At 53.9% G+C, this 56,157-nt stretch carries 61 protein-coding genes and 1 tRNA gene (1 of these 62 only partly in view); 27 read left to right on the top strand and 35 right to left on the bottom strand.

Going from position 1 to position 56,157, the window contains the following annotated elements:
- Window positions 1-785 precede the first annotated feature (785 nt).
- The 3 genes from RJ53_RS06560 (at window position 786) to RJ53_RS06570 (ending at window position 3,303) form a co-directional block, all read left to right on the top strand.
- Entirely contained in the window at window positions 786-1,223 is a 438-nt protein-coding gene (locus RJ53_RS06560) for a GNAT family N-acetyltransferase (protein WP_211530830.1), read from the top strand.
- 10 nt (window positions 1,224-1,233) lie between these two features.
- On the top strand, window positions 1,234-2,163 hold the full coding sequence (locus RJ53_RS06565; protein ID WP_211530831.1) for a DUF2156 domain-containing protein: 930 nt from the start codon (window positions 1,234-1,236) through the stop codon (window positions 2,161-2,163).
- A 210-nt stretch (window positions 2,164-2,373) separates the two neighbouring features.
- Window positions 2,374-3,303 carry an SDR family oxidoreductase gene (locus RJ53_RS06570; protein ID WP_211530832.1) on the top strand — a complete coding sequence of 310 codons (930 nt, stop codon included), beginning with the start codon at window positions 2,374-2,376 and terminating at the stop codon, window positions 3,301-3,303.
- Window positions 3,304-3,525: 222 nt separating this feature from the next.
- Here RJ53_RS06570 and RJ53_RS06575 read toward each other — a convergent pair.
- The 5 genes from RJ53_RS06575 to RJ53_RS06595 all read right to left on the bottom strand — a co-directional run bounded on the left by RJ53_RS06575 (window position 3,526) and on the right by RJ53_RS06595 (window position 7,938).
- A tRNA-Val gene (locus tag RJ53_RS06575) sits at window positions 3,526-3,599 on the bottom strand.
- A 111-nt stretch (window positions 3,600-3,710) separates the two neighbouring features.
- Window positions 3,711-4,655 (bottom strand): methenyltetrahydromethanopterin cyclohydrolase, encoded by a 945-nt coding sequence (gene mch / locus RJ53_RS06580; protein WP_211530833.1) that lies wholly within the window; start codon window positions 4,653-4,655, stop codon window positions 3,711-3,713.
- Window positions 4,656-4,717: 62 nt separating this feature from the next.
- Window positions 4,718-5,839 (bottom strand): ORC1-type DNA replication protein, encoded by a 1,122-nt coding sequence (locus RJ53_RS06585; RefSeq protein ID WP_211530834.1) that lies wholly within the window; start codon window positions 5,837-5,839, stop codon window positions 4,718-4,720.
- Between the two features lie 13 nt (window positions 5,840-5,852).
- On the bottom strand, window positions 5,853-6,458 hold the full coding sequence (locus RJ53_RS06590) for a hypothetical protein (protein WP_211530835.1): 606 nt from the start codon (window positions 6,456-6,458) through the stop codon (window positions 5,853-5,855).
- Window positions 6,459-6,717: 259 nt separating this feature from the next.
- Window positions 6,718-7,938, bottom strand: coding sequence for a cofactor-independent phosphoglycerate mutase (locus RJ53_RS06595; RefSeq protein ID WP_211530836.1), 1,221 nt, complete (start codon window positions 7,936-7,938; stop codon window positions 6,718-6,720).
- Window positions 7,939-8,000: 62 nt separating this feature from the next.
- On the opposite strand from RJ53_RS06595, the gene RJ53_RS06600 reads away from it, so the two are divergent.
- Entirely contained in the window at window positions 8,001-8,879 is an 879-nt protein-coding gene (locus RJ53_RS06600; RefSeq protein WP_246496029.1) for a DUF368 domain-containing protein, read from the top strand.
- Here RJ53_RS06600 and RJ53_RS06605 read toward each other — a convergent pair.
- Window positions 8,876-9,811 carry an NAD-dependent epimerase/dehydratase family protein gene (locus RJ53_RS06605; RefSeq protein ID WP_211530837.1) on the bottom strand — a complete coding sequence of 312 codons (936 nt, stop codon included), beginning with the start codon at window positions 9,809-9,811 and terminating at the stop codon, window positions 8,876-8,878. The two genes, RJ53_RS06600 and RJ53_RS06605, sit on opposite strands and share 4 nt — an antisense overlap.
- Window positions 9,812-9,850: 39 nt before the next feature.
- On the opposite strand from RJ53_RS06605, the gene RJ53_RS06610 reads away from it, so the two are divergent.
- From RJ53_RS06610 to RJ53_RS06630, 5 genes are read left to right on the top strand one after another with little or no spacing between them, the layout of a single operon-like run.
- Window positions 9,851-10,723, top strand: a complete 873-nt coding sequence (locus RJ53_RS06610; RefSeq protein WP_211530838.1) for a methanogenesis marker 12 protein — start codon at window positions 9,851-9,853, stop codon at window positions 10,721-10,723.
- 40 nt (window positions 10,724-10,763) lie between these two features.
- A complete protein-coding gene (locus tag RJ53_RS06615; protein ID WP_211530839.1) occupies window positions 10,764-11,309 on the top strand; it encodes a pyruvate ferredoxin oxidoreductase subunit gamma in 546 nt (181 codons plus the stop codon).
- Window positions 11,309-11,569, top strand: coding sequence for a 4Fe-4S binding protein (locus RJ53_RS06620; RefSeq protein WP_211530840.1), 261 nt, complete (start codon window positions 11,309-11,311; stop codon window positions 11,567-11,569). Before RJ53_RS06615 ends, RJ53_RS06620 begins: the two co-directional genes overlap by 1 nt.
- Complete coding sequence (gene porA / locus RJ53_RS06625) at window positions 11,570-12,724, top strand: pyruvate synthase subunit PorA (RefSeq protein ID WP_211530841.1); 1,155 nt, start codon at window positions 11,570-11,572, stop codon at window positions 12,722-12,724.
- Entirely contained in the window at window positions 12,725-13,606 is an 882-nt protein-coding gene (locus RJ53_RS06630) for a thiamine pyrophosphate-dependent enzyme (RefSeq protein ID WP_211530842.1), read from the top strand. It begins immediately after the preceding gene.
- Window positions 13,607-13,615: 9 nt separating this feature from the next.
- Here the strand turns inward: RJ53_RS06630 and RJ53_RS06635 are convergent, their stop codons facing one another.
- The 14 genes from RJ53_RS06635 to RJ53_RS06700 all read right to left on the bottom strand — a co-directional run bounded on the left by RJ53_RS06635 (window position 13,616) and on the right by RJ53_RS06700 (window position 24,066).
- The gene (locus tag RJ53_RS06635) at window positions 13,616-14,230 is read right to left on the bottom strand and encodes a DUF5803 family protein (RefSeq protein ID WP_211530843.1); all 615 of its coding nucleotides are present in this window, start codon (window positions 14,228-14,230) and stop codon (window positions 13,616-13,618) included.
- Window positions 14,167-15,372: a threonine synthase gene (gene thrC / locus RJ53_RS06640; RefSeq protein WP_211530844.1), complete on the bottom strand. Its 1,206-nt coding sequence runs from the start codon at window positions 15,370-15,372 to the stop codon at window positions 14,167-14,169. Before thrC ends, RJ53_RS06635 begins: the two co-directional genes overlap by 64 nt.
- A 40-nt stretch (window positions 15,373-15,412) precedes the next feature.
- The gene (locus RJ53_RS06645; RefSeq protein ID WP_211530845.1) at window positions 15,413-16,102 is read right to left on the bottom strand and encodes a metal-dependent hydrolase; all 690 of its coding nucleotides are present in this window, start codon (window positions 16,100-16,102) and stop codon (window positions 15,413-15,415) included.
- Window positions 16,099-16,896, bottom strand: coding sequence for a nitrilase-related carbon-nitrogen hydrolase (locus RJ53_RS06650; RefSeq protein WP_211530846.1), 798 nt, complete (start codon window positions 16,894-16,896; stop codon window positions 16,099-16,101). Before RJ53_RS06650 ends, RJ53_RS06645 begins: the two co-directional genes overlap by 4 nt.
- On the bottom strand, window positions 16,897-17,106 hold the full coding sequence (locus RJ53_RS06655) for a hypothetical protein (protein WP_211530847.1): 210 nt from the start codon (window positions 17,104-17,106) through the stop codon (window positions 16,897-16,899).
- The gene (locus RJ53_RS06660) at window positions 17,106-17,756 is read right to left on the bottom strand and encodes a MarC family protein (protein WP_211530848.1); all 651 of its coding nucleotides are present in this window, start codon (window positions 17,754-17,756) and stop codon (window positions 17,106-17,108) included. The genes RJ53_RS06655 and RJ53_RS06660 overlap by 1 nt, the downstream gene beginning before the upstream one ends.
- 76 nt (window positions 17,757-17,832) lie before the next feature.
- The gene (gene ndk / locus RJ53_RS06665) at window positions 17,833-18,282 is read right to left on the bottom strand and encodes a nucleoside-diphosphate kinase (RefSeq protein WP_211530849.1); all 450 of its coding nucleotides are present in this window, start codon (window positions 18,280-18,282) and stop codon (window positions 17,833-17,835) included.
- A 5-nt stretch (window positions 18,283-18,287) separates the two neighbouring features.
- On the bottom strand, window positions 18,288-18,479 hold the full coding sequence (locus RJ53_RS06670; RefSeq protein ID WP_211530850.1) for a 50S ribosomal protein L24e: 192 nt from the start codon (window positions 18,477-18,479) through the stop codon (window positions 18,288-18,290).
- A 5-nt stretch (window positions 18,480-18,484) separates the two neighbouring features.
- Entirely contained in the window at window positions 18,485-18,694 is a 210-nt protein-coding gene (locus RJ53_RS06675) for a 30S ribosomal protein S28e (protein WP_211530851.1), read from the bottom strand.
- A gap of 7 nt (window positions 18,695-18,701) precedes the next feature.
- Window positions 18,702-19,070, bottom strand: a complete 369-nt coding sequence (gene rpl7ae / locus RJ53_RS06680) for a 50S ribosomal protein L7Ae (protein WP_211530852.1) — start codon at window positions 19,068-19,070, stop codon at window positions 18,702-18,704.
- A gap of 117 nt (window positions 19,071-19,187) precedes the next feature.
- Window positions 19,188-21,188, bottom strand: a complete 2,001-nt coding sequence (locus RJ53_RS06685) for a DUF2298 domain-containing protein (protein WP_211530853.1) — start codon at window positions 21,186-21,188, stop codon at window positions 19,188-19,190.
- Window positions 21,175-22,146: a lysylphosphatidylglycerol synthase transmembrane domain-containing protein gene (locus RJ53_RS06690; protein ID WP_211530854.1), complete on the bottom strand. Its 972-nt coding sequence runs from the start codon at window positions 22,144-22,146 to the stop codon at window positions 21,175-21,177. The genes RJ53_RS06685 and RJ53_RS06690 overlap by 14 nt, the downstream gene beginning before the upstream one ends.
- Window positions 22,130-22,840 (bottom strand): dolichyl-phosphate beta-glucosyltransferase, encoded by a 711-nt coding sequence (locus RJ53_RS06695; RefSeq protein WP_211530855.1) that lies wholly within the window; start codon window positions 22,838-22,840, stop codon window positions 22,130-22,132. Before RJ53_RS06695 ends, RJ53_RS06690 begins: the two co-directional genes overlap by 17 nt.
- Window positions 22,837-24,066 carry an NAD(P)/FAD-dependent oxidoreductase gene (locus tag RJ53_RS06700; protein ID WP_211530856.1) on the bottom strand — a complete coding sequence of 410 codons (1,230 nt, stop codon included), beginning with the start codon at window positions 24,064-24,066 and terminating at the stop codon, window positions 22,837-22,839. The genes RJ53_RS06695 and RJ53_RS06700 overlap by 4 nt, the downstream gene beginning before the upstream one ends.
- Before the next feature lie 122 nt (window positions 24,067-24,188).
- Here RJ53_RS06700 and RJ53_RS06705 point away from each other — a divergent pair, with 122 nt between their 5' ends.
- Both RJ53_RS06705 and RJ53_RS06710 read left to right on the top strand, forming a co-directional pair.
- Window positions 24,189-25,349, top strand: coding sequence for a tubulin/FtsZ family protein (locus tag RJ53_RS06705; protein WP_211530857.1), 1,161 nt, complete (start codon window positions 24,189-24,191; stop codon window positions 25,347-25,349).
- A 9-nt stretch (window positions 25,350-25,358) separates the two neighbouring features.
- Window positions 25,359-26,468 carry a hypothetical protein gene (locus RJ53_RS06710; RefSeq protein WP_211530858.1) on the top strand — a complete coding sequence of 370 codons (1,110 nt, stop codon included), beginning with the start codon at window positions 25,359-25,361 and terminating at the stop codon, window positions 26,466-26,468.
- 356 nt (window positions 26,469-26,824) lie between these two features.
- Here RJ53_RS06710 and RJ53_RS06715 read toward each other — a convergent pair whose 3' ends face one another.
- From RJ53_RS06715 to tuf, 3 genes are read right to left on the bottom strand one after another with little or no spacing between them, the layout of a single operon-like run.
- Window positions 26,825-28,432 (bottom strand): flippase activity-associated protein Agl23, encoded by a 1,608-nt coding sequence (locus tag RJ53_RS06715; RefSeq protein ID WP_211530859.1) that lies wholly within the window; start codon window positions 28,430-28,432, stop codon window positions 26,825-26,827.
- 18 nt (window positions 28,433-28,450) lie between these two features.
- Complete coding sequence (gene rpsJ / locus RJ53_RS06720; RefSeq protein WP_211530860.1) at window positions 28,451-28,759, bottom strand: 30S ribosomal protein S10; 309 nt, start codon at window positions 28,757-28,759, stop codon at window positions 28,451-28,453.
- A gap of 27 nt (window positions 28,760-28,786) precedes the next feature.
- Window positions 28,787-30,064 carry a translation elongation factor EF-1 subunit alpha gene (tuf, locus tag RJ53_RS06725; RefSeq protein WP_211530861.1) on the bottom strand — a complete coding sequence of 426 codons (1,278 nt, stop codon included), beginning with the start codon at window positions 30,062-30,064 and terminating at the stop codon, window positions 28,787-28,789.
- A 158-nt stretch (window positions 30,065-30,222) separates the two neighbouring features.
- On the opposite strand from tuf, the gene RJ53_RS06730 reads away from it, so the two are divergent.
- On the top strand, window positions 30,223-30,528 hold the full coding sequence (locus tag RJ53_RS06730; protein ID WP_211530862.1) for a hypothetical protein: 306 nt from the start codon (window positions 30,223-30,225) through the stop codon (window positions 30,526-30,528).
- A 4-nt stretch (window positions 30,529-30,532) separates the two neighbouring features.
- Here RJ53_RS06730 and cobS read toward each other — a convergent pair whose 3' ends face one another.
- Together cobS and RJ53_RS06740 are read right to left on the bottom strand one after the other, a co-directional pair.
- Window positions 30,533-31,258, bottom strand: coding sequence for an adenosylcobinamide-GDP ribazoletransferase (gene cobS / locus RJ53_RS06735; protein WP_211530863.1), 726 nt, complete (start codon window positions 31,256-31,258; stop codon window positions 30,533-30,535).
- Window positions 31,255-31,689: a phosphatidylglycerophosphatase A gene (locus RJ53_RS06740; protein WP_211530864.1), complete on the bottom strand. Its 435-nt coding sequence runs from the start codon at window positions 31,687-31,689 to the stop codon at window positions 31,255-31,257. Before RJ53_RS06740 ends, cobS begins: the two co-directional genes overlap by 4 nt.
- 39 nt (window positions 31,690-31,728) lie before the next feature.
- On the opposite strand from RJ53_RS06740, the gene cobT reads away from it, so the two are divergent.
- The 10 genes from cobT to RJ53_RS06790 all read left to right on the top strand — a co-directional run bounded on the left by cobT (window position 31,729) and on the right by RJ53_RS06790 (window position 39,982).
- On the top strand, window positions 31,729-32,739 hold the full coding sequence (cobT, locus tag RJ53_RS06745; protein WP_211530865.1) for a nicotinate mononucleotide-dependent phosphoribosyltransferase CobT: 1,011 nt from the start codon (window positions 31,729-31,731) through the stop codon (window positions 32,737-32,739).
- 39 nt (window positions 32,740-32,778) lie between these two features.
- Complete coding sequence (locus RJ53_RS06750) at window positions 32,779-33,333, top strand: GMP synthase subunit A (RefSeq protein ID WP_211530866.1); 555 nt, start codon at window positions 32,779-32,781, stop codon at window positions 33,331-33,333.
- The gene (locus RJ53_RS06755; protein ID WP_211530867.1) at window positions 33,321-33,863 is read left to right on the top strand and encodes a YkgJ family cysteine cluster protein; all 543 of its coding nucleotides are present in this window, start codon (window positions 33,321-33,323) and stop codon (window positions 33,861-33,863) included. The genes RJ53_RS06750 and RJ53_RS06755 overlap by 13 nt, the downstream gene beginning before the upstream one ends.
- Entirely contained in the window at window positions 33,829-35,061 is a 1,233-nt protein-coding gene (locus RJ53_RS06760) for a TraB/GumN family protein (RefSeq protein WP_343221845.1), read from the top strand. Before RJ53_RS06755 ends, RJ53_RS06760 begins: the two co-directional genes overlap by 35 nt.
- Before the next feature lie 102 nt (window positions 35,062-35,163).
- Window positions 35,164-36,129, top strand: a complete 966-nt coding sequence (locus RJ53_RS06765) for a DUF3821 domain-containing protein (protein ID WP_211530868.1) — start codon at window positions 35,164-35,166, stop codon at window positions 36,127-36,129.
- A 29-nt stretch (window positions 36,130-36,158) separates the two neighbouring features.
- Window positions 36,159-36,692 (top strand): nitroreductase family protein, encoded by a 534-nt coding sequence (locus RJ53_RS06770; protein WP_211530869.1) that lies wholly within the window; start codon window positions 36,159-36,161, stop codon window positions 36,690-36,692.
- An 81-nt stretch (window positions 36,693-36,773) separates the two neighbouring features.
- A complete protein-coding gene (locus tag RJ53_RS06775; protein ID WP_211530870.1) occupies window positions 36,774-38,060 on the top strand; it encodes an orotidine 5'-phosphate decarboxylase / HUMPS family protein in 1,287 nt (428 codons plus the stop codon).
- A 157-nt stretch (window positions 38,061-38,217) separates the two neighbouring features.
- The gene (locus tag RJ53_RS06780) at window positions 38,218-38,910 is read left to right on the top strand and encodes a DUF1538 domain-containing protein (protein WP_211530871.1); all 693 of its coding nucleotides are present in this window, start codon (window positions 38,218-38,220) and stop codon (window positions 38,908-38,910) included.
- Window positions 38,907-39,641, top strand: coding sequence for a DUF1538 domain-containing protein (locus tag RJ53_RS06785; RefSeq protein ID WP_211530872.1), 735 nt, complete (start codon window positions 38,907-38,909; stop codon window positions 39,639-39,641). Before RJ53_RS06780 ends, RJ53_RS06785 begins: the two co-directional genes overlap by 4 nt.
- Window positions 39,638-39,982, top strand: a complete 345-nt coding sequence (locus RJ53_RS06790) for a P-II family nitrogen regulator (RefSeq protein ID WP_211530873.1) — start codon at window positions 39,638-39,640, stop codon at window positions 39,980-39,982. The genes RJ53_RS06785 and RJ53_RS06790 overlap by 4 nt, the downstream gene beginning before the upstream one ends.
- Before the next feature lie 3 nt (window positions 39,983-39,985).
- Here the strand turns inward: RJ53_RS06790 and RJ53_RS06795 are convergent, their stop codons facing one another.
- From RJ53_RS06795 to RJ53_RS06805, 3 genes are read right to left on the bottom strand one after another with little or no spacing between them, the layout of a single operon-like run.
- Window positions 39,986-40,417: an ACT domain-containing protein gene (locus RJ53_RS06795; RefSeq protein ID WP_394357506.1), complete on the bottom strand. Its 432-nt coding sequence runs from the start codon at window positions 40,415-40,417 to the stop codon at window positions 39,986-39,988.
- On the bottom strand, window positions 40,417-41,718 hold the full coding sequence (locus tag RJ53_RS06800) for a phenylacetate--CoA ligase family protein (protein ID WP_211530874.1): 1,302 nt from the start codon (window positions 41,716-41,718) through the stop codon (window positions 40,417-40,419). The genes RJ53_RS06795 and RJ53_RS06800 overlap by 1 nt, the downstream gene beginning before the upstream one ends.
- Complete coding sequence (locus RJ53_RS06805; RefSeq protein ID WP_211530907.1) at window positions 41,718-43,007, bottom strand: phenylacetate--CoA ligase family protein; 1,290 nt, start codon at window positions 43,005-43,007, stop codon at window positions 41,718-41,720. Before RJ53_RS06805 ends, RJ53_RS06800 begins: the two co-directional genes overlap by 1 nt.
- 140 nt (window positions 43,008-43,147) lie before the next feature.
- Here RJ53_RS06805 and RJ53_RS06810 point away from each other — a divergent pair, with 140 nt between their 5' ends.
- Window positions 43,148-43,330 (top strand): hypothetical protein, encoded by a 183-nt coding sequence (locus tag RJ53_RS06810; protein WP_211530875.1) that lies wholly within the window; start codon window positions 43,148-43,150, stop codon window positions 43,328-43,330.
- 4 nt (window positions 43,331-43,334) lie between these two features.
- Here RJ53_RS06810 and RJ53_RS06815 read toward each other — a convergent pair whose 3' ends face one another.
- The gene (locus tag RJ53_RS06815) at window positions 43,335-43,931 is read right to left on the bottom strand and encodes a hypothetical protein (RefSeq protein WP_211530876.1); all 597 of its coding nucleotides are present in this window, start codon (window positions 43,929-43,931) and stop codon (window positions 43,335-43,337) included.
- Between the two features lie 41 nt (window positions 43,932-43,972).
- Between RJ53_RS06815 and RJ53_RS06820 the strand changes: the two genes are divergently transcribed.
- Complete coding sequence (locus RJ53_RS06820; protein ID WP_211530877.1) at window positions 43,973-46,099, top strand: hypothetical protein; 2,127 nt, start codon at window positions 43,973-43,975, stop codon at window positions 46,097-46,099.
- Window positions 46,100-46,101: 2 nt separating this feature from the next.
- Window positions 46,102-46,944: a DNA-3-methyladenine glycosylase family protein gene (locus RJ53_RS06825; protein ID WP_211530878.1), complete on the top strand. Its 843-nt coding sequence runs from the start codon at window positions 46,102-46,104 to the stop codon at window positions 46,942-46,944.
- A 5-nt stretch (window positions 46,945-46,949) separates the two neighbouring features.
- On the opposite strand, the gene RJ53_RS06830 is transcribed toward RJ53_RS06825, so the two are convergent.
- Window positions 46,950-48,173 (bottom strand): adenosylhomocysteinase, encoded by a 1,224-nt coding sequence (locus RJ53_RS06830; RefSeq protein ID WP_211530879.1) that lies wholly within the window; start codon window positions 48,171-48,173, stop codon window positions 46,950-46,952.
- 96 nt (window positions 48,174-48,269) lie between these two features.
- On the opposite strand from RJ53_RS06830, the gene hisF reads away from it, so the two are divergent.
- Window positions 48,270-49,076: an imidazole glycerol phosphate synthase subunit HisF gene (gene hisF, locus RJ53_RS06835; protein ID WP_211530880.1), complete on the top strand. Its 807-nt coding sequence runs from the start codon at window positions 48,270-48,272 to the stop codon at window positions 49,074-49,076.
- 5 nt (window positions 49,077-49,081) lie between these two features.
- On the opposite strand, the gene pheT is transcribed toward hisF, so the two are convergent.
- Genes pheT through endA form a run of 4 tightly spaced genes read right to left on the bottom strand, consistent with a single transcriptional unit; the run spans window position 49,082 to window position 54,405 of the window.
- Window positions 49,082-50,695, bottom strand: coding sequence for a phenylalanine--tRNA ligase subunit beta (pheT, locus tag RJ53_RS06840; protein WP_211530881.1), 1,614 nt, complete (start codon window positions 50,693-50,695; stop codon window positions 49,082-49,084).
- A gap of 3 nt (window positions 50,696-50,698) precedes the next feature.
- Window positions 50,699-52,135, bottom strand: coding sequence for a phenylalanine--tRNA ligase subunit alpha (gene pheS, locus RJ53_RS06845; RefSeq protein WP_211530882.1), 1,437 nt, complete (start codon window positions 52,133-52,135; stop codon window positions 50,699-50,701).
- Between the two features lie 3 nt (window positions 52,136-52,138).
- On the bottom strand, window positions 52,139-53,392 hold the full coding sequence (locus RJ53_RS06850) for a tryptophan--tRNA ligase (protein WP_211530883.1): 1,254 nt from the start codon (window positions 53,390-53,392) through the stop codon (window positions 52,139-52,141).
- Between the two features lie 11 nt (window positions 53,393-53,403).
- On the bottom strand, window positions 53,404-54,405 hold the full coding sequence (gene endA / locus RJ53_RS06855) for a tRNA-intron lyase (RefSeq protein ID WP_211530884.1): 1,002 nt from the start codon (window positions 54,403-54,405) through the stop codon (window positions 53,404-53,406).
- Window positions 54,406-54,499: 94 nt separating this feature from the next.
- Between endA and RJ53_RS06860 the strand changes: the two genes are divergently transcribed.
- Window positions 54,500-55,750: a hypothetical protein gene (locus tag RJ53_RS06860; protein ID WP_211530885.1), complete on the top strand. Its 1,251-nt coding sequence runs from the start codon at window positions 54,500-54,502 to the stop codon at window positions 55,748-55,750.
- Here the strand turns inward: RJ53_RS06860 and RJ53_RS06865 are convergent.
- A protein-coding gene (locus RJ53_RS06865; RefSeq protein WP_211530886.1) for a deoxyribonuclease IV crosses the window boundary here: on the bottom strand, window positions 55,747-56,157 show its end. Its footprint extends 432 nt past the window's final position; 411 of the gene's 843 nt are visible here — the last part of the coding sequence; its start codon lies beyond the right edge, outside the window; the stop codon is at window positions 55,747-55,749. The two genes, RJ53_RS06860 and RJ53_RS06865, sit on opposite strands and share 4 nt — an antisense overlap.

Genomic DNA, 56,157 nt, shown 5'->3' on the forward strand with positions numbered 1-56,157 from the left:
GGCTTACGACGATATCATCCCTGATACCGCCAGTACTTACGTACTTGCTTACTTTCGGAATCAGCGGTCACTCAATGAATGTCCGCATTACCACAGCCAACGTCAGAACCAACACCGGTCAAAGCCGGGTCGCATTGGTTCTCCACTGAGAATATCTCGGGTTTATTCTATACGCAGAACAGGTATTTAACCCCTGCGTTCTGCATCCGGAGACTCTGTTTGAATCTCCTGCGCAGATTATACATGTTAGCGGGGAGAGGTTATATAGGTTCCTGCCAAAGCAGCTGAACCCATCGAATCTCTTCACCACCCTGACGAGCCCCGGCATATACAGCACCGGGACCCGGTGGCGCAGGCCCCCTGCGAGGGAGTTGCGCCCGGTCGGAGGCAGGATGCCACAATCCCGGATATGCTCCGGGTTGCGGCTGATTCGGGCGCTGTTGCGCGGAGCAGTGCCCCGTCGCGGCGCCCTCCTGCCTCCTGCGACTCTACATAGAATGCTATTCGTACTTATAAAGGTTCGGATTTTCCAGAGATTTGGAGATGCCGGGACAGAAGACACATCAAAGAAACCCGGCAGACACACCCCGTTGAATCAGATTCAAAGAGGCCATGATGAAGACGCGCAGATACTCTGATCAAATAGCGAAGACCGAACCCTTCCCCGCCACATACAGACATTCCGGGAACACCAAAGAGATACCCCCAGAGACCTGTCAGTAGCCACCAGAGGAATAGAATAGGATAGATTAATCTCTCTTGCATCGCTGAAAAGAGTGGTATCCATGACTGAAGGTTCAAATCAAGGTCGGCGCCCCGCCATATCACTGTATGCCGTCACCGAATGGAACCCCGAAGAGATAGTCCTCCTCTACCGTGAGGCAGGATGGTGGGATGAGACCTATGACTCTGCCAATATACCCGCCCTCATCAAGGGGAGCCACCGGTTCGTCGTCGCCGTCGATGAAAGAACCGGCTCAGCTGTCGGCATGGGGAGGACGATATCAGATGGCGTCTCGGATGCCTATATACAGGATCTCGTCGTCCTCAGACAGTACCGGAGATGCCGTATTGGAGTGGAGATCGTCAGGCATCTCCTTGATCTCTGCGCGGAAGATGGCATCGGCTGGATCGGACTCATTGCAGAACCTGGTTCAGACCCCTTCTATGAGAGGATAGGGTTCCGACCGATGATACAATATATCCCGATGCTGTATAAATGAAAGGAAGATAATGCTCTCTTTAGATGATTTTTCACCGGTAACGCTGGAGAGCAGAGATGCAATCGAGCGATATCTGCAGTTATACCCCCAGACTCACAGCGATAATACCACCATCAATATGCTCTGCTGGAATCATTATGCCAATTATCATTATTCCATACAGAATGATTCACTCCTCATCATGACGATCGTCAATGGTGAGCGGACATTCCGCCTCCCTATCGGACCCAGGGATGATGGACTCATCACTGATCTCTTCTCTCTTGCATACCGGGAAGGGGGAGAGATCCCGATTCAGATGCTTGATGAGACAACCCGGCAGTGGACTGAGAACATCTACCCGGATCTCCCAATCCATGAGGATCGTGACTTTGCCGATTATGTCTATCTCGCCTCAGATCTCGCCGACCTGCCAGGAAAGAAATATGTCACCATCCGGGGCCACATTAACAAATTTTTGAAATCCCGGAAATACTCAGTCGAGGCGATCACCAGGGATAAACTCGCCGAGATACGGATCTTCCTTGATGAATGGTGTGAATGGAAACATTGCGACGAGATACCAATTCTTGCCTATGAGCGGGATGCAGTCATCTATGCGGTTGACAACTTCAACGACCTCCAGTGCCGCGGAATCCTCATCAGGACCGGAGAGGGGATAGGAGCAATTGCTATCTGGGGAGAACTGAACCCGGAGACGATTGTCGTTCACTTTGAAAAGGCCCTCCCCGGGTTTGACGGCACCTATAAGGTGATCAATATGAGGACAGCAAAGACGGTGCAGGGTTCATACAGGTTCATCAACCGCGAGTCGGATATGGGAGCCCCAGGACTCCGCGAGGCAAAGAGCAGATACCATCCCGATCATATGGCACCAGTCTGGTACATCCGACGGAAGGAGATGGAGGCCAGAGCAGAGCTCTTCTTTGAGGATAAATAATCGAGACAGTAACTACCTCACACCCCCCATCCCCTTCTCTTTTCGGTGGATACAGTACGCAGAAATGCAACAGTCCGATAAGCCCGGCATAGCCTGTGTTAAAAAGATACATACCCAGGTACACCATGCACCAAATACAACTGATCCCGGACGACCATCAGGAAGACTCAATAGACAACTATCATAATGCCGTCCGCATAAAAGATGTATATGCAGTACCTCATCACCGGCGGCGCCGGATTTATCGGATCGAACCTTGCAGATCAGCTCGCAAAAGAGCATACAATAACCATCATCGACAACTTTGCCACAGGCAGGCGTGAGAATGTTCAGGATCTCATCGATCACCCGAATGTCACCTTCATCGAAGGGAGCATCACCGATGCCGATCTGATGCATGAGATCACAAAAGGGATCGATGGCATCTTTCACCAGGCAGCCATCCCATCCGTTCCCCGCTCAGTGAGAGATCCGATCACAACGAACGAGGCAAATATCACCGGCACATTGCAGGTACTTTTCGCCGCAAAAGAGAATAATGTCCGCAAAGTCGTCACCGCTTCATCTTCCTCGGTCTATGGCGACACCCCGACCCTCCCAAAAGAAGAGGGAATGGCCGCCAACCCCCTCTCCCCTTATGCAGTAACGAAGCTCACAGACGAGTACTATGGCAAGGTCTTCTCGGAACTCTATGGCATCCAGACCGTCTTCCTCAGGTACTTCAATGTCTTTGGGCCCCGGCAGGATCCCAATTCAGAATATGCTGCCGTCATCCCCAAGTTCATCACCCGGCTCCTTCAGAACGAATCCCCGATCATCTACGGTGATGGCGGCCAGACACGCGACTTTACCTTCATCGCCGATGTTGTCCAGGCAAACCGGAAGGCGATGGAGAGCGATGCAATCGGCATCTATAATATCGCCTGTGGGAAGCGGATCAGCCTCAATGATCTCGCAAAAACCCTCATGGAGATTACAGGCATACACCGCCCGTTAATATATGAAAACGAGCGGGAGGGAGATATCCGCGACTCGCTCGCCGATATTTCCAGAGCAGAGACAGCGTTTGGCTTTGATCCGGAATATACTCTTGAAGAGGGACTGAAAGAGACTGTCGCCTGGTTCCGGAAGAGGCTGTAAGGGCAGAAGGTAACAAAGAGAAGACACGATCTGAAGGAAGATCCCTCCCCCGGGCGTCCCCGTCCTAAAGTGGAAGAAGAGGGGAGACCTTCAGACAACTTTAATTTTTTCGGTGCACCCCTCACAGCAGAGAGGAGTACGATCAATATCGATGAAAGAGACCATAAGAAGGTCACACGAAAATACAAATACTTCTGGAATATTTTGGAAAAAGAAGGTGAATGGGCCTGTCCGGATTCGAACCGGAGATCTTCGCCGTGTAAGGGCGACGTCATAACCAGCTAGACCACAAGCCCGTTCTGCCTATACCTATTATCCTGCTGACAGTTAAAGACTGTCGTTCGTGTCCGTCCAAAATGAAGGAGAGAGTCCGTCTGAACCTCTCCTCCACCCAGGTCATTCACAGTTCAGATCAGGCCAAATGACTTCAGTGTCACTTCAGGGTTCACAGCACCGACATGGTAGACTGCGCCCTCTGAGAGCTCGTTGATGACAACCTCTGCCGGGGAGAAGAGCGAAGTGTCGATCTGGTAGAAGTCATAGTTGGCTTCCTTGAAGATGTCATTGAAGGGCTTGCCATAGCCTTTCGAGGTGTTGCTTGGGATCTTCCCGAGATACTCCTTAATCTCAGGAGCATTCATCGTCAGGAAGATTCTGCCATAGTAGATGGTTGCATCGTTTGTAACACCCATCGCAAGCTTCGGGCCGCGGACCGGTGGAATCGGAGCAGTACCGATGGCTGCTGAGATCTTCTTTGTGTCAAAGCCAAGTTCGTTCAGTTTGTAGACAGCAGTCTCGACACAGCGGCCTGCCACCTGGATTGACCCGACGATCGAGGAGGTGGGTGCAACGACGGCACAGACATTCTCGACCTCGACGTTACATGCCTCTGCAATCTTCTCCATAACCTCGCCATTTGGCAGGGTGTCGGACTCAAGACAGATGACGGCTGAGTCAAACTCATCCTCGTACTCGATGACCTCGTAGGTGTGCTTCGGCTTCAGCGAGAGTGCACGGGCAGGACCGCTCCCCATCGCAAAGAAGTTCCCGGCCTTCACAGTCCATCCTGCCTTCTGAGCTCCAAGGCAGGAGATTGCCGGAAAGTCCGTGTTGATATCGATAAACGGCTGGGGGAACTGGTTGATCTCACCCATACGGTAGGTGACCTCGCCAAGGCCCCCCATGCAGATTCTGGTGAAGTACTCGCCCGCACCATAGCCGCCAGGCACACCAACACCACAGTCAACAATCCGTGAACCGTTATCAAGCTCATGGTAGGCGACATTGAGGAGATCGGAGATTTCTACAAGTTCTTCGAAGAGATTTAATCCAAGTTCATTTACACTGACCATACAATCCCTCTAACATCACTAATGAGTAGTGGAGAATAGATAAGAGTTGCCAAATTGATTCATCAAAGGAGATCGAGGACGATCCCCGGATCATACCGGAGAGAGATAACCCGCGTTCTTCCCCTCCCGATACGATAATCCAGATTGATCAGACGGAGCATATCCAGTTTCCTGATTATCTCATAGTACCGGGTGTAGCTGAGCTTCATATCCTTCTTCAGAGCAGCATGCACCTCGCCAGCGGCAGTCCCGGCACCCTCACCACTCATCTCTGCTATAACCGCAAGGACGATCTTCTCCTCATCCCGCAGGCTCCTGATGATCGAGGTGAGATGATAGCGCTGGGAGATCTCGTATGCTTTACAGACATCGTCCCGTGTCACCGTCCTCCGCGCATCCCGCTCAGCCAGGAAACCGGCACGTTTGAGGAGATCGATCCCGGCACGGAGATCACCGCCCCGCATCGTTCTGTCAACAACGAGCTGAAGAACATCCTCGGAGATGACATTGGGATAGAAGCCCTGAGCGACCCGCATCCTGAGGATCTCCTCCACTTCAGCAGCAGTATATGGAGGAAAAAGAACCTCCGTCGTTCTGAGAACGGATGCTACCCTTGCATCAACCGCAGTCGCAATATCAATATCCATATCCGAGAAGATGATGATCAACCCGACCCGGGCATCCCCATATGCCTCATGGGCACGAAGGAGTGGATAGAGAATATTATTGATCTCATTGTCATGGAGGAGATAATTCGCATCATCAAGACAGATGATAAGGACGATATCATCCTTCTGAATACGGCGGCAGACAGCCTCATACACCTGCTTGAAGCTCGTTCCCGACGGTTGGGGGGGATGACCGGCGAGCTTTTTATAGACCTTTGCAATGATTGCATACCGGGTATTATCGATCTGGCAGTTGACATGTACCGGAACGAGCCTCTTCGTCGTCTCCTCGATCTCAGCAAAGAGTTTCTTCACCGTCGTCGTCTTCCCGGTTCCGGGAGGGCCACGGCAGAAGGAGTTCATGGGACGGGCCCCCCGAAGCCCCGGTTGCATCTGAAAGGCGAGATCCGCAGTCTGGGTCTCACGGAAAAGGAACTGATCAGGGACGAAATCCATCTCAAAGACCTCGGGGTCACGAAAGATTGTCTCATCCCACATCAGAAGCCTCTTTACCACAGCAGAATCCCCCTCAGGACTGGTTCATACACTTCTTACAGAGTGTCCGGTTCATGAAGAGGTGGCTTACATCATGCTGCACCTTATTCACCTCCATCCCACAGGCCTCACAGGTATAGACAGGTCCACCAGTCTGAGATTCCGTTGATGTCACCTCAGGAGCAATGTACCCGACATCAGGCCCGGCCATCCCCGGAGAGAGAACTTCAGGGCTCATAGCATCGACAGGAGGCCCTTCTTCAGCAGAAGCCACCAGATCACCCTCAGGCCCGGATACCCCTTTCAGATCAGCATCCGCTTCCATCGGGATGGGATCTGGATAATCATCTCCGGAGAGGTCGCTGCCCGGCGCCTCCTCGTGGAGATCGTCGCTACCGGTAACCGGACAGGTTGCTAATGGCACCACATGCCCCTCAGGAGGATGGAAGGCCCCAAAGACACGGCGCCGGTAATGATCAACACGTTCTGCCGTTGCCGGATCATCCCTCCCAATCCGGGAGAGAAGCGAGTCCATAAACCTGATGAGATCATCTGCCTCCTCATCCGATCCGATCTCTTCGCGTACATCGAGCCTGATATTCTCGTAATTGTCAAGATTAATCGTGATGCCGATCGTCATATCTCTGCGGGAACCCATACTTCAATATCCCCTCATGAAAGAATATGGTTTGCGGAAGAACCATACTTTGGGAGAGCGCATATAGAGGCAGGCAGATGATGAGAGTTACCCCCGCTGATACCAGATGATGACGCAGGGATCTGATGCCGCCTATCATACTCTCTTTTCAAAACCCTCCAATACCGGACAAAACGGTTGAGGGAGAGGAGACACACCATAACGGCCGGTTGAATCCTCGAAACCCTTTACACAACTGTCTTTAGAAACGCAGCCAGTCCGAATCCTCCTCAAGGGTCTTCCGGGAGAAGAGGAGGGGGAGGAGATCCGGCCCGCGCATCAGACCAAGTGAGCCTTTCTTCGCCTCCCGCTCTGAGTAACGCTCCGTTCTGTCCTTTCCTTTCCCAAGAATGGCAAACGGCACGGGATCTGCGGTATGAGTCCTCAGGTGAATCGGGGTAGGATGATCTGGCAGGAGGGCAATCGTTCCATCAAACTCGTCAAGAGCGATACCGATCACCTCATCAAGCCGCTCAATTGCCCGGACCTTCTCTTCAATACTGCCGAGATGCCCTGCTTCATCCGGAGCCTCGACATGGACATAGACGAAATCGAGGCTTTTGAGCGCATCGAGGGCATAGCGGATCTTTGCCTCATAGTCGGTATCAAGGAATCCGGTCGCACCAGGAACCCTGATCACCTCCATCTCTGCAAGACGCGCAATACCAAAGAGGAGATCGACAGCCGAGATGATGCCCCCTTTAAGGCCAAATTTCATGTAGAAGGGGAGAAGCGACGGAGTTTTGCCCCCGCTCCATGGCCAGATGGATGTTGCAGGACGAAGACCACGTTCCAGACGTTTCTGATTCACCGGATGCCCTGCAAAGATCTCCCTGGAAACCTCCATACAGCGCCGTAAAAGCTCTGCATCAGGCCCTTTCGGGAGTGAGGAGGCCACATCCTCTCCAACGATGTCGTGGGGCGGAACGGTCGTTGCGCCTTCCGACCGATGAGCAATGAGGAGATTTCGGTAACTTACCCCGGGATAGAGATCGATCTCGGGAAGCGCGTCTGCAAGTGCCTCAAAGAGTGCCCGCCCCTCCTCACTTGAGATATGGCCTGCTGAGAAATCCTCCATTATCCCGTCCTGAATCGTCACCAGATTACACCTGTATGCGATATCATCCGGTGCAAGCGTAACACCCATCGAGGCAGCCTCAAGGGGACCACGGCCGGTATAGCAGTTTACCGGATCATATCCGATAACCGAGAGGTTTGCCACATCAGACCCTGGCTCATAACCATGTGGGACGGTTCGGAGCGATCCCATCCGGCCTTCACGCGCTATTGCATCCATATTGGGAGTCTTGGCATACTCAAGGGGAGTCAGACCACCAAGTTCCCGGAGTGGTTCATCCGCCATACCATCCCCGAGGATGAGGAGAAATTTCCTCCTCTTTCCGTACTGATCAACCGGAAGCATCGTAGATCTACGTGTGCGTGTCGTATCATTAAAAGCCTCCATAGCACCAATCAGATACCACCTTGAAACCGAATACGAGAGATGCAATCGGGATCTTCCTTCGCGGCCTCCTGATGGGGGGGTCGGATATCATTCCCGGGGTATCGGGAGGAACGATGGCCTTCATCACCGGAATCTATGGCAGGCTCGTCAATGCAATCGCATCAGTCCGTCCCCGGTCACTCCTGCACATTCTGCGCGGAGACGTCAGCTCATTTAAAAAAGACGTGCTTGCAATTGATCCACTCTTTCTTATCACCCTGCTGGCAGGGATTGGGACCGCGGCACTCCTGATGTCACGGATGATCCTCCACATCCTGGAAGGATATCCTGCAGAGGCATTCGGCCTCTTCCTCGGGCTCATTGTTGCATCATCGGTACTGATTGCAGTGCAGGTAAAATCCAGAAATACTCTCGCCATCCTCTTCGTCGGGGGGGGATTTCTTATCGGATACCTGATCGGGGATCTCCCGACCGGCTCATTTGATCACTCCCTCCTGATGATCTTCATCACAGGCATGGTCGCCCTCTGTGCAATGATCCTCCCCGGCATCTCCGGCGCCTACCTCACCCTCATCCTTGGCCAGTATGAGTATCTCCTCCAGGCGATCCGCGATGTCTCACTCCCGGAGATCCTCACTTTCATCGCCGGAGGGGTCGTCGGAATCCTCCTCTTCTCACGAATTCTCCGATATCTCCTTGATCGGTATACTGCCGCGGTCCTTGCCTTCCTCACCGGCCTGATGCTCGGCTCGACCCGGGTTCTCATCGAGCGGATAGAAGAAGCAGGAGGCTTTTCACCAGGTGCAGTCGCAGCCTGTGTCGCAGGTGTACTTCTCATCGGCGGGATCGAATATCTGAGAAAAGAGAAGAGGGAGCATCGTCTCAAAAAGAGAGATTAGATCTCCAGGATCCCCGCCCGGACCGCCTCGCGGACGCTCTCGGCAGATCCGATCGCAGGGCTCCACCCGATGCTCTTCATCTTCTCGATGGAGAGGAGCATCTTTGGGACATCCCCGGTCCATCCCCGGTCGCCACCGGTGAATGAGAAGGTAACATCGGAGAGCCCCATCTCGTCAACCACGACCTCTGCTATGCTGACAACATCGATCCAGTCGGTCGAACCGATGTTATAGAAGTTGTACTGATCCGGGCCATGCTCGGTTGCATAGACCATCGCCTCAACGCAGGCACCAACCGTAAGATATGATTTGGTCTGGGTACCATCGCCAAGAATCTCAAGGTGCATGGGATCCCGCCGGAGCTTCCTGATGAAGTCGAAGATCACGCCATGGTTACTCCGGGGGCCGATGATATTGGCGAACCGGAAGATCGATCCCCGCATCCCATAGGTATGACAATATGACGCGATCATCGCTTCTGATGCAAGTTTGCTCGCCCCATAGACCGATATCGGGATCATGGGCGCATACTCCTCAGGTGTCGGGATGACCGAGGCCTCCCCATAGACCGTCGAGGTCGAAGTAAACGATATCTCGGGGACGCCATGTTCCCGCATCGCCTCAAGCACCTTCATCGTCGCAGTCACATTATTCTCATAGACTGACCAGGGAGTCTCTGCGCTCCCCCTGACATCAGGATCGGCGGCGAGGTGGAAGAGACGATCGGCACCTGCGCATGCCCCCTGCCACCCATCGGAGAGGAGGTCGGCTTCTATCAGCTCCACTTCCCCACTTCCAAGATGAGCGCGGAGATGATCACGGCTCCCTGAAGAGAGAGAGTCGATGACACAGACCCGATCTCCCCGTCCGATGAGAAGATCAACGAGATGAGATCCAATGAATCCGGCACCACCGGTTACGATACTGAACATTATAGACTAATAGGGGAGATAGACCATAGAAGTACCGTTATGTTCATCGGCATCGATCATGGGACGACAGCGATTCGCTTCGCCTCATCAACCGACGGCTTCAAGATGAGCCGAAGCGATGCGCGGGATTTTGTGATCGATGATCTCACCCGCCTCTGCCCGGTTGAAGAGATTGAAGGCATCGCTCTCTGTTACTCAATGGGCGATAACTTCACTGCCATCACCGATATACGAAGGCTGAAGAACCGGGGGGTTATCACACGCGAAGGTGCAGGAGAGCATGTCGGCGGAGGCACCCGGGTCTTTGATATGATCGCCGCCTCAGGCATCCCCGCCATCGCCATCCCCGGCATTCATCGGGGATCCGATACCGATCCAAGATTCAAGATCTATTCACACCAGACAAGCCCTGAGAAGATCGGGATAGCTTATGCAGTCTCAAGGGATCTCGGAAATACCTTCATTGTCTCTGATACAAGCTCGAACACCGTCACCCTCCTCATCAGAGAGTCCCGGATCATTGGAGGATTCGATGCCTGCATCTTTGCCCCCGGTACACGGCACGGCGCACTTGATGTCGACGCAATCAGAAGAATAGATGATGGTGCAGAGACTGCAAACGAGGCGTTCATGCATGCGGGAGTGACCGATAATCTCCCGGAAGAGCTCCATCTCCCGACGATTGCGCTCTTCGCTGCGATGGAATGCGCATCCCTCCTTCTCCTTGCCCCGGAGGCGAAGGTGGCGCTCGCCGGATCGTGTGCGCCTGCCATTGCCAAAGAAGTGAGACAGCTCCTCGACCGGGACATTGCAACCTATGATGAATGGTCCGCCTCACGTGGTCTTTCAATGATCGCAGAAGATATCGCCGCCGGTCGAAGGGAAATACTAGGGATTCCTGTGGACGTGTAAATTTATATGATTAATCGTGTAAGATTATACGGGGTTATTCTTGAGAGAGTTACGCATCCACGGAAGAGGGGGGCAGGGCTCTGTCACCGCGGCTGAACTGATTGCAGTTGCAGCATTTGCAGGTGGCGTGTATGCCCAGGCCTTCCCCGCTTTTGGTGTCGAACGGCGTGGTGCCCCGGTACAGGCGTTCGTCAGGCTTAGTGACGAGACGATCCGCCTCCGGAGCCAGGTTTATGAGCCGGACTACATCATCGTCCAGGACAGCACACTGATTCGGGACGTAAACGTCTTCGCCGGAATGAAGCCGGGAGGGATTGCAATCGTCAATACCGAGAAGTCAGGTGGCTACGAGGCACCCGAAGGTGTCCGGATCATCACTATCGATGCCACAAAGATTGCGCTTGAAGAGATCGGCCTTCCGATCACAAACACCGCCCTGATGGGGGCTTTTGCCGCAGCAACCGGCGAAATAGATTTCTCTGCACTTGAAGACGCAATCCGCGGCAGATTCGAAGGTAAACTTGCGGATACGAACATACGATCCGCCCAGAGAGCCTTTGAGATGGTGAAGGGAGGAAATGCATAATGCCGCTGAATATCGGATGTACTGCCCGCCCCGGCCGGGGCAGGGATAATAAAACAGGTTCATGGCGGGTATTCTACCCAATCTTTACCGAAGAGACCTGTACCGGCTGTGAGATCTGTGTCCTGCTCTGTCCGGAGGGATGCATCGAGAAAAAGGGCGAGAAGAAGTATGTTCCGGATCTCGATTATTGCAAAGGCTGCGGACTCTGTGCAGAAGAGTGTCCCGGAGACGCGATCACCATGGAGAAGGAGGAGAAGTAGATGAAAGAGATACTTGAAGGATCACACGCGGTCGCCGAGGCTGTCCGGCTCTGCCGGCCACAGGTCGTATCCGCATACCCGATCACTCCCCAGACCCATATCGTCGAGGCGCTCGCTTCGATGGTCGCAGACTGCAAGCTTGATGCCGAGTATATCTGTGTCGAGAGCGAGTTTTCCGCACTCTCCGCATGTATCGGCGCTTCGACCGCCGGATCACGGACGTACTCAGCAACCACATCACAGGGCCTTGCCCTGATGTATGAGGTCTGCTTTAATGCAGCAGGGATGCGCCTCCCGATCGTGATGACGATCGCAAACAGGGCAATGAGCGCACCACTCTCCATCTGGAACGATCAGCAGGACTCGATCTCGCTTCGTGACTCCGGCTGGATCCAGTTGTATGCGGAAGATAACCAGGAGGCACTTGATCTTCATCTCCTCGCTTATCGGGTCTGTGAAGATCATGACATCCTCCTGCCGGCATTCGTCTGTTTTGACGGCTTCATTTTATCACACACCTATGAGCCTGTTGATATGCCGACGCAGGAAGAGGTCGATGCATACCTGCCCGCATTCAACCCATACCAGCGGCTGGATGCAAAGGATCCCATCTCATTTGGGATGTATGCCACCCCGGACTACTATATGGAGTTCCGCTACGAGAACCAGCGGGCAATGCTCCGGGCGAAAGAGGCTATTGTCAGGTATGGAACCCTCTTCAAAGAGCAGTTTGGCCGTGACTACAGCGGACTTATCGAAGGGTACGAACTTGAAGACGCAGAGATCGCCCTTGTCGCGATGGGTTCGATCTGTGGGACCGTGAAGGACGCAATCGATGAGATGAGAAAAGACGGTATCAAGGTAGGTCTCCTGAAGATCCGGTGCTTCCGTCCATTCCCTGACGAGGAGATCGCCGCCGCACTTGCACATGTGAAGACAGTGGCAATCCTTGACAAGAACGTCTCACTCGGATCAAAAGGTGCAGTCGGCCTTGAGATCAAGGATGCACTCTATGGGTCATCGATTGCAGTCTATGACTATATCCTCGGTCTTGGTGGAAGAGATATCAGAAAGAAGGACATCAGAGCGATCACGAAACTCGCCGAACAGGGGAGTGGCGATATGTTCTATGGACTGCGCGAGGAGTTGTTGTAAATGGTCGATAAAAGTATTGAAAACTTCGAGTGCGGTCACCGGGCGTGTGGCGGGTGCGGTGCGGCAACTGCTGTGCGGATGATCCTCAAAGGCGCCGGAGAGGATGTCATCGTCGTCTCCCCGACCGGATGTCTTGAGGTCTTCACGACACCCTACCCGGAGACTGCATGGAAGGTTCCCTGGATTCACTCACTCTTTGAAAATGCCGCAGCTGTTGCTTCAGGAATCGAGGCCTCACTCAAACGGCAGGGGCGCAGCGAGAAGGTTCTCGTCATCGGGGGTGACGGAGCTACGGTCGATATCGGGATGCTCTGCCTTTCAGGGGCCTTTGAGCGGAACCATGACATCACCTACATCTGCTATGACAATGAGGCGTACATGAACACTGGGATCCAGCGATCCGGTGCAACCCCCTTCGACGCGAGCACCTCAACAAGCCCGGCAGGATCCTGCTCGATGGGGAATAAGCATGCAAAGAAGGATGTTCCAGCCATCCTTGCCGCCCATGGATCACCATATGTCGCAACGGCATCCCTCTCATACCCGACCGATCTCATGAAGAAGGTTGAGACAGCCGTCAACACCCCTGGAGCCACGTATATCCAGATTCATGCACCATGCTGTACAGGATGGGGCTTTGAGGGAGATCAGACGGTGGCTGTCGGAAAGCTTGCCATCGAGACCGGACTCTGGGTAAACTATGAGATGGTCGATGGTGTCCTCAGGAAAGCGAAGAAGGTGAAGAGAAAACCGGTCGAGGAGTATCTCTCGGTGCAGAAGCGGTTCCGCCACCTCTTCAAGCCAAAGAGAAATGAAGAAGAGATCGCAAAGATTCAGGCGATCGCGGATGCAAATGCCGCAAAATTTGGGATCGATATTTAACGATCCCAACTACTCTTTTGTGCTCACCCTCATTGTGTAATAACCAAAGAGGAGAATAACCATCACCATTATCCAGATCATTCCGAATGCATGGAGGATGATCTCCCGGGTCTCATCATAGTACCTGAGATCAGCATATCGCGTCTTCTCCCAGGTGATCGCAAGGCCATCTTCAACGACCCCGGTCTTTCCACCCTGGCTCACATACCCAAGGAACGGATTTCTGACATCATATGCTGCCGGAAGATAGACCGTGACATTATGAGGATCAGAAAAGACTGCGGCAAATGAGTTGCCGGAGAGCGTTCCTTCATAGAAGAGCTGGTAATCTCCTTTCGGGAAGGTGATCCTCGATTCGCCATCTCCAGAGAACACTATCTCTCCAGATCCGTCAATAAGCCTGATATCACGGGCCTGTATCGGGACGGCCTCCCCAAGGAGACCGGGCTCTGTGAACCGGTACTCCTCGGCATCCACCACTTCAATGACTGCCGAGTACCCGGTCCCGTTCTCATATACCGTAAAGACGGCATCCAGGGCTGAGACCGGAGCTGCCAGTATCAGAGCTGCAAGGCAGAGAGCAATGCAGGCAATGTAGCGTCGATCTCTATGGGGGGACTGCATTGAGCTATCACCGTCTGGGGATCTTTGAGGAGGTGGCCAGTTACGACACAGACGATCTCTTCATCAGAATCGATCATTCCTATCTCCTGTAATTTCTTAATTCCTGCAACCGATGCAGCCGAAGCCGGCTCAACACCGATTCCCTCAAGCCGGGCAAGATCCCGTTGCATCGAGAGGATCTCTTCATCGGTCACCGATTCTGCGATACCGCCGGTCTTCCTGATGGCAATGAGTGCCTTCTCACCATTCACCGGGGCACCGATCCGTATTGCGGTCGCCACCGTCTCCGGTGAGGCGTCAGGGACTACTGAAGGGAGATCACCCTGGATCGCACGGACGACGGGGGCGGATCCGGCTGCCTGAATTCCGGTCATCTTCGGGATCGTATCGATCCAGCCGAGATCGAGCCATTCTGTGAGCCCTTTATAGACTGCGGAGATATTGCCGGCATTGCCAACGGGAAGGACGATTCGATCAGGAACATATCCAAGCTGATCAATCACCTCGTATCCGATCGTCTTCTGCCCCTCCAGCCTGTACGGGTTCACCGAGTTGAGGAGGTAGATGCCATGTGAGATACAGAGCTCGTGTACCATCTCAAGGGCGCGGTCGAAGTTGCCGTTGATCGAGATGACCCGCGCGCCATGCATCAGTGCCTGGGCAACCTTTCCGATGGCAACCTTCCCTGCCGGAAGGAGCACAACTGAAGGGATCCCGGCCCGTGCAGCATATGCAGCAAGGCTGGCCGAGGTATTCCCGGTACTGGCACAGGCGACCATCTTCATATTCAACTGGATGGCCATCGAGACACCAAGTGTCATCCCGCGATCCTTGAACGAACCGGTTGGGTTCATTCCCTCATGCTTTGCATAGAGGTTTTTAAGGCCAATCTCTTCACCAATCCGCTTGAGGTGGTAGAGTGGGGTGCCTCCCTCCTGCAGTGTCACCGGCGGGATATCAACCGGAAGGAGTTCACGGTACCGCCAGACAGAGAGTGGTCTTGAGAGGAGATCAGAGCGTGAAACAGAGATGGTATCAATATCATACTCGACCGTTAGGAGGTGGCCACATGCAGAACAGGTGTATATGACCGCATCCGGTGGATATTGGGTGTTACAATGGATGCAGACGAGACGATGCATGCGTATAGATGTGATCCGATGGATAATAAGAGGAAGGGATTCACCGGACATCCGCTGATATGAAGAAGATGAGCCAGAGGAGAGGGAGAAGAATGATCCCCGAGTATGGATAGATGTCATCAGCCACAACCCCGTATACCGGCAGGAAAAGGATGAAGAGACCGGCAAGGCCAAGTGTGCAGAGATAGAGGAGAGGTCGGATATCCGTCTTCTCTCCGGTCCTGATGCTGCCGGAGAGTCGCCTGCGTGAGAGGGGGAAGAGCCATCCTATTCCGGTCAGTGTACAGGTGTCTGCGGCGAGATGAATGAGCGCACCACAAAAAAATGCCACAATAAAGATGAGGATCTGTTCGGTCAGGTAGATCTCACAATAGCCTGCACATGCGAGGAGGAAGAGGGCGATGATGACCGACATGATCGTTATGCCCGGGAGCGAATGCAGGAGACCCCGATGTCGTGGTGTACACCGCTTCCCATAGATGGCCATGAAGACGAGAGATGCGGGATAGTAGATCAGATATCTGATGGCATACATGAATATGGAGGTCAGAGGAGAGAAGCCGCCCTGATTATTCACGGGTGAACGTCTGATATCGGCATCCGGCGCCATTGATCCGATGAAAAGGCCCGAAAACAGAAGGATGTAGGTTCCAGGAGATGGTGGCAGAAGGGGGATGAAGAGCAGCCCACCAGAGAGAAGTGACAGGCCAAGATGCTCAGATCCTTTCATTCTCTATTATAGGAGGTTAGATCCATGTAAATGTCACGCCGGAGGTCTCTTTGCATCGGAAACGCCTCCCTCACCTGCTGAATCTGATCTGAGGAGATCGGTGCCGATATCAGAGCCTCACCATCACCCGCCCGGGAGATCACCTCCCCCGAAGGATCAACGATACATGAGCCGCCACAGTACGTATCGACAGGTGTTCTGCCTGTTGTACAGACAGCGGCAAGATAGAACTGGTTCTCAACCGCCCGCGCTCTGGCAAAGAGATGGAAGTGATCCAGTCGACTGCAGGGCCATGCAGCAGGAACGATCATACATTCCGCCCCACGATCGGCATATCGCCTGAAGAGTTCGGGGAACCGGAGATCATAACAGATGGCACATCCAACCCGTATACCCGCAATATCACAGATAACAAACGCATCCCCGGCTGTATACTGCTCACCCTCCCCCCCGGGGGTGAAGAGATGAATCTTTGCATACCGACCCTTCAGCGTGCCGTCGGGATCGATGAGGAGTGTTGTATTCCTGACACCCCCATCAGATATCTCGCGATGAGATCCCGCAATCCAGACACCATACTCCTCTGCGATCCGGCTCCATCCTGAGATGATCGGACCCTCATCACCCTCGGCATGACGTGTCGATCCCGGATCCCAACCGGTGGCAAACTGTTCGGGAAAGACGATGAGATCTGCGCCCCGGCATACAGCCTCGGATACCGCATCATCTGCCTTCTGAAGACTGGCATCCGGATCATCGATCACTGATGCAAGCTGGGCTAAGCAGATCTCCATCTACTCACCCTGCCGCTCCTTTCCTGAAAAATATCCGGTGAGGATGACAACAACAGCTACCATGGCAATAAGCATCGCAATGGCGATGAGAACCATCGGGGTATAGCTGACCTCATACCCAAGCGTCATCAACCCGACAAGTCCTGCTCCGATGATCATACACCCCCCGAGGAAGAGGAAAAAGAGATCAAATCCATTCACTTGCACCATTACAGACCTCCAATAAGAATCGGAAACGCCGTCCTGAGCCCGGTAATGACGAACTGGACCGCAATGGCGATCAACAGTATCCCCATCAGCCGCCCGATCACACGGTACTCCCTCGGGCCAATATATTTCGTTATTATATCAGCGTTCTTCATCATATAATAGTTAATCCCGATGACGAAGGGGCAGAGGAAGAAGACCAGTGCATATGCATAGATACCAAAATCCGTTGCCTCATTCATCAGGACAATGACTGTTGTGATCGTTCCAGGACCCGATATCATCGGAACCGCAAGCGGGACGATCGAGACGTCATCAGTATCGATCCCCTCATACTTCTCGGTTGCGGTCATCTTCGTCCGCGAGGTCTTTGCATAGACCATCTCCATCCCGATGCCGAAGAGGAGGATACCACCGGCAACACGGAACGCCTCAAGGGATATACCAAAGAGCTGCAGAATCAACCCTCCTGCAATCGCAAACGTCAGCATAACGAAAAGAGCAACACGGTTGGCATCATATGCAACCTTGAGCCGATCTGCCTTCTCCATCGTATCCGTCAGGCTGACGTAGATGAGCGCTACTGCCAGCGGATTGACAATGATCAGGAGTGACGAGAGGGAGAGAAGCCCAAAGGTCAGGAGATCGGCCATTGATCTACGATTGAACCTCTTTGTTTAAGGCATTTCTGGAAGCTGATAAAAAAGAAGAGTGTGGAGGTGATAGATCTTATTCGTACAGCATCGACTCAGCGATACCAGAATATGCAACGAGATCATCGCTTCCAAAATGGATGGCGATCTCGCGCTCTCCTGATGCCGGTGAATCAGAGGCATGAATGACGTTTCTGCCGATATCAACAGCAAAGTCACCACGGATGGTGCCTGGAACTGCTTCGACAGGATTGGTTGCACCAACAAGAGACCGGATGATGCCGACCGCATTCTTCCCTTCCCAGACCATCAGAAAGACTGGGCCGCTCATGATATAGGTCTTGAGACCGGGGAAGAAGGGCTTCTCAAGGTGCTCGTTGTACTGTGCTGCAACCCGATCCTCAGGGAGGCATTCGAATCGTGCAGCAAGCATCTTCAGGCCTTTTCTCTCAAACCGGGAGATGATCTCACCGATGAGTCCTCTCTGGACACCATCGGGTTTGATCATCACAAAGGAGCGTTCCATCCGGATTACTCCTTACCAAGGGCCTTACGGCCTGCTGCGGTCCATTCGACACGGCGCGGAACTCTCCGGAGCCGGTAGTTGCTCTGGCACTTTGAGGAGCAGAAATAGAAGATCGCACCGTCCTTACGGACGAAGAGTTTGCCGGTCCCTGGTTCGAGCTGATCGCCACAGAAACTGCAGGTGTACTTCTCGACCATCCTGTTCACCGCCTCGAGAGCTTCTTCGCTTCACGTTCAGTCTCAAGGAGCATCAGGATATCTCCCTCCCGGATGGGACCGAAGGTATTGCGGGTGATGATCCGCCCCTTATTTGGGCCATCAAGGATCCTGCACTTCACCTGGGATGCCTCACCGTGCATCCCGGTAAGCCCGATCACTTCGATGACTTCTGCCGGCGTTCCATTATCAGCCATAGAACACTCAGCCTCTCAGTGCAGTAACTTTTGTTACAATCTCTTCAACGAGATCCTTGGCTTTTCCGGATTTAACGATTGCAACTGCTGCAGAACCGACATCGAGACCACAAGCGGCACCGATCTCGGACTGTTTGGTAATGAAGATGAATGGAATCTCCTTCTCCATGCAGAGAGGGGGGAGGTGCATCACAATCTCTTCGGGCTCGACATCTCCGCCGACCAGAACAAGCTGGGCAATGCCACGTTCCACAGATTTTGTTGCCTCGTTTGATCCTTTCTTAATCTTTCCGGTATCCCGTGCAAGCTCAAGCGCTTCAAGCGCACTATTCTGAAGCTCTTCAGGAACCTCAAATTTCTGGTACATCTTTGACATAACTCACCTCATTCAGGAGGAATATCCTCCCTCATCACTCATCAGCGGTTCAGGAACCGATGCTGGCGTAACCATATTATTATGAAGAGAACGGGGATAAAGGTTGTTCTCATACGATCAGGTAACGACCTCATAGACAGATGTCCCATCCACTTCAAAGACGAGGATAAGCCCTTCATCGGGGAGATTAACCAGATAGCGTTCCATCTCCAGTGGCCCGACGATGATGTGGGTGATGCCGTATTCCTCAAGGAGAAGAAGGGATCTCTCCGAATCCTGATAGATGGAACGAACATCAGCGATTCGCCGGCCATACCAGCCATCTTCATTACTCCGCCAGACAAGCTCATGGCCCTGCCACCCAAGGATCGTCGGAATACCTGTAAATGAAGAGATACGTCCTGCATAGGAGTATCCCTCCCCGACAGCCTCAACGATACGGAGGTCGCCATCAAGGGAACGGAGATACATAATCGCCGCCGCGTCACCCGGATGCGCTTCCTGAAGCCATGCTGATCCATCGAGGGTCTGGGTGGTATATCCATAGGTGAGCGGGGTAAACGGGGGGATCACAATCAGGAAGAGGATACCTGCTGTCAGAGCGGATCGGATCGCCCATGGCGGAAGAGCGCATGGCCAGGTCTGCCGGGAGAGCCATCTGCCGATGATGACGGTTGCCGAAATCCCCATCATCACCCATGCGGCCATTGAGAACTTAAAGACGGTATTCATCCGGTAGTAGAACTCCCCCATGTTATCCTTCAGATAGATGAGCTCACAGAAGATGATGACAGCGAGGCCGGCTATACCGATGATCTCTTCCGGACGGGCGGATCGTTTTACTGCCATCAACAGCAGTGCAAGGACAGCAATGCCTGCTGCGCCATATCCGGTAAGAAAACCGATGAGCGGAAGTATCAGGAGCCAGGGATACCGGTACAGCTCTTCCCATCCATACAGAAGGAAAACCGCCAGGAAGAATCCATGCACCAGGATGAATTCCACGAGGCTGCTCCCCTGTGGCACAATTCCTATTCCGAGGATCCCGGCCCCTTCAATCGAAGCCAGGAATGGCGAATACAGAAGGATCGAGAGGGGGGGAACGGCAAGGAGAGGCAACCACCCCCGGATATCCCGTCCAGCATACCGGATACCGGTGAGTAGGGCTATCAGGCAGTAGAAAGGGGCGTACAGGAGGACATCCCAGGAATTCACCCCCGGCATAGTGCCAAGAGAGAGGGCGAGAATGCCAGCGAGAATGACGCAGGATCGAAAAGAGAGATCTCCATACCTGAGATAGAGAAGAGTACAGAGGGTGATGAAAAGAACCTGGTTGAAGATGCCGAGGATATGGGCATGCGGGTCCCCCCAGAAGAAGGAGAAGAGAGGGTATTCGGTGATCGTCCCGACGATGACCCGGGTGCTCTCCCAGGGTACTACATCTATGGGGGTGCCGGTGATCAGGTGCCATATCGCAGCAGGGTTTGGGATGAAGAGAAGAGCCGCAGGAAGAAGGAAGTACCGCGGGATAAGGATATAGCCAAGAGCTGCTGCTGCTACCACTGCCATACCAGCGACGGTAGGGAGCATCAGGTTAAAGACAACGACGGACTCTCCGCCCGTTGTGATACCAAGGGCCCCGGCCATCCAGTGCCCAAGATAATAGTAGATGGAGAGATCCCCTCCTGCAAACCAGGGATCGAGAGGGGGAACCACCGGATTTCTCATCACCGAGGCGAGGAAGGCATGATCCATGAACTTCTCAGCGAACGATATCGATGGATTGAAGAACCGGATCTCAAGAAGATAGAGGAATCCGGCGAGAAACACAGCATCCCATCTGAGATTTCGTTTCAAATCCCCCGGCTCATACTCCTTACGGACGAGCATGACGCACCCGAGAAGGAAAAAGATCAATGCCGCCGCCTGTACAGGGAGATGAGCGGCTCCGGCATACCACGAGAAGAGAGTAAACAAGAGGAGAGAGAGGGGATATGAGAGTGGATAGGCGATCTCTGCAAGGGTGGTGCGGAGGAGAGGGTAGATTGAGATCTGTAGTATCTTCAGGGTGATGAGCCAGAAGATGACGGTCAGAATCTGGGCTTCAGCTCCGACCATCAATTTCACCCCTGATCTCCCCGGAGTATGCCCTCTTCAGGAGGGAAAGGGTCCATTCTCCAAAGTAGTAGATGGAAACGACCCCTCCTGCAAGTGTAACCATATTCTTGATGAGATGGTCAATGATGGCAATGAGGACTGCAGTTCCCGGTGCAACGCCGGCCAGTTCAAATGTCAGGGCGAGAGCGAGCTCATAGGTACCAACTCCGCCCGGGGTGATCGGGACGGCCTTGACGAGATTGCCGATGACGATAGCAAGAACAATCACCTGGAAGGGAATCATCTCTCCAAACATCATCGCAACCATCGCACAGATGATACAGTCGATGATCCAGATGGCGACAGAGGAGACTGAAAGGAGTGCGAGTGCCGATGTCGTCCCTGAAACAGAGCGAATCTCATCCAGGATCTTGAGGATCTTACCGAAGATCCGATTCTCTGAAGAGAGCCTCCCTGAGAAGAGGAGAATCAGAATGAAGAGGAGGCCCGCAAGGAGTGTGACACCGATGAGCGTCGAAAACCATGTCGCCTGGGTGACGACGAAAGGAAGCGCAATTGCACCAATGAGAGCGATGGTGATGATATCAAAGACACGCTCAACGATAAGGGAGGAGAGGCCGGTAGAGTACGTTGTCCCCTTTTCATGCCTGAGGATCAGAAGTCTGATAAGATCACCGAGTCGTGCCGGGATGATCAGGTTTGCCGTCTGAGAGACGAAGATACAGGCAGTCGAGAAGTTGATCCCCACTACTATCGAGAGGCGGGAGAGGATGAACAGGTACCGGTACCCCCGGAGGTACCAGGCTATGAGGCAGATGACGGTTGCAAGAAGGAGAAACCGGAGATCTGCTTCATGAAGTGTGATGAGAAGCTCATCCCATACACGAGAGAGGAGATATATGATTATAGCAGCTGCAAGGAGCGTCGAAAGGATGACGGTACTAATCTTTCGAAGCATGAAGGCGCCACCAGAGCTTCAGAATGTCTGATCCCATCCCGGTTACATCGGAGAGTTTCACCGTCGTCTGTTCACCCTGCCTCCAGACGACAGGGAACTCACAGACGCGGTATCCTTCACGCTCTGCAAGCACAAGAATCTCGGTATCCCAGAACCAGTGGGGTGCCCGGACGTTGGGAAGGAGGGAGGTGAGGAGATCCCGGGAGAATGCCTTGAACCCGCATTGATGATCGTAAAGCCGGCTCCCAAGGAAGAACCGGACAAGGGCGTTATACCCTCTGCTTGCAATCTCCCGTCCATGGCCCCGATCGATTGCAGAATCAGGCATCAATCGTGATCCGGTTGCGATAGCACATCCATCACGGACGGCACCGATGAGATCGGCAAGATGTACCATATCGGTTGCGAGATCAACATCATAATAACAGAAGATCGCCCCCCGGGATTCCATAAACGCACGGTTCAGCGCACGGCCACGGCCAAGCCGTTCATCTGCATGAAGGAGGCGGACACGCGGATCGCGTTCTTCCCACGAACGGACATATTCAGCACTGCCGTCATTGGACCCATCTTCGGCGATGAGGAGTTCAAATGACCCGGTGATCTCCTCAAGCCGTGAGATCGATTCAGGGATCGCTTTTTCAAGCGCCTTTCGGTCATTATACACCGGGATGACCGCTGAGACCTCCATCATGGCGACCACTCCATCACGGATTGCGCAATAGCTTCACCCGCTGCAACGGATCCGTCCATACTCCGTTCCGGATAGTTTTCAGATGAGAACATTCCTGCAATGAAGAGACCCGGAGCAGGATGCGGGTCTGGTATCATCGATCGGTATCCGGTCAGATAGACAGGACCTGCATACGGCTCGATACGGAGGCGGTGCCAGTGTATCGAGGATCTCGGGATGGAGAAACGGGAACAGAAATCAGAAATGAACAGCTCCTCACAATCATCCGGAGGCGTCCCGGAGTAGTATGATGCAATATAGACGATATGCTCCCCATATCTCTCGAATGGCAACAGGTTTGTATGGGTGATCACCGCACCATAAGGAGCAGAATCTCCGATATTCACCCAGTAAATCCCATCAGTCGGATCGGATGATGTGGCAAGGGTGAGGCAGGCAGACCCCTGGTACGGAAGGGATGGAAGGGGAAGGGAGGAGAGCCGCCCTGTCTCCTGCGGAGGAAGGGTTGATATGACACAGTCATACCTTTCGCCATCCACCATCCATCCATCCTCCACCGCCTGAAGAGAGGAGACACGATGGCCGGTCTCTACCCTGCAGCCCATCTCATCCAGCCTCAGGAGGAGAGCATCAATGAGCTCTACAAATCCCCCTTTGATATAACCAAGCCGCTCACCCTCTGAACCCCGATCAGAACGGATTGCGATCCTGCTCATCAGCCAGGCTGCAGAGACTTCCGAACGCCTCTCTCCAAATTTTGACTTGAGAAGCGGCTCAAAGAAGGACCGGTAGATCTGATCACCAAGTTCCTCCCGGATAAACCTCTCTGCCGGGATTTCATCAAGGGTTTCGTAATCGGCTTTTTTTGATCCAAGCACGAAGAGGCCAAGCCGAATCTTTTCAAGAAGGGAGAGATGAGGGTACCGGAGAATTTCTAACGGAGTGGTGAGCGGAGAGATGCTGCCCCCTACCATATACCCGGTACTTCCTTTCAGCCATTCAAGCCGTTCAGAAAGACCAAGCTCACTGATGAGTGCACGGAGGTGTACATCCCCGGAGAAGCAATGGTGGTAAAGCGACTCGATTGCGTAATCAGGAAGCCGATAGGATGAGAGGCACCCCCCCGGCTCAGCATCCATCTCAAGAACAGTCACCGTATGGGCTCCGGAGAGTCGGAGTGCCGCTGAAAGGCCGGTGAGTCCTCCACCGATTACGCAGATATGCATGCATTTATTGTGTTATCAGGGAGCATAAGAAAGTTTTTGAATCTTTCAGCCTAATTAACTAAGAAGTCATATATACTGAGGATACTAAAGGTAAAATCATTAGTATGGATGGTGTCACCTAAATGCGAGTATTTTTCATCGGATTCGGACAGGCAGGGGGGAAGATCGTCGATATGTTCCTTGCCATGGATCGAAAACTCCAGTATGGTAGTTTTCGCGGTATCGCCGTGAATACGGCACGTACCGATCTCATGGGACTGAAACATATCGAGATGAAAGATCGCCTCCTCATTGGCCAGACTGTGGTAAAAGGGCACGGTGTAGGAACCGATAACGTTACCGGCGCAAAGATCGCAGCTGACGAGATCGACACCATCATTAATGCAATCGATACCAGAGGAACACATGATATCGATGCCTTCGTCGTCGTTGCCGGTCTTGGAGGAGGAACGGGATCCGGTGGAACCCCTGTACTTTGCCGCCATCTGAAACGAATCTACAGGGAGCCGGTCTATGCCCTCGGGATGATTCCCGCCCCCGAAGAAGGGAGACTCTATTCTTATAATGCCGCCCGCAGTCTGGCCACCCTTGTGAATGAAGCTGATAACACCTTCATCTTCGATAACAGTGCATGGAAGAACGAGGGAGAGAGTGTTAAAAGCGCATACGAGCGCCTCAACGAAGAGCTTGTCCGCCGGTTTGGCGTCCTCTTCCGCGCAGGAGAGGTTGGAAAACTCGGCGTTGGTGAGATGGTCGTAGACTCATCCGAGATAATCAACACCCTCAGGGGCGGTGGAATCTCAACCATCGGGTATGCAATCTCTGATGTGATCACAAAGAGCAAACCGAAGAAGAGTATCTTCTCAGGATTTGGACGGAAAGATAAGGGGGAGAACCTCCTTACCGGGGAGGATAAGTCCGCGAAGATCATCGGGCTTATCAGAAGGGCGATGCTCGGTCGCCTGACCCTTCCCTGCGACTACACGACCGCCGAACGTGCTCTGGTTCTGGTTGCAGGGCCTCCGGATGAGCTTGACCGAAAAGGTGTTGAAAAGTCCAAGTCATGGGTTGAAGAGAACATTGCAGGAGTTGAGGTAAGAGGTGGTGACTACCCTGTCGATTCAACATATATCGCTGCGGTCGTTGTCCTCGCCACGATCGGAAACGCACCCCGAATCACCGAACTTCTTGAAGTAGCAAAAGAGACAAAACAGGATGTCATCAGATCCAAGGAGCGGCAGTCAACGATGTTTGAAGATGCTATTGACCCGCTCTTTGAGTGAGGAGAAGATATGATACAAGGACGGTTATTACTGATACTTATCGCCTGCCTGGCACTCTGTACCGTATCGGTTTCAGCCTTTACAGTACAGCCGCCATCAGGCATCCCAAGTGGAGACCTTGCACCCGGAACGAGAGTAAATATTGATACAACAGTATCTTTTCCAACAACATCGGGAACAACCTTCCCCAGTTCAGATACGCTCCAGTTCTATACCGAACTCGAATCGGTACGATGGAACATAGTAATCGTTTTGAATGCGATAGAAAATCCACGTCCGCTTGACACCGGGAGAATCGTGCGTATCAGTGGTTTTGAGCTTGAGTATCCGGGATCAATGGATCTGAAAGTCCGGGTCAATCTCGAAGGGACCACGCCGGAAGTGACAACCACAGATGATAAAACGATCCTCCGTATCCGGCAACTTGGTCCAAATGACGTTGTCCGGGGAGGCGGAGAATATAGCATCACCAGGAAAGTCGTTAACCCTGCTGAAGTACAGTCATCGATAAATTCTGCAAAGGCAGATCTTCAGACGCTGAAGACTTCAATTGATGCCGCTCAAAGTGACGGCGTCAACACAGCTGCCATCGAAGTCAAGTATAACGCAGCCCGGACGGCCCTTGAGAGTGCGAGTGCGGCAGGAACAAATGTCGGTACCGCACAGACTCATTTGAGCACAGCACGGACAAACATCGATGAAGCAAAAATTCTCCTCGAACAGGCTGTCGTCCAGCATTCGATCAGTACAGCAGAAGGATATCTGGCTGAGATCGATAGTATCATCGACTATCTCTCAAATGAACAGGGGAGGGCAGGCGACTCGCGTGTCATCCTGCTCACCTCCAAACGTCAGAGTATCAAGAATCTCATAGATACGGCAAAAGACTCATTTGAGGTAGGAAACTATGCACGTGCCGAGACACAGGCACAGGATGCAGTAGAGGATGGACAGAGAGTACTTCAGGAGGCACGGGATCTTAAGGAGGATATTGAGTCTCTCCCGACCGTCGTCGACCCCGACAAGCCGTTCCTCTGGATCATTATCGCAGGTATCATCATTGTAGTTATCGGCTTCGTTGTTGTGAAGAAACGACGTGCCTGGGATGAGCTGGGATAATATCATTACCCAACCACTTTTTTTATTCGATCTATTCTTCACTTAATATTCCTGGGATAATCCTGTTTTGATAAAGGTAGTGTAGCGATACCGAATAATGGCAATTAAGGACACTTCTCTATTGAACTCTACACGATCCTTGAGAGCGGTATTGAAGGAGGCTTCAGCAGGAAGAGAAGTGGTGTCGCTGAATACCCCAGGGTAATCCGACCCATGACAATCAGGAAGCGGTTCCATCAGGCAGTAACAGAGAGATATCAGAGAGAATACTGCCGTACAGATCACACCGCCAGGAACCCGGGAGTCCTGTCTTGATCTAAATCAAAAACGAGGGAGAAGAGGAACAAACCTTTCTCCTATGCTACTCGTCTGAAGACGTCGAAGTTCTGGCCACCAGTCGCCACCTGCCTCGTAAAGTAATACCAGACCAGGTTTCCTTTCACCTCATGATACGTCACCCAGTAGCTGTGACGCAACGTCACCTTCTCATAACCAGGAAGTGCATCAAAACTGTTCCGATCATGGGTGATGATGAGATCATAATTCCCGGAGATGAGAGACCCTTCATTCGGTCTGTCTCCATAGAGGGTGAACGGCTCCCATCGCTCCCCCCGATAATACCATGGAAGCGGCCAGTAGATATCTGTTGCAATGGCGACACGGTCAGATTCATCGATCCATTTCATCAGAATACGGAGATCTTCTGAATTCTGAACCTGTACAATCGGCTCAGCGATATCGGCAGGAGTAAAGGCGATATGCATCGTCATCCCGAAGAGGAAGATGATGCCGAGGCCGATGATCACCACCTTGGCCCGATCCAGCATGAAGGTGGCAACGAAGATCATCGGAAGGAGCTGGTGGAGGATGAGCCAGGGGACCTTCTCGCCAATATATGCATAGACAACCAGGGAGGCGATCATCCACCAGATTGAGAACCGGATGAACTCAAACTTTGGATCATAGGTGATACCGGGATCCGGACGGCAGAAGATGGCTCGAATCTCATCAGATATGCCTGATCGAGAGAGCAGCATGCGGTCAGACTTCCCGCTCTCCCCGAGAGACCGGATACTCCCGATGATCGTCCCCCCAAGAATAAAATGAATCATACCAAGTGCTGCCAGAATGAGAATCGGCACCTCATAGAGGACCAGGAAGACCAGATAAAAGTACCACGGACCTCCAAGCCGCTCAACCCCATGCATCTCCATCCAGTGAGAGATTGCCATCTGTCCGGCCTGCAGGACAATCTCGGGATGTGAGCCAAAGGACGAATAGAAGAGGGCGATGATACCAGCACCAAGGATCGTTGCAGAGATGAGATCCCGTCGCCAGGTGATCGGAAAGACCAGACGCCTCGTCCAGATTGCAAAGAGGAGGTATGAGCCGAGGATCACAAGGACGATGGGCATATTCTCTTTACTCGTCATCCCAAGTGCAGCCGCAACTGCAGCAACCAGTGCGTATCTGAGTTTTTCATACCTGAAGTATGCACACGCAGCGACGATGAGGAGGAGGGTAAAGAAAGCGATAAAGATATCATTTCTGAGGAACCGGGAGAAATAAACCATCTCCGGTGAAAACGCCAGAAGTACAGCAGCGACGAGCATCTGCCGTGCATCAAGGTATCCCATCCGATAAAGCGGATAGACGAGCGCTATGAGGGCAGTTCCAAGGAATGCAGGCAACAGCCGGCCGACGAGATCAGAATCCCCAAAGAGGGAGAAGATCCCGGCCGTCAGATAGAAGAGGAATGGCCCATGAAACTGTGGATCGTAGATATAGGTCCCTTTTGTCAGAAGTTCGTAGGCAAACCATGCGTGAACTACCTCATCATGGTGATAGAGTTTCAGATCCAGAAAGGCAAACCGAAGAATAGCTGCCAGGAGAATGACGTAAAAGAGTAGTAACTCCGGTGAAAGGAGTCGCTGAAAAATTGATGTATCCGGTGCGGCTTTCATGCCGCTATCTCACGATGATCATCCCTCAAGGACGATCTCAATGCCGATGTCCTTGGGCACCTGGATCCGCATCAGCTGGCGGAGTGCACGCTCGTCGGCATCGATATCGATGAGCCGCTTATGTACACGCATCTGCCAGCGATCCCACGTTGCCGTCCCTTCTCCATCCGGGCTTTTCCGGATGGGGACGATAAGACGCTTCGTCGGGAGTGATATCGGACCTGCTAAATTAACACCGGTTCGTTCAGCAATCTCACGGATGCGTGAGCAAACCGTCTCAATTTTTTCGTAGTCTGTCCCGGTAAGGCGTATTCTGGCTTTCTGCATAGAGGGTCACCGTAAAAGATGAGATACTTATCTCATCTGCTTCGCTTTTATGTCAAGGACAATACCTGCAGCGATGGTGGATCCCATATCACGGACCGCAAAGCGGCCGAGCTGCGGAAGCTCTTTTGCCTTCTCGATGACGAGGGGGCGGGTGGGAACAATCTTTACGATAGCAGCATCTCCGGCTTTAAGGAAGGCAGGGTTCTCCTCCTTGACCTGACCACTCCGTGGATCAAGCTTCTTCTGAAGCTCGAGGAAGGTGCAGGCAACCTGTGCTGTGTGACAGTGGAAGACCGGGGTGTACCCGACGGAGAGGACACTTGGGTGCTGAAGGACAACGACCTGGGCGGTGAACTCCTCTGCAACGGTTGGTGGTGCATCGACCGGTCCACAGACATCTCCACGGCGGATATCGTTCTTTGCGATACCACGAACGTTGAAACCAACATTGTCGCCGGGTCCTGCCTGTGCATGCTCTTCATGGTGCATCTCGATGGATTTTACCTCCCCCTCCTTGTTGGCAGGCATGAACGAAACCTTCATACCCTTCTTCAGGAGACCGGTCTCAACACGTCCGACAGGAACGGTTCCGATACCGGAGATGGTATAGACATCCTGGATCGGGAGACGGAGTGGCTTGTCGGTGGGCTTCTCAGGCTCTTTGAGTGTGTCAAGTGCCTCAAGGAATGTCGGGCCGTTATACCATGGGGTCTCCGGGGACTTCTTTGAGACGTTGACACCGGTAAAGGAGCTTATCGGGATGAAAAGTGTCTCTTCAGGCTTAAATCCGACCATCTTGATCAGATCAGTGACCTGCTGCTTCACTTCATTGAACCGCTTCTCGCTGTACTGTACGGCGTCCATCTTGTTGACGGCGATGATCAGCTGGTTAATACCGAGTGTTCTTGAAAGGAAGACGTGCTCCTTGGTCTGCTCCATCGGGCCGTCAGGTGCAGCGACAACAAGGACTGCTGCATCTGCCTGGGAAGCACCGGTGATCATGTTCTTGACGAAGTCACGGTGGCCTGGACAGTCGACAACGGTGAAGTAGTACTTCGCAGTGTCGAACCTCTTGTGGGCGATGTCGATGGTGATACCACGCTCACGCTCCTCTTTGAGATTGTCCATAACCCATGCAAACTCGAAAGAGCCCTTTCCCTTCGATTCGGCCTCCTTCTTGTATGAATCAAGAACGTGCTGGGCTACAGCACCGGTCTCGAAAAGAAGGCGACCAACCGTAGTTGACTTTCCGTGGTCAATGTGGCCGATAACGGCTAAATTCATGTGTGGCTTATCTGCTGCCATTCTCAATCCTCCACTCATATAGAGACAGTCAAGCGTGCAGCCTGTCCAATGCGAGTATAATAGATTGGAAAGGCAACTATATAAAATATTTCACTTTTCGCCGGAATTCCTCAAAAGAAACGATACAATGATGAACTATCCGATCCTATCCTCCCGTCATGAAGACGCTTCCATTTATTCGAGGACCAAACAACCGAATCACCGTCGAGTGCGCGACAGGGGAGGTCGCGATCCATATCCGGTGCGCCTACTGCAAGCACTGTGCAGGTATACGGATCGCCAAAAGGCTGACGCCATCTCCGCTTGTCCAGACCTATGAGAAGCTCCAGCGGGGCCGGGCATCGGATCAGGATCTTCTCACCGCAGCGATGATGTTCAACCAGCTGATCGAGGATCCCCGCGCAGAGGCGATCGAGTGTGCCGATGAGAAGGGGACCGGTTTTTCCCACCTCTCAGCACGCTGATTTTTCAGGCAAGCATAATCACAAATGTGAGGAGCACAACAGCCCTCACAATCTCATTTGATGCTCCAACAAGATCACCGTTGATCCCACCAAAGAGCCGGCGGGCACCAACAAGCAGGATTCCTGTTGCCGATACTGCCGCTCCCAGTGCTACGGCAACAGCCATCCAGGGAAGGGAAAGCAGAAAGAGCGGCAGAGCGAGGAGCCATGCAGGAATCACGAACCACCATCGTGCGCGTTCGTACAAAAAACTGTGAATCCCATCACGAAAGGGCGCTCCAAGAGCCGTAAGGGTTGCCATGGATGCCTTTGATGCGACCTCGGCGATGAGCAGAACAGCCGGGATCGCAGCAAGTGCAGAGAGAGATCCAAATGAGATGAGGGTGATGGTGACACCCATGGCAACACCGCCTGCCCCTATCTGGCGATCCGTCAGGGCTCTGATCCGAATCTCACGACTCCCGTGTGCCATCAGCCCGTCTCCAAGATCAAGGAGGCCATCGAAATGGTTGCATCCTGAGAGGAAGAGGAGAAGACCGATCGAAAGAGCTGCTCCTGCCAGAGGATTCGGAATGACGAAGAGTGGGAGGAGGGAAACGGCCCCGATCAGGTACCCTGCAAGCGGATAGAGATAGGATCGCTTCGCAAAGGCCTCAAAGTCTGCTGATCGCCCAGCAGGAAGTATTGTTGAGAACTGAAGAAGCGCCCGGACTCCCTCAAAGAGGCTCATTGACCTTCACTATAGAGTTTTGATGTGCACCCGGCAATAAGACCGGCGACAGCATCATCCATGAAGGGTCCAAGCTGCGAGAGGATTCCCGGCTTCTTCTGATCATACCTGGTAAACTCAAACCTCGCATAGGTACCTGCGATGATCTCCGCAATCGCCATCCCGATGATCTCATCTGCAAGGAGGAATACGGGATCATCTGCAATCTCTGAGTCCTTTCGTTTCGCATACAACTCCTCTTCAAGGAGAATTGCAGAGAGGAGCATCGCAGAGACATTTGGATCTCCAAGGGCACGCCGGATATTCCTCTCAAGAACCAGCCGTCCTTCATCTGCCGTCAGTCCATGGGGAACGTACAGCTCCATTCCGGCATTCAGTATCGCATCCATACCCACACCAAGGGCAAGGAGGCGCTCTTCTATCTCAAACATAATGACTATTATCTGGGAAGCAGGCAATCATTAACCTATATGGCATTTTTATCTGAAGAGATCACATACCATCCGAAACGACCTGTTTTTGCGCCGATACTGGCAAACACAATGCTCTCCAAGGTACCGGGAATATCCGGGGCAGGCCCTTCCCCTGAAAAGACCGTCTTTACACCCATTCTCGATGCCGAACTGATCGCAGACGGGAGGATCACCAGTATGCCGATCCGACCGAATACACCGACCGGATGCCCGACACCCGCCACCATCACGCGGGCGATGATGCAGCTCTGCGGCCTCGCCCCCTTCTTCATCAACGCCGGTCTTGAACATCCGGCAACAACACCAACCTACCATCTTTGTGGAGAACCGGGGAGAGATCCACGGATCTCCGATGCCGTCCCGATGGCAGGGATGCTCTATCAGAGAGGCAGAGAACTCGGAGCGTTCCTCTCACGGCTCTCTGATATGCTCGTCATTGGAGAATGCGTTCCGGGCGGGACAACCACATCCCTCTGCGTCCTGCGCGGCCTCGGGTATGATGCCCGCGTCTCAAGCAGTTTCATCGATAACCCGCATTCACTGAAAGAAGAGATTGCAGGGGCGGTTCTTCAGAGAATCCGGGACGAAGGCATCACCGAACCCCTCGATATTGTCGCTGCTGCCGGAGACCCGATGATCCCTGCCGCCGCCGGGATGGTTGAAGGCTTCTCCGGAGAGATTATACTTGCAGGAGGGACCCAGATGCTCTCTGTCGCCGCGCTTACGAAGGCGAGAGGTGTCCGGCTACCAAAGATAGCCACGACCATCTATGTTCATGACGACCCGTCTGCAAACTTCAGGGAGATCGCAGGGGCAATCGGTCTCTCTCCCGTCTATGTTGATCCCGGATTTGGTGAAACCGGCCACTCCGGCCTTGCCCGGTACTGTATCGGAGAGGTGAAGGAGGGGATGGGGGCAGGTGGCGCGATGTATCTCGCCAGAGCGTTAGGGCACACCGGATCAATGATCCGTGATGCAATCATGAGAACAGTCGAAGCCTACTCCTGAAGAGATAAGAGGGACAAGCATCAATATTTTTACAGGAATATGCAACCAATCTTTGTTGTCAATAACCATGGGCAGTTTAATCATCTCATTCACCGGATGCTCCGTGACCTTGAGATTGAGGTAAAGATGATCCCAAACACCACCCCCCCGGAAGAAGTGGCGGACGGATGCCGCGGGATCATCCTGGGAGGCGGGCCGAGTATCGAGAGAACCGGACGGTGTGCCGAGTATCTTGATCTCGATCTCCCCATCCTTGGTATATGCCTTGGCCATCAGCTCATTGCACGATCCCTCGGCGGAGAGATAGGATCGGGTAGAAGCGGGGGATATGGCGGTGTTGATGTGATGATAGAAGAGCATGGAGCCATCCTTGCAGGGTATCCTGATGCCATCCATGTCTGGGCATCCCATACCGATGAGGTGAAGCGCGTACCTGAAGGATTTACCATCCTTGCCAGATCCCCAATCTGCGATATTGAAGCGATGGGATCTGAAGAGAGACGGATCTTTGGCCTCCAGTGGCACCCTGAAGTGAGTCATACAGAGAACGGCAGCCTCATCTACAGAAACTTCGACGAGATATGCAGAGAGTAAGCGACCTTGCCGGAGCGATTAAAGAGATCGGGTTTGCCTGCACCGGATGCGGGGGCTGCTGCACTGGAGACGAGGAGCAGAGCAGGGTGATCATCTCCCCGGATGAGATCGGAGAGATACTCGAGGCAACAGCGATGGGGAGAAATGATATTGCAGCACCCTATCCCGAATTTATCGATGCAAATGACGGAAGACGGTTCACCTTTGCATGGTGTCTCCGGATGAAGGATGAGCGGTGCATCTTCCTCTCTCCAGATAAGCGATGTAGTATCTATCAGGTACGCCCCTGGATCTGCCGGACCTACCCCTTCATGCTTGAGGGGGGAGAGCTGGTCATCTCCGACTGCCCGGGCCTGGGGGGGGATATAACAGAGGCAGACGCACGATCACTTGCAACGGCACTTCTTAAACGAGAGGAGGCTGAAGAGAGGGAAGAGCAGGTGATCCGAAAAATCTTTTCAGAATCATCAATTCCGGCGGGTGAAACCGTCGTCTTTGACAGTCAGGGTATGTGGAGCATTCATGGGTGAACTGAAGATAATCGGGACGGCGCATGTCTCACAGAAGAGTATCGACGAGGTCATTGCCGGAGTGGCAGAGTTTGAGCCCGATATCATCGCGGTTGAGCTCGATCCCCCCCGGTATGCCGCACTGAAACAACAGGATGCCGGGGGAGAGGCCCCGGGAGTCTCTGACATCCTGAAGGGGGGTAATTTCACACAGCTGCTCGTCCAGTGGCTTCTTGGCTATGTCCAGCGGAAGATCGGGATGAACGTCGGGATTGAACCGGGCGCAGAGATGAAAGAGGCAATCCGGCTTGCAGAAGAGCGTGGGATCAGAATAGCCCTCATCGACCGCGATATCAGGATCACCCTCTCCCGTTTCTGGGATGGGATGACATTTCGTGAGAAGTTCAGGATGATCTATGCCCTTGCGATATCAGCAACAGGTGTCGGAGGAGAGGAGATCGATATCGACGCCCTCACCGATCAGGATGTCGTCACCCTTGCACTTGAGGAATTCCGGAAGTTCTCGCCAAACGGAGCAAGGGCACTGATTGATGAACGGGACGCATATCTTGCCCACAACCTCATCCCACTCGTACGGGGAGACCAGAAGGTCCTCGCCGTCATCGGTGCCGGACATCTGAAGGGTGTCACACAGTACCTGTCAGAACCTCAGACACTCCCCCCTCTCCGGGATCTCACCAAACAGACGAAACGCCTGCCATGGGGAAAGATCATCGGCGTCGGCGTCCTCGCCCTCTTCATCTCCCTCTTTATCATCATCGCATGCTCGGGAGTAGGCATGGATGTGCTCGCAACAGCGTTCCTCTGGTGGATTGCTATCAACGGTACACTGGCAGCCCTTGGAACCATTCTTGCACGAGGCCATCCAATCTCAGCAGGTGTCGCCTTTTCTGCCGCATGGCTCACCTCACTCAACCCCCTGATCGCGGCCGGCTGGTTTGCTGCAATCGTTGAGGCGAAGATCCGAAAACCTGCGTTCTCGGACTTCAAGGCCATCAGTAAAGCAGAGAGTATCACCGAGATGAGCACAATCCCGCTCTTCCGTGTCGTCCTTGTCGCAGCACTTGCCAACCTGGGGAGCACCCTTGGAACCGTCCTCTACTTCCTCTTTATCTTCCCGCTCCTTGGGATCGATCCGACGGTTCTCATCGGGGAAGGGGTGGCCAATATCTGGGAGATTATCTCGTCTTTCTGGTAAAAAGAATCAGAATGATTCCTATTTTTCAAGAGGTGCCGTGAAGCAGGAGAATGAGCGGCAGCGGGAAAGACTCAAGTAGTGGAAAGGGTTCTAAAGAATAATATGAAAGGAATTAGAACCTATACACAGGTCATTATCACCGGACTGGCCTGTATTCTGGCCATGCTCCTCATCAGCCCGGCGGCGGCGGCCATATCCGACATCCCTGCCGGAGGAACCGTCTTTATCGGGGAAGAGGGGGTTGATATTACTGCCTGCGGAGTCGCAGATGGTGATACTCTCGGCTGGTTTGCAGCGGGACGATCCCCGGCCACCGGGGATCCGGATACCACCGTCGTTGTCAGTGATGCAACCTCATTTTTCGTATCACCACAGATCTTCTCGGATCGGATCGGTGTCTGGTATAATCTTGCAACCGGGAATCCCGCATTCATGGTTGCCGATCCGTTTCTCCAGATCCGGGTATTTGATGTTGATTACGGAGCCATCGACCGGACAGGGCTCTGGGTCCCTATGGACTTTGAACTGCAGTTTCGGATAACAACCAACCTTGATGCGATGGCACAGCGGCCAGGGGTTACCGGAGCTCCAATCGAGGTACGAGTCACAGGAGAAGAGGGGGTTGAGTATTCTGCACTGAGCAACAGAGCTGGTGTCAGTACCCCCCTCATCTTCGCCGTCGACCGGTCACCATTTATGACCGGGGGGATCTGGTATCCTGATGCCGGGTATAGCCGGGGAGTCTACGACTTCTATGCATTCTGTGACGCAAACAACATGAAGGATAATTATCATGTCGTCGGAAAGACGATCACCGCCCGCGATGAGTCGGTATCACTCTCCCGGACAACCATCCCGACAATCACCACGCCCCCGGTGACACCTCTTCCGACGGCACCCCCCACCCCGGAACCGACCACCCTCCCGGCAACACCAACGCCGGCAGAGACACCCCCTGTCACCGAGACTCCGGTAGTACCAACGCCAACCCCGGAGCCAGCCCCGGCGAGTGCTCTCATCGCCCTTGTCGCCCTGACGCTGGTGATATGCCTCTTGATACGAAAATAATAACCATAAGAACAATACTCTGATGTACTATGATCCAGAACAAGAACATCGCGAACTTCGGCGTGACCATCATCCAGGCACGCCACAGTATCAGGAACTTTAAGGACACCCCGATCCCCGAGGAGATCATCAGAAAGGTCCTCGACTGTGCTAAATCTGCGCCATCAGCACGAAATATCCAGCCCTGGATATTCGGGACGATCACTGACCAGACGCTCAGGAGTCAGATCGCTGACCTTACGACACACGGTAAGTTCATCGCCGAGGCTCCGGTCTGCTTTGCCGTCTTCGGTGAGCGCGACCAGGAGTATGTCCTTGAGGACTGTTGTGCGGCAACCGAGAATATCCTCATCGCCCTGACCGGATATGGGATCGGCTCCTGCTGGGTTGCGGGCGAGGGGAAGGAGTATGCCGAGCCGATCAGAAAGCTCCTTGGCGTCCCTGAGAAGTACAAACTCATCTCTCTCATCGCTGCAGGCGAGGCAAAGACTGAAGGGTTTGTCCTTGCGAAGAAGAAGCTCCTCACTGATATCACCTTTAAGGACCGGTACTCAAACGAGTGACCCATCCACCCCCCTTTTCTCTCTGGATGGTGGCCAATTCAGACCAGCATTTATGCCTGATGAAACACCCAAAAGATATCCATGACACCACCGGTTCTTCAGGTTGCACTTGATATCCTTGATCTTGCCCGTGCCTATGCGATCACAGAGGAGGCGATAGCAGGAGGTGCGGACTGGATTGAGATAGGCACCCCGCTCATCAAGAGCGAGGGGATGGGTGCTATCCGGGAGATCCGGCGACGCCACCCGAAGATTACCCTCATCGCTGATATGAAGGTGAGCGATACAGGAGCCCTCGAGGTCGAGATGGCGGCAAAAGCAGGGGCAGATATCATCTGTATCCTCGCCGATGCAGACGACTCGGTCATCAGGGAGGCGGTCCGGGCAGCAGATCTCTATGGCGTCCGGTTGATGGGGGATATGATGACGGTCAGAGATCCCATCAGCCGGGCCCGGGAACTTGAGGAGATGGGCGTGCATATCATCAATGCCCATGTCGGCATTGATCAGCAGATGGTCGGAAAAAGTTCTCTTGAGCTTCTCGATCGCCTCGCCGGCGCGGTATCGATCCCGATTGCCGCTGCCGGCGGCCTTGATGCTGCGCGGGCGGCAGAGGCAGTGACACATGGGGCAGAGATCGTCATCATCGGTGGAGCAATCATCCGATCGAGCGATGTCACTGCGTCAACCGCCGCAATACGTTCTGCTATCGATGCACCCGGGCCACGATCCCAACAGAAGCGGGATCAGACGGACGAGATCCGATCGATGCTGGAGGAGGCATCCTCATCAAACGTCTCCGATGCGATGCATCGGAAAGGTGCGATGAACGGCCTGAAGCGGTACTCCGGAACCGGGAAGATGATCGGGCGTGCCGTCACCGTCCAGACCTTTGCCGGAGACTGGGCAAAACCCGTCGAGGCGATTGATCTCGCATCTCCCGGGGATGTGATCGTCATCAACAACAGCCGGGATACCACCATCGCTCCATGGGGAGAACTGGCAACACTCTCCTGCCAGAACAAGGGCGTCGCCGGCGTCATCATCGACGGGGCGGTTCGTGACCTTGACGATATCCTCGAAATGACAATTCCACTCTATGCAACAGCAGCGGTCCCGAATGCCGGAGAGCCCAAAGGGTTTGGAGAGATCAATGCGGAGATTGTTTGCTGCGGTCAGCAGGTGCGGCCGGGCGACTGGATCATCGGGGATGCAAGCGGTGTTGTCGTCCTTCCCAAAGAGCGGGCATATGAGATCAGCCGCCGCGCAGTCCTTGTTGCGCGGACCGAGGAGCGACTTCGCGAAGAGATCAGAAGGGGTTCCACCCTCTCGGTTGTGATGGAGCTCCTCCGCTGGGAGAAGCAGTAACCAGAGGAAACGGGGCTGCCGGGATAGTCCCGGAGCAATCACTTTTCTTTTATCAGAACAATTAGTATCCAATCGAATCCGGATCACCATACCCAGGACGATCAGGGATTCGTCCTCTCCGGAAGAGAGAGATGACTGAAGGAACGGAGTCGCGCAGATGTTACACGAGGCAAAAGAGACGCTGCGGGAAGTGATGCAGGCGGTCACCCCCATTGCTGTGATCGTATTTCTGGTATTACTCGTTCTGATCGGATCAGGCGCAGCAGAACTGATCGACTATATTCTCGGGGTCATGATGCTGACAACGGGAATCACGCTCTTCCTCATCGGGGTGAAGAGCGGGCTGCTCCCGATGGGCGAGGCGATCGGATCAGATCTCCCAAAACATGGATCGATCTATCTCGTCATCATCACCGCATTCCTGCTTGGATTCTTTGCAACCGTCGCCGAGCCTGATGTCAGGGTGCTGACAAATATGGTCGATCTGGTATCCAACGGAGAGATTGCCCAGAACCCGCTTGTCCTCTCAATTGCGATCGGAGTCGGCTTCTTTGTCATGCTGGCGATGCTCCGTATCGTCCTTGGCGTCCCGATCACCTGGCTCTTTGCAGCAGGGTATATGGTTGTCATCATCCTCTCCTTCATCGCACCGGCTGATTACCTCCAGATCGCGTACGATGGCGGGGGCGTCACCACCGGGCCGCTGACCGTCCCATTCATCCTCGCCCTCGGTATAGGTCTCAGCTCGGTCCTTGCCGGAAGATCGACGCTCACTGATGGCTTTGGGCTGATAGGGCTTGCATCGATCGGCCCGATCATCGGAATCATGGTGCTGGGGATACTCCTATGATAGCAGAACTTGGAATCCTGACCGGTATCGACCATGTCATCCTCGAAGCGATCATCGCACTGATCCCGCTCTCGATCTTCTTCATCCTCTTTCAGATTACCTACCTGAAGCTCCCCATCGGGCATGTCATCAATCTCTTCAAAGGAATTGTCTTTACCCTGTTTGGGATGATCCTCTTCCTTCAGGGGGTGAAAGTCGCCTTTATCCCGGCAGGTGAGGCGATCGGATCCTTCTTCAGCGCAATCGGGAAACCCTGGATCCTCATCCCCTTCGGTTTTCTCCTCGGACTCCTTGCAACCTATGCAGAGCCTGCAGTCAGGATCCTCTGTTACGAGATCGAGAACTCGTCAAGCGGGTTCATCAGGGGAACACTTATCCTCTATACACTCTCCCTCGGAGTCGGGGTTGCCGTTGCACTCGGTATGGGGCGGATCGTCTATGGCTTTTCATTCCTCCCAATCATCATCACCGGATACGTCATCGCCATCATCCTCCTCTGGTTTGCAGACCGCGACTTCGTCGGGATCGCCTTCGATTCAGGCGGGGTTGCAACAGGCCCGATGGCGGTCACCTTCTTAATGGCACTCGCCGTTGGGGCGGCAACGGGGATAGAAGGGCGCGATCCGGTGATCGACGGGTTCGGGCTGATCGCACTTATTGCTCTGGCACCGATCCTCTCAATTCTCATCCTTGGCATCTACTTCAAAAAGAAAAAGGTGAATACATCATGATCTGTGAAGGTTGTAAAGTACTGATTGTAACAATCGTCAAAAAAGGCTGGTCACAACAGGTGATCGAGGCATCCCGTCGGGCAGGTGCATCAGGTGGCACGATTATTCCCGGCCGTGGAACCGGCATCCATGAGATGCAGACACTCCTTGGGCTCCGAATCGAACCTGAGAAGGAAATTATCCTCACCATTGTCAATCCTGAACAGACCGATATGATCCTCGAGGCCATCGTTTTGGGAGCAGAGCTTGAAAAGCCGGGCAATGGAATCGCCTTTGTCATCAGCCTCGATAAGGTTGCAGGCCGTGTCCATATGTTCACAAAAGAAGAAGAGGAAGAATAGGGTTCAACTAAGATCGCTCTCCCGAAGGAGAGAGCCGCCTGCTGCCCGAATCTTCGAGATCGCCTCTCCCGCCTGGCTCACCCTCAGGATGAGCACTGCAGCTTCCCTGCCGGAATAGGCGTACGCATACTCAATATTAATGCCGGCATCACCGAGAATCCGGGCAACCTGATGAAGACCACCCGGCTCATCCTTCATCCGGACCGCAATCACATCAGTGAACTGGACAGCAAACCCAAGCTTTTCAAGAACAGAACGCGCAGTCTCAGGTGTATCCACGAGTGCACGAACAACGCCGAAACTGCTCGCTTCTGCGATTGAGAAGGCAAAGATATTCACATTGCTCTTCTGGAGGGCTTCTGCAATGGCAGCAAGCCTCCCCGGTTTATTCTCCGAGAAGACGGAGATCTGTTTGATGATATACTCTTCCTGCATCAGATAACCCTCCGGTCGATGACACGTTTCGCTTTTCCCTCAAACCGGGGGAGCGATCCCGGTTCTGCAAGCTCCACAACAACAGCCACATTCAGGGCACTCTTGAGTGTATGTTCCACTTTCTTTTTGATGTTGATGAGATCATTGATTCGATCACTAAATGCTTCGGGGGCAACCTCAACCCTGACGATCATATCATCAAGCGAGCCTTTCCGGTCAACCTCGATGAGGAAATGACCTGCAAGTTCAGGAATCCCAAGGAGTGCATGTTCGACGGCTGAGGGGAAGACGTTGATACCACGGATAATCAGCATGTCATCGACACGGCCGGTAATCCGCTGAATACGTGGATGTGTCCTGCCACATGCACAGGGTTCGTCATCAATCCGGGTAATATCCCCTATACGGTACCGGATCATCGGAAGAGCCTCTTTCTGAAGGACGGTCATGACGAGCTCACCCGACTCTCCAGATTCAAGAACCTCACCGGTTACAGGATCAATAATCTCAGGATACGCGATATCCCCCCAGATATGGATACCCTGCTGGGCAGTGCATTCAGAGAACATCGGGCCGGATATCTCGCTTGTACCATAGATATTGTACGCTTTGACACCCATCGTCTCATAGATACGCGTCCTCATCGACTCGGACCATGGTTCCGCACCGATAATCGCTGACCGGAGATCGGTATCGTTTTTGATAGAGATACCCATCCGTTCTGCCGCTTCACCGATATGGATCAGGTATGATGGTGTGCATGCGATGGCGGTCGCCTTCAGATCCTGCATCAGCTCGATCTGCCGTTCGGTATTGCCGACACTCGTCGGGAGGACGGCCGCACCGATCCGCTCTGCCCCGTAATGGAGGCCAAGGCCCCCGGTGAAGAGACCATACCCATACGAGACCTGGATGACATCCCCCCGCCCAAGACCACAGGAAGTGAGTGCACGTGCAAGCGATGTCGTCCAGAGATCGAGATCTTTGCGGGTGTACCCGACGACAGTCGGCTTCCCTGTCGTTCCGGAGGAGACATGGTAGCGGACGACTTCATCATGGGGTGCACAGAAGATCCGGTTTGGATAGTTATCCCGGAGATCATGCTTATACATGAACGGGAGGAGGCGGATATCCGAGAGGGTCCGGATATCATCCGGATGCACACCCGCCTCCTTCATCCGCCGATGATAGAACTCGGAGAAACTGTACAACCGGTAGACGAGTGTCTTGAGGAGCCTGTACTGGAGCTTCTGGAGATCTTCCTTCGGCATCGTCTCAATCCGTGGATCCCAGCAGTGCATCAGAGATCACCCCTCCGGTCAATAACACGCTTCGCCTTCCCCTCAAACCGTGGGAGTGAGCCGGGTTCAACAAGCCTGACGCTCGTCCTGAGGGAGAGGGCTTCCTGCAGCCTCTGCTGTATCTGCTTCTGAAGACCGACAAGGTCGCCGAGTTCGCCTGAGAAGGCAGAGCGGTTCATCTCAACATCAATCGTCATCTCATCAAGATGGTGTACCCGGTCGATATATACCATAAACTGATCGCCCACCTCCGGAATTCCGAGGAGAACATGCTCAATCTGCGAGGGGAAGACGTTGATCCCCCGGATAACAAGCATATCATCACTCCTCCCCATAATACGTGCGATCCGCAGCCCCCGCCCGCATGGGCATTCATCCTCGATGAACATGGTGATATCACCTGTACGGTACCGGATCATCGGCATCGCCTCCTTTGACAGGGATGTGATGACCAGTTCACCCTTCTCGCCGGGGCCAAGCGTCTCACCGGTCGCAGGATCGATGATCTCCGGGAGATAGCAGTCCTCCCAGATATGCAGGCCATGCTTCTCGGTACATTCAAAAGCGACGCCGGGGCCGTACATCTCGCTCATCCCGTAGCTGTCATAGGCATCAATGGCGAGGCGGGTCTCAAGCTCATGCCGCATCGTTTCAGACCATGCTTCCGCTCCAAAACAGCCAATCCTGAGTGAATCAAGCGTCACGCCCATCTCTTCAATGACTTCGGTGATATGGAGCGCGTATCCGGGGGTACAATGAAGAGCTGTCACCCCGAAGTCCTGGATCATCTCGATCTGGCGCTTTGTATTTCCTGTCGCGCTCGGAACGACCATCATCCCTGTACGTTCTGCTCCGTAATGGAATCCAAGGCCGCCGGTGAAGAGACCATAGTTCACTGCATTCTGGAATGTGTCGTCTGCGGTCAGGCCGACCATCGTCAGATTTCGTGCGATAAGATCCGACCAGGTATCAATATCGCGCTGTGTATAGCCGACAACCGTTGGCTTACCGGTCGTTCCGGAGGTCGTATGGACTCGTACGATCTCCCGGCGAGGAACCGCAAAGAAACCGAATGGATACCCTTCCCGGAGATCGGTCTTCTTTGTGAATGGAAGCCGCGAAAGATCATCGGTGCTTCTGATGTCATCAGCGGATATACCGGCTTCACGAAGCCTTTCCCGGTAAAAGGGGACGTTCTCTGCAAGCGATACCGTCCATCTCAGCTGCTTTGCCTGGAGTTCTTCAAGGCGCTTCCCCCGAAGAGTCTCTCTCTCTTTATCCCAGAACATGGCCATCCCTGTCATTACCTCTTCTCATTTGTGTGTACTATAATGCAATAGACTTTGTCAGATGCTGACATGGCACACGGCAGGTACATTTCCCTGGCAATACTTGATATACAGGTTAGGAAAAAGAGAGTGTGATTACTATGGTTGATAAAGCAGGATTCGGCAGTCTTATTGCAGGACTGGTTCTGATAGCACTTGGAGCCTATGGTATCTTCATGTATTTCCCCGATGTTATCACCGTATTGAAGGGGTCACTTGGAATCATCGCCCTCCTTATTGGCATCTTCCTTGCCATTATCGGGGTTTTAATCATGAAAGAGTGAGACGTTATCGTCTCACAGGCCAGATATACCACTCCTCTGCCTTAACGGAAGTCCCATCCGGGAACATGGCCTTGACATGAATCCTTCCGATACCGCGATCCTGTTCGTTGAAGGAGAGTTCATGGTAAGGAATCCAGATTCCCCGGAGTGGGAAATCCCCTTCAGGCAGAGAGCGGCTGATGGTCGCAAACCCCCGGTACAGAAGGCGTGGAGATATCCGGAAGCCGCGGCGATCGATATCCGGGGTGTACACGCTTACCTCCATCGAGACGGAGGATCCATCAAAGGTGACATGGCGATTATTTCCGTCATAGAACCTGTATTTAACGACCAGGCCATCCAGATCACCAAACCCTCCAAGATCTGCAGGCTCTGCCCAGATCACCATGGCAGAGATGGTGCGTATTCCGCCAGGTGCAGAAACCGCAGCCGGCTCCGGAGTGTCATTCGGATCTGTATCAGCAGGTGTTGATGTGGAAGAGAGATCGGCCGCGGGATCTGTATCACGATCACCCGGGAGTGGTATCATCCCGGTATACACTGCCAGAGAGATCGCAAGAATGACCGCAATGGCAACGACGACGATTGCACGAGTATCCATGCCTGAACCTTCTGGCATATCAGCAGATAAGGATTCTTGTCATGGAGAAAGGGGGTGATAGGATAAAAGAAGAGAGAGCTCAGCTCCCAGAGGCCATCAGAAGATTTATTGCACGATACACCCGATCCGGAGGATATCAATCAGTCCTCATACCATGGGTTGGGGATTTTGGGTCATATCTGCCACTCTTTGACGAGATAGGAGCGACCCGGCTGGTCGCGATCACAGAGCATGCCGGTCACCCGGAGAGGGAAGGCGTGCATCTCATCGAGGGTGGTACAGACGAGGTTCTCTCCGGCTGCAATGAGAGATTTGATCTCATCATTGCAGTTCCACCCATTGAAAGACCGGATCCAGCCATGGATGCCAGGGTTCAGGAGAAGCAGATCATCAACCCGGACAATGAGGAGAGAACGGCTATGCTGATCCGGGCAGGGGGACTCCTCTCCCATAACGGGGTGCTCTTCTGCATCACTGATCCAGATTTCTTTGCAGGCGGAAAGAATGCAGGCATCCTGAAAGAGCACGGACTCTTTCCACAGGCAGCATTCTCCCTTCCACGCGGAGTCTTCCCCCCCGTCGCCGGGAGGAGGCGTCTCCTCGTCATCATCCGGCAGGGAGAGGAGGGAAGGATGATGGCAGGAGAACTCTCCCCTGAAGACGGGCGGCAGGAGATCCTGATGCAGAATCTTCTGAATGGAACGGAGGGAAAGACGGCACAACATGGGAGATTCATCAGCCCGTTTGTGTTCCGGAGCCTTGGAGAGATTCTCCTTGAGGACGAGGTACAGAAGCTTGCCGAGGAGCAGGGCACAGCAGCGGTTCCTTTCTCCGGCCTTGCCAGATCGATTACAATAGGGGCGTGCGGGCTGCCACAGGATGCAGGCAGGCGACTCTATCTCCCTTACTCTCCTGCAATCCCACCAGCTACCAGAGATGAGGATATCGCCATTGCACCCGGTGAAACCGCATGTATCCTCCTCAGGCCGGATGCCGTCGATCCCGGGTACCTCATCCTCTTCTTCACCACACCACTCGGCCATGCCATCCGGGAGCTGATAGCACGCAGGGCAGGAGATATCAGCCGGTTCCGTGAGACGCTCTCCCTTGCTACAATCTATCTTCCAGCCCCACAGGTGCAGGCTGAGGTGCTCAGAATCCATGGCGAGATCGAATCACTGAAACAGAAGCTCGATTCTATCGGAGAAGATCTCCTCAACCATCCACATTCATCCCGTTCTGCTCTCGAAAGGATGAAAAACCTGATGGAAGGGGATGGACTCCATGAATGGACAGAGACCCTTCCATTTCCACTTGCTTCCATCATCTGGGCATACATTGCCGAAGATTCTCCTGAGAAGAAGCAGAACCATCTCTTCCACCTCTTCGAAGCATCTGCTGAGTTCCTCTCTCTCATCCTCATATCAGGGATTGCTCCCCTCACAGAAACCGAAGAGATCGACCTTCTTGACGAGAACCCTGAGTTTCGTGATATCTATCGATATGCGACATTCCGGAGCTGGATCATCCTCTGCAGGAGGACGGGGAGATTCGTCAGAAAAAGGCTTGCATCACCGGAAGAGCGCGACGAGATAATGGCACTCTTCGGTAACCCGCCACGCGGCTTCATCGATCTTATCACCGATAAACGTCTCTTCACTCTCTTTGACGAGGTTGCGGATCTCAGAAATGACTGGAAAGGCCATGGGGGCATCGTAAGTATTGCAGGATATGAAGAGCGACTGGCAACGCTTGAAGAGTATCTGAAGAGATACCAGCGGATTGTACGGGATCATTTTACCGATGTAACCCTTGTAATTCCCGGATCAGGAGAGTATCGTGATGGGATCTTCACCTACAAAGCTGATGCACTTATGGGATCCCGCTCCAGATTCCGGACGATTCATCTTCAGACACGTATCCCGCTTGATACCGGGAAGGTGTACCTCCATGCGCAGGGGAGTTCGGAGCCGCTCGAACTCCTCCCACTCTTCCGGCTGGAGAGACATCCAAAGACCGGAGCGCCTGCATGGTACTTCTATAACAGAATCGACGGAAGGAGCGTTCGCTGGATATCGTACCATTATGAGGCATCGCCGGAGTTTGAGGAGGAGAATGACGAGGTCTATCAGACAATGAAACGCCTTCTGCTCATCAGCGGTGAGTAACGATGGAGCAATGCAGAATACTCACCCTTGAAGGATCGGCACTCCCCTTCGATCTCGATATAACACTTGGTTGCGGCCAGGTCTTCCGGTTCGAAAAGATCGGCCGCTGGTGGTGTGGCATCCTTGGAGACGAGGTGGTGAGGATACGGCAGGAGGGAAGAGATCTCCACTTTGCAGGTACCACTGAGGATCAGATCATCAGGTACTTTGATCTCGATCTGGATCTTGAGGCAATACTTGCAGGATTTCCTGATGAACCCCTTCTTGCTTCTGCAGTCGGGCATGCTTATGGTCTGAGGATCGTCCGCCAGCCGGCCTGGGAGTGTACCGCGTCATATATCGTTGCAACATTTGCGAACATTCCCGGGATACGCACCCGGATACGCCTCCTCTGTGAACGGTTCGGCGAGGAGATCCGATCCGGACACTATACCTTCCCACAACCAGGTGTTCTTGCATCTTCTCCACTCTGTGACATCCGGAGCTGCCGTGTCGGGTACCGGGACCGCTTCCTTTGCGGGACGGCAGGGATGATCAGGGATGAGCCTGGCTGGGACCGAAAGATCGCCGATCTCGAATACAGGGATGCCAGAAAAGCGCTGATGAGGTATCCGGGTGTCGGGCGGAAGGTGGCCGACTGCATCCTCCTCTTCGCTTTTCACCGATTTGAAGCGGTTCCGGTTGACGTCTGGATCGATCGCATCATGCGGACCCATTACCTTGAGGAGGGGAAGCGGTACAGCTATGACAGAATCGCAGATCAGGCACGGGCCATCTTTGGCCCCCATGCCGGATACGCACAGGAGTATCTCTTCGCGGCACGGAGTCAGATGATAAAAAAGTGAGATGGTTATGTTCCGGCATCCCAGGAGGCCATATACTCCTCCTGCTCAGCGGTAGGGCTATCGATACTGCATCCAAGTGAAGCGAGCTTTAACCGGGCGATCTCCTCATCGATTGCTGTTGGGACATCATGAACACCAGGGATGAGGTTCTTTCCATGTCTGACCATGTACTCCGTCGAAAGTGCCTGGACGGCAAAGGAGAGATCCATCACCTCGATCGGGTGACCCATCCCCTTTGGAACGGCAAGATTCACGAGCCGGCCTTCTGCAAGAACGTGGAGCGTCCGGTCACTGAAGGTATACGAATCGATCCCGTCCCGGCGGCTGATCGTATCGGCGTGCGTCTCAAGATACCCGATATCGATCTCGACATTGAAGTGGCCTGCATTACAGAGGATCGCACCATTACGCATCAGACCAAATTCCGCTTCTTTCAGGACACCAATATTTCCGGTTGTGGTGACGAAGAGCTCGCCGATACGGGATGCCTCCCTGATCGTCATCACCTCAAAGCCGTCAAAATGGGCCTGGAGGGCACGGCGGGGATCGATCTCGGTGATGATGACCCGTGCACCGAGTGCCCGTGCCTTCGTTGCGAGACCCCGGCCGCAGTACCCGTATCCGGCGACGACTATGTGCTTTCCTGCGATCAGAATATTCGTCGTCGCCATGATGGCAGTAAGCGCACTCTCACCGGTACCGTGGACATTATCGAAGAAGTGCTTCATCGGAGTATCATTAACGGCGATCACCGGGAACCGGAGTTTCCCCTCCGCTGCCATCGACTTGAGCCGGTGGATCCCGGTCGTCGTCTCTTCACACCCTCCGAGGACGCCGGGGAGGATATCCCGCCTGCCTGTATGGAGCCGGTGGATGAGATCCATCCCGTCATCGATGGTGATTGAAGGGCGCGCATCAAGGACCTTGTCGATTGCCTCATAATATTCCTCAAGCGAGCAGGCACGTTTCGCATAACAGTGGATCGTCCCTCCTGAGAGGGCTGATGCCACATCGTCCTGGGTCGAGAGCGGGTTGCAGCCGGTGATATGCACCTCTGCACCACCTGCTGCAAGTGTCCGGGCAAGGATGGCGGTCTTTGCCTCGACATGGAGTGCCATCCCGATGACGATCCCTTCGAATGGCTGTTCTCTGATAAAACGCTCCCGGATCTCCCTGAGAACCGGCATATACTGCTCCGCCCAGCGGATCTTCTCTTCACCTGTCTGCATACTGTACCCCTGTACTACCACTATGCACGCAGGATCTCTTAATCAATCCCGATGGGAACAGACGCTTGATAAGAGGATGCGCCCTATGATCTGGTGATGGCATTAACACGCAGAATTATCCCCTGCCTCGACCTGAAGAACGGACGGGTCGTGAAAGGGACACATTTTGAGGACCTCAGGGATGCGGGCGATCCGGTCGAACTGGCGGCACGATACAATGAACAGGGGGCAGACGAGGTGGTCTTCCTCGATATCACCGCATCGAAAGAGGCCCGGAAGACGATCATTGATCTCATCTCCAGGGCTGCGGACCAGCTCTTCCTCCCCCTCACCGTCGGGGGTGGTATCAGGACAAACGATGATATCACCGCCATCCTCAGGGCAGGTGCAGATAAGGTCTCCATCAATACTGCGGCGGTCCAGAATCCGGCGATCATCTCCGAGGGGGCGGCGGCATTTGGCACCCAGTGTATCGTCCTTGCGATGGATGTGAGGCGGAATTTTCAGGAGGCAGAAGGAACAAACCCGATCAGGCTCCCGGATGGGAGTACCTGCTGGTATGAGGTCGTCACCCATGGCGGGAGCAGACCGACAGGTATCGATGCGATACGTTGGGCAAAAGAGGGAGAAGAGCGGGGTGCCGGCGAGATTCTCCTGACATCGATGGAGACGGACGGGACAAAGGAGGGGTTTGATATCCCGATCACCGAGGCGATCGCGTCTGCAACCAGTATTCCGGTCATCGCTTCCGGAGGGGTCGGTACACTCGGGCATTTTTATGACGGGTTTGTGTATGGCAAGGCAGATGCCTGCCTCGCCGCATCCGTCTTCCACTTCGGGGAATATACAATAAAAGATGTAAAAGAGTATCTTGCCGCAAAGGGCGTCCCTGTGCGGCTATAAAGATTTCAGAGGAATGACCGGAGATCGAGCTCAAAGCCGATGACCGGGTGTTCCAGGTCGAAGGCGAGGATCACATCGGGGTGGAGTTCCCCAAATGATCCCACCACCTCTGATCCGATACATATCGCTCCCTGCCGGCCGGGAAGGAAGGCGGGATCTTCAGAGGGGGCGATGCTCGTTTCTCTCGCACATTCACGCAGCAGGGCATCGATGGTTGCATACACCTCCGAGAAGTCGGCACCCGGATGCGTTGCTGCGCCTGCCACCTTCTGATAGGTCAGTGTATGATCGTTTACATCTCCGACCGCGAAGATCCGCTGCGGCAGTTCACGGTGTTTGTTGGCTGAGAGGATCTCAAGGAGCGCGGGGAGGAGATCGGTCCTGAGCATGGTATTCTCAAGAGAGATCGGATGGAGAACCCTCAGGGCACGATCAGAAACCGGCCGCTGCATATACTCATAGCTGACCCGTTCATTCGTCAGGGTAAACGGCATCACCTCGGTGTAGCCAAGACCAATCGCAACCTCTGAGACGATGCGGGCAAGCTCCATTGCGGGATCGGCCTTCCCTATCGTGAAGGTCGGGGGGAGGTCGCCGGAGAAGTGATTGAACCCCCATGCAATCGCCACATCCTCAAAGATATCCCAGTCATGCATGATATCTGCCCGGTAGCAGGGAACCGTCACACGGACAGACGACCCTTTCAGGGGCTCTGCACCAAACCGCATCTTCTCAAGGAGGGGGATGATCGAATCCCTCGTTACCGGAATGCCAAGCAGCCGGGCACAGGCATCTGCATCGATGGTCCGCTCAACAGGTGCAAGGGAGGGGCAACAAACCCCGTCGATCGTCACCGACTCTATCCTGCCGCCGGCCTCGGCAAGGGCCGTGCAGATGATGGAAACGGTCTTTTCAACCGCCCGCTCATCGGTTCCGGTGACATCAAGGAGGATGTCGGTCGTCTCTTCGGTGATCCGGGTCAGCTCACCATTGATGATCGGGGGGAACGAGAGGACGGCATCCTCCGCATCCACGATCAGGGGGAACCGGTCAAAGTCTGCAACAAGGCCCGCAAACATCCTTCCCTTCGGATGGTCGGTCAGCATCTCCTCCATCGTCATCTCACGGGTCTCATCGAGGGGGACGAAACGGCGGTCGCGTGGAGAGGCGATGTACCGGAATGGCGGCGTGACCGTCGAGAGGTCATGCACCCCGATCGCCACCTTCGATCGTCCCCGTCCTATCGCCCAGTGGAGCGCCTCCTGAAGCGCCATGAGCGACTCGATCGATGCCTCATCGAAGGAGAGGCCACGGATAACTGCCGATCCAAGGCAGGGACGGATCCCGACAAGACCGGGATCGATGGAGAAGGTGATCCCCGACTCGCCGACCGGGTAGTCGGGAAGGCCGGTCTCTATCCCGAGGAATCCACGCATTGCCCGGGCAACCCCCTCAACCGAGTAGAGATCAGTCCTGTCAGGGAAGAACTCGACATCGGCGTGATCTTCTTCGAGGCGCTCGATATCCGATCCGATCATCGGGATTGCCGCAAGGATCGTTTCACGATCGGTCCGGCAGAGCCGTTCAAGATACTCATAGTTCAGTGTTATAATCGCCATGCTTCAGCTCCTCCTGTATGACGGGGTTGAACGCACCCAGTCGATATCGCTCTTATAGAGCTGGCGAAGATCAGAGAGTCCAAGCCTGAGCATTGCAACACGGGAGATACCAAGGCCCCATGCAAGGACCGGTTGTGTGATCCCAAACGGTGCGGTCACCTCTTCACGGAAGATACCGGCACCGCCAAGCTCAACCCATCCAAGTCCATCGACCCAGACCTCCGGCTCGACGGACGGTTCGGTATACGGGAAGTATGCGGGGCGGAACCGGACATCTGAAAAGCCCATCCGATGGTAAAACTCCTTCAAAAAGCCGAGGAGGTTATTAAAGGTGACATCATTATCCATCACAATTCCTTCAAGCTGTTCAAACTCGGCGAGATGTGTCGGATCGATCGACTCCCTCCGGTAGACCCGGGAGAGCGAGAAGGCCTTCACCGGCGGTTCCGGGTGCGCGGCGAGATACTGGATCGAGAGAGCCGTCGAATGGGTCCTGAGGACCGAGGCTCGTGCCTTCTCAGGGTTCCATCTTCCACCCCAGCCGGTCGATGAGGTTGCCCCGCCATGCTCATGCATATCGCGTATCTTCTCCCACCCATCCGGGAGCGGAGAGGTGACATCAAGATAGAAGGTATCCTGCATCTCTCGTGCCGGGTGATCCTGTGGCTGGAAGAGAGCGTCAAAGTTCCAGAACGCACTCTGGACGATATCCCCTGAGAACTCCGAGAAGCCCATCTCAAGAAGAAGTGTCCGGACCTCGTCAAGAATCCTGCGGTATGGATGGATCTTGCCGGGATAGATCCGCCGTGGCGGGGTGGCAAGGCTGTAGCGGCGGAGGGACTCGTCTCTCCATGATCCGGAGAGGATCTGCTCACGGGTCAGTGTTCCGATCTCCGGGCGGAGATCAAGGCCTTTCCTGACGATTTCATCTCCTTTCGGGGTGATGGAGATGTTCCACCGGACCTCCTCGGAGATGGCGACAAGGCCACGGGATTTCAGATCGCCAATGCCGGGGGTCTCATCTTCACCGGAGGCAATAGCCCGCAGCGCCCGTTCATCATCCGTCTCCGGGATGGAAGCGGCCTTCTTTGCGATCCCCCCCTCGATCCGGATCCACCCGTACTTCCGCATCCACCCGATTGCCACCTTTGCAAGCGGATGGCGGGAGAGCTCTCCCATCGGAATCTCACCATCGATACTCTCTATGACCTGCCGCTCAGGGAGGCCCTCCTGTGCATACAACTCCCCTTCTTCCGTCAGATGATATCTCTCACGGACATCACGCATGATCCGAACGAGATCCCTGCCTGCGGCGAGATGAGCCCACTGCACCACAGAACCGGGGTCTGCCGCAAGCTCATCCGCAAGCACCTCCGCATCAGCTGAAGTATGCTTCTGAAGGATGAGGAGGAGCCGTTTCTCATTTACCGTTAACTCCATAATTCACTCCGTCACCATATGCCGGACAGACTCCCGCCGTTCCTTAAAGTCAGCAAGGAACTCCTTTACCCGCTCAAATGTTGCCTTCTTGCATGTACCACAGAGAAGTGAGCCTCCGAGGCATGCCGATCTGATCTCAAGCAGTTCATCATCGTCTGCGACCATATGGAAGAGATTGAGAAGATAGATCGGACAGCCATCCGGCTCACCCCCACATTTTACCTGCTCCTCTTTTGTCATCCTGCCACCGGTAAGGGATCCCATCACCTTCTTTTTGACGTCAGGGATCGCTTCATCAAAGAAGAAGAGGCTGTCGGGGATGCTGCTTGACATCTTTCCACCCTGGAGGCCCTTCATGAAGCTATGGTAGGTTGAGGAGGGGGAGATAAACCCATACCCTCCGTTTGCAGCCTCAATCTGCCGAACCTGCTCCGATACAAGGAAAATATCTGCTCCAGGTATATCGAGATGCCCTTCATACCGTTTCGATCCCGGAAATGCTTCTTCGACGGCATCCATGGCATGGAGAGGTGCATTCTTGGATCTGACACTGATATATTCCCCTTGATCCAGAACCGTGAACCATCGCATCTTATGGGCAATATCCCGGGTGAGCCTGATATGCGGATCCTGATCGATCCCGACGGGAACAACCGTCGGGGCAGGCCCTGAGACGACCTGGGGATAGAGGATGTCCGCAACCTGTGTCGCAACCGAGTCAGCATGCGCAAGGGAGGTCTCCTGCGTGAATCCATAGATCGCCTGAAGATCCGAGAAGTTGATCTTTATTGCAGCCTCAAAAGCGAGATCCTTAAGCACCTCATTCTCACTCTGGTAATAGGCGGTTCCCTCAAATCCAAGTGCATAGAGGCATTCAAGATAGAGAGCGCCATATTTTTTGCAATCATCCCAGGAAAGACCCCGGACCGCATGCGCTTCCCGATCTGCGATGGATATAAAACCCGATCCACCCTGTTCAACATGCCAGACGACCTCACGCATCACCATCAGGTGTCCAAGATGGGGATAGCCGGATGGCATAAATCCGGTCATCACATTGAAGCGTGATCCGGTAGTGATCGCCTCAATAATCGGAGCATAATCACGGTGGCCGACGACGATCTTTCGCCTGAAGAATGCAGGCGGTGAAGAGAGGGCAGATGCCTCAGCTTCAACAGGTTCGATACCAAACTCCGAGAAGAGGCGATCGATATCAACAGCAGGTGTGCTTGACCAGGGGTTGATCACAGAATCCATAGGGGGTACTCTCACAATTTTATCCGTGCAAATTCGATATACACGATCTCGTCACTTTGTACACAGGCAAACAACATCTTCTTTTTGACACTATGCGCCATCCTGACAGATCGTGAGATGGTACTTATTGCAAGCTCTGCGCCATCAGGGATCGCATGGACGAGCATCTCGGAGTGGCGGTCACTCTCTGTATAGACCCTGAAGTGGTGACCGAACTTGTATCCGGTACGCGGGGTGAAGCCGAGGTTCCGTAACATCGTATAGACAAGGAGCTTCTCAACAAGTTCGGTATCGCCGGAGAGGGCAGAGGCATAATATGTATCACGATCGGTTGAGCCGCCGTTGAAGAGGAGCACCCCGGTGTCGAGGAGATACAGGGCCTCAGGGGGCGAGAGAAGGAGGCGGCCCGGATCGAGCCGGGTTCCATACCACTGGGACTGTAGCTGATCGCCACCTTCACCATGAACGATCACCTGTGTTCCAAGAGGAATACCTTCAATACCTTCAGGGAGAGGCGTGGCATCCCTTGCTTTTGGGCGATGGAATCTGAGATCATAATAGGTCAGTTCCTCCTCATCATCGACGACGGCAAGGAGGTAATTCTTCCGCATATTCTCAGCCGTTGCCACCTCACGAAGGAGTGATGAGAAGATGATCGGATCGCGTTCCGAGAGGACACGGACGAGGTACTGGGTTGTCCCCTTCCCCGGCTTCTGGCCGCGCCGGAAGACCCTGAAGTCATGGGGACCGGCCTGTACTGCATACCCACGTTCACGGATATCGCGGTAGACGATAAATGAACGCAAAAAATTCTTCTTCTCTGCGGACTTCCGGAGAAGTGAGTCGAAATCAAACCCGACCGGGTCGATTTTGCCTCTCTGGAGGAGATAGAGCGCCTCTTCAGGAGAGAGGTCAAGCCCTGCCGCAGTCGGGCGCCCATACCCGCCCTGCTCATAGAGAGACTTCCCCTCAGCCCCAATATGAATCATTGTTCCATCGTATGTCGCCTTCACTACCTCTGGTATAGGCGGTTATCCGAGATAAAAACACGGCAGATGAGAAATGCTTTCAAAGGAAAACACAATATTTACTCTGGATCGTGATACTATGTACGCCAGATCGTCTCTACAGGGAATCGGATTGATTGCACTCCTTTCAGTGCTTCTCCTGGCACTGCCGGGACCGGTATCGGCCGGTGATCTCTTCATCCATGAGAGAGAGAACCAGACCTACGCAATCGGGGTATATACTGATATCTTTGCCATTGAAGAGAGCAGGGATGGCACTCTCATCCTCGGAGGATACACATCCGTCCAGAATACCGATGAGAACGCCTTCCTGATGCGAACTGGGACAGACCGTGAGATGCAATGGCATGAGCTCTATCCGGGCAGCCGGATCGTTGCAATAAAGGCGCTTGATGACGGCCGTATCATCTCGGCATCACTGGATGAATGGGTGCATCCGGAAAGCCCGATTGCCGCAATAACCGGCTCCGGGTATCTTCAGATGACAGAGGATGACGGAGCCGTCATCTGGCGGGAAGAACTTCCCGGCGATGCCCCAGCCGCAATCCTCATTAACGATGATGCGATCATCCTCGTCGGATGGACATGGCCGCCTGCCGGGGACCCTGAAGCGGTCAGCGGGTTCTTCTCCCGATATGATCTCACCGGGACACTCCTTGAGAGAACAGAGTACCCTGATGTTGCTGTTCATGATATTCTTGAGACAGGAGATGGAGGATACGTCATCGTCGGGAACACTGGCGATCCCGGCACAGCAGTATCTGTTCAGTATGGTCACTTCACAAAGATAAGAGCGGATGGAGAGGTCGAATGGAGAGAGACCTATGAAGATCGTTCTCTTTTTGCCATCACGCAGATGAGTGATGGCTATCTTCTTGCGGGAGGAACGATGCCATACGGATTCCAGGAGGGGCAGGCATGGGCTCTTGGTGTTTCTTCCGATGGAGACCTTCTCTGGGAGGAGAAGCTTCAGGGATATGCCGCGTACCGGGTTACACCCTATGGAGATGAGTTCCTTATCGCCGGGGCAACGGGACCGGGCAATCCTCTCATCCTTACAATCCAGGCCGATGGTTCGGTGACATCCTCTCACCGGCTCCTTAATGCTGACGGACGGTTCACAGCGATTGCACCGCTCTCGGATGGATCGGTTGCGGTCGGCGGCTGGTCCCGCCACACCGGCGGGGTGGATGGATGGCTCCTCGTCTTTGATCCCTCCCTTGTACCACAAGAGCCACAACCTGCCGGGGCGGCAGGATTCACCCTCATCACCGCCGCACTCGGCCTCTCCGGTGCAGCAGTATGGCTCCGGAGAAGAGAAGGGCGTTAGGCTGCGAGCCTCCGGACCTCTGCAATATTACCAACATCATCCCGGCGATCATCCTCCGGCGTCTCCATGATGAAGAGGAGATGCCGGAGCCGGGGGTGGTGGAGGATGGCCCGGAACCCCTCTTCCCCGATGGCACCAAGACCGATATGCTCGTGCCGGTCAAGCCCGGACCCGAGCAGCCCTTTTGCATCATTAAGATGGATGATGGAGAGGAGATCGAGGCCGACAACCTCATCGAAGAGCTCGAAGGTTGCCCCGACCGCTTCCTCTGATCTGAGATCGTACCCTGCCGCATGGGCATGGCAGGTATCAAAACAGACGGCTATCCTCTTCTGATCCTCGATCTCTCCAATGATCGCTGCAAGCCCTTCGAGATCACTCCCGACTGAGTTCTTCTCTCCGGCAGT

It is taken from the genome of Methanocalculus chunghsingensis (genome assembly GCF_018132105.1).
In the GTDB taxonomy this organism is placed as follows: Archaea; Halobacteriota; Methanomicrobia; order Methanomicrobiales; family Methanocorpusculaceae; genus Methanocalculus; species Methanocalculus chunghsingensis.

Coding starts and splice junctions, on each gene's coding strand:
- RJ53_RS06560 (WP_211530830.1), top strand. CDS start 786: ATGACTGAAGGTTCAAATCAAGGTCGGCGCCCCGCCATATCACTGTAT.
- RJ53_RS06565 (WP_211530831.1), top strand. CDS start 1,234: ATGCTCTCTTTAGATGATTTTTCACCGGTAACGCTGGAGAGCAGAGAT.
- RJ53_RS06570 (WP_211530832.1), top strand. CDS start 2,374: ATGCAGTACCTCATCACCGGCGGCGCCGGATTTATCGGATCGAACCTT.
- mch (WP_211530833.1), bottom strand. CDS start 4,655: ATGGTCAGTGTAAATGAACTTGGATTAAATCTCTTCGAAGAACTTGTA.
- RJ53_RS06590 (WP_211530835.1), bottom strand. CDS start 6,458: ATGACGATCGGCATCACGATTAATCTTGACAATTACGAGAATATCAGG.
- RJ53_RS06595 (WP_211530836.1), bottom strand. CDS start 7,938: ATGCTTCCGGTTGATCAGTACGGAAAGAGGAGGAAATTTCTCCTCATC.
- RJ53_RS06605 (WP_211530837.1), bottom strand. CDS start 9,811: ATGTTCAGTATCGTAACCGGTGGTGCCGGATTCATTGGATCTCATCTC.
- RJ53_RS06610 (WP_211530838.1), top strand. CDS start 9,851: ATGTTCATCGGCATCGATCATGGGACGACAGCGATTCGCTTCGCCTCA.
- RJ53_RS06620 (WP_211530840.1), top strand. CDS start 11,309: ATGCCGCTGAATATCGGATGTACTGCCCGCCCCGGCCGGGGCAGGGAT.
- porA (WP_211530841.1), top strand. CDS start 11,570: ATGAAAGAGATACTTGAAGGATCACACGCGGTCGCCGAGGCTGTCCGG.
- RJ53_RS06630 (WP_211530842.1), top strand. CDS start 12,725: ATGGTCGATAAAAGTATTGAAAACTTCGAGTGCGGTCACCGGGCGTGT.
- RJ53_RS06635 (WP_211530843.1), bottom strand. CDS start 14,230: ATGCAGTCCCCCCATAGAGATCGACGCTACATTGCCTGCATTGCTCTC.
- thrC (WP_211530844.1), bottom strand. CDS start 15,372: ATGCATCGTCTCGTCTGCATCCATTGTAACACCCAATATCCACCGGAT.
- RJ53_RS06645 (WP_211530845.1), bottom strand. CDS start 16,102: ATGAAAGGATCTGAGCATCTTGGCCTGTCACTTCTCTCTGGTGGGCTG.
- RJ53_RS06650 (WP_211530846.1), bottom strand. CDS start 16,896: ATGGAGATCTGCTTAGCCCAGCTTGCATCAGTGATCGATGATCCGGAT.
- RJ53_RS06655 (WP_211530847.1), bottom strand. CDS start 17,106: ATGGTGCAAGTGAATGGATTTGATCTCTTTTTCCTCTTCCTCGGGGGG.
- RJ53_RS06660 (WP_211530848.1), bottom strand. CDS start 17,756: ATGGCCGATCTCCTGACCTTTGGGCTTCTCTCCCTCTCGTCACTCCTG.
- ndk (WP_211530849.1), bottom strand. CDS start 18,282: ATGGAACGCTCCTTTGTGATGATCAAACCCGATGGTGTCCAGAGAGGA.
- RJ53_RS06670 (WP_211530850.1), bottom strand. CDS start 18,479: ATGGTCGAGAAGTACACCTGCAGTTTCTGTGGCGATCAGCTCGAACCA.
- RJ53_RS06675 (WP_211530851.1), bottom strand. CDS start 18,694: ATGGCTGATAATGGAACGCCGGCAGAAGTCATCGAAGTGATCGGGCTT.
- rpl7ae (WP_211530852.1), bottom strand. CDS start 19,070: ATGTCAAAGATGTACCAGAAATTTGAGGTTCCTGAAGAGCTTCAGAAT.
- RJ53_RS06685 (WP_211530853.1), bottom strand. CDS start 21,188: ATGGTCGGAGCTGAAGCCCAGATTCTGACCGTCATCTTCTGGCTCATC.
- RJ53_RS06690 (WP_211530854.1), bottom strand. CDS start 22,146: ATGCTTCGAAAGATTAGTACCGTCATCCTTTCGACGCTCCTTGCAGCT.
- RJ53_RS06695 (WP_211530855.1), bottom strand. CDS start 22,840: ATGATGGAGGTCTCAGCGGTCATCCCGGTGTATAATGACCGAAAGGCG.
- RJ53_RS06700 (WP_211530856.1), bottom strand. CDS start 24,066: ATGCATATCTGCGTAATCGGTGGAGGACTCACCGGCCTTTCAGCGGCA.
- RJ53_RS06705 (WP_211530857.1), top strand. CDS start 24,189: ATGCGAGTATTTTTCATCGGATTCGGACAGGCAGGGGGGAAGATCGTC.
- RJ53_RS06710 (WP_211530858.1), top strand. CDS start 25,359: ATGATACAAGGACGGTTATTACTGATACTTATCGCCTGCCTGGCACTC.
- RJ53_RS06715 (WP_211530859.1), bottom strand. CDS start 28,432: ATGAAAGCCGCACCGGATACATCAATTTTTCAGCGACTCCTTTCACCG.
- rpsJ (WP_211530860.1), bottom strand. CDS start 28,759: ATGCAGAAAGCCAGAATACGCCTTACCGGGACAGACTACGAAAAAATT.
- tuf (WP_211530861.1), bottom strand. CDS start 30,064: ATGGCAGCAGATAAGCCACACATGAATTTAGCCGTTATCGGCCACATT.
- RJ53_RS06730 (WP_211530862.1), top strand. CDS start 30,223: ATGAAGACGCTTCCATTTATTCGAGGACCAAACAACCGAATCACCGTC.
- cobS (WP_211530863.1), bottom strand. CDS start 31,258: ATGAGCCTCTTTGAGGGAGTCCGGGCGCTTCTTCAGTTCTCAACAATA.
- RJ53_RS06740 (WP_211530864.1), bottom strand. CDS start 31,689: ATGTTTGAGATAGAAGAGCGCCTCCTTGCCCTTGGTGTGGGTATGGAT.
- cobT (WP_211530865.1), top strand. CDS start 31,729: ATGGCATTTTTATCTGAAGAGATCACATACCATCCGAAACGACCTGTT.
- RJ53_RS06750 (WP_211530866.1), top strand. CDS start 32,779: ATGCAACCAATCTTTGTTGTCAATAACCATGGGCAGTTTAATCATCTC.
- RJ53_RS06755 (WP_211530867.1), top strand. CDS start 33,321: ATGCAGAGAGTAAGCGACCTTGCCGGAGCGATTAAAGAGATCGGGTTT.
- RJ53_RS06765 (WP_211530868.1), top strand. CDS start 35,164: ATGAAAGGAATTAGAACCTATACACAGGTCATTATCACCGGACTGGCC.
- RJ53_RS06770 (WP_211530869.1), top strand. CDS start 36,159: ATGATCCAGAACAAGAACATCGCGAACTTCGGCGTGACCATCATCCAG.
- RJ53_RS06775 (WP_211530870.1), top strand. CDS start 36,774: ATGACACCACCGGTTCTTCAGGTTGCACTTGATATCCTTGATCTTGCC.
- RJ53_RS06780 (WP_211530871.1), top strand. CDS start 38,218: ATGTTACACGAGGCAAAAGAGACGCTGCGGGAAGTGATGCAGGCGGTC.
- RJ53_RS06785 (WP_211530872.1), top strand. CDS start 38,907: ATGATAGCAGAACTTGGAATCCTGACCGGTATCGACCATGTCATCCTC.
- RJ53_RS06790 (WP_211530873.1), top strand. CDS start 39,638: ATGATCTGTGAAGGTTGTAAAGTACTGATTGTAACAATCGTCAAAAAA.
- RJ53_RS06795 (WP_394357506.1), bottom strand. CDS start 40,417: ATGCAGGAAGAGTATATCATCAAACAGATCTCCGTCTTCTCGGAGAAT.
- RJ53_RS06800 (WP_211530874.1), bottom strand. CDS start 41,718: ATGCACTGCTGGGATCCACGGATTGAGACGATGCCGAAGGAAGATCTC.
- RJ53_RS06805 (WP_211530907.1), bottom strand. CDS start 43,007: ATGTTCTGGGATAAAGAGAGAGAGACTCTTCGGGGGAAGCGCCTTGAA.
- RJ53_RS06810 (WP_211530875.1), top strand. CDS start 43,148: ATGGTTGATAAAGCAGGATTCGGCAGTCTTATTGCAGGACTGGTTCTG.
- RJ53_RS06815 (WP_211530876.1), bottom strand. CDS start 43,931: ATGGATACTCGTGCAATCGTCGTCGTTGCCATTGCGGTCATTCTTGCG.
- RJ53_RS06820 (WP_211530877.1), top strand. CDS start 43,973: ATGGAGAAAGGGGGTGATAGGATAAAAGAAGAGAGAGCTCAGCTCCCA.
- RJ53_RS06825 (WP_211530878.1), top strand. CDS start 46,102: ATGGAGCAATGCAGAATACTCACCCTTGAAGGATCGGCACTCCCCTTC.
- RJ53_RS06830 (WP_211530879.1), bottom strand. CDS start 48,173: ATGCAGACAGGTGAAGAGAAGATCCGCTGGGCGGAGCAGTATATGCCG.
- hisF (WP_211530880.1), top strand. CDS start 48,270: ATGGCATTAACACGCAGAATTATCCCCTGCCTCGACCTGAAGAACGGA.
- pheT (WP_211530881.1), bottom strand. CDS start 50,695: ATGGCGATTATAACACTGAACTATGAGTATCTTGAACGGCTCTGCCGG.
- pheS (WP_211530882.1), bottom strand. CDS start 52,135: ATGGAGTTAACGGTAAATGAGAAACGGCTCCTCCTCATCCTTCAGAAG.
- RJ53_RS06850 (WP_211530883.1), bottom strand. CDS start 53,392: ATGGATTCTGTGATCAACCCCTGGTCAAGCACACCTGCTGTTGATATC.
- RJ53_RS06860 (WP_211530885.1), top strand. CDS start 54,500: ATGTACGCCAGATCGTCTCTACAGGGAATCGGATTGATTGCACTCCTT.